Genomic DNA, 57671 nt, shown 5'->3' with positions numbered 1-57671 from the left:
GTAAGTGGTGTAAACCAAATTATAACAGTGTTGTGGCGACATTCTGCAACAATATAGCAAGTGGTTTGCCTATTGTAATAAATAATGCAGAAACTGAACTACAGCTAGTTTATATAGATGATGTTGTTAAAGAATTTATAAAAGTATTAAAAAATTGGGGAAATAGCCGTGATGGATATTGTTCTATAGAACCTATTTACAATATAAAGCTGGGAGCATTATCTGAATTGTTATATTCATTTAAGGAAATTCGCAGTAGCAAGTATATCCCAGACATGTCAGATCAATTTGTAAAAAAACTGTATAGCACTTATTTAAGCTACCTTCCTGAAGACAAGTTCAGTTATGCTTTAAAGATGAATGTAGATAATAGAGGATCGTTTACCGAGTTTATAAAAACTCCGGACAGGGGACAAGTTTCTATAAATATTTCAAAGCCTGGGATTACCAAAGGCAACCATTGGCATCATACAAAAAACGAAAAATTTCTAGTTGTTAGTGGAGAGGGCGTTATTAAGTTCAGAAAAATTTATTGCCAAGAAATTATTGAGTATTATGTAAGCGGAAATAAGTTAGAAGTTATAGATATTCCCCCAGGGTATATCCATAAGATTATCAATTTGGGCGAGACAGACATGGTAACAGTTATGTGGGCAAATGAGTATTTTGATCCGGAAAGGCCGGACACATATGTTTCGGAGGTTTAAAGATGCAAAAGCTTAAGGTTGTGACGGTTGTTGGAACAAGGCCTGAAATTATCAGGCTGTCGGCGGTTATAAATAGACTTAATAATTCAGAGTCCATAGAACACATTTTGGTACATACTGGCCAAAATTATGATTACGAGTTAAATGAAGTATTTTTTAAAGATTTTGGCTTGAAAAAGCCAGATTATTTTCTTGATGCAGCAACAGGTACAGCAGTTGAAACTATTGGGAACATCCTTGTAAAAATCGAACCAATACTTGAAAAAGAAAATCCAAATGCATTTTTAGTACTCGGAGATACAAATAGTTGTTTAGCTGCAATAGCTGCAAAAAGAAGGCATATCCCGATTTTCCATATGGAGGCTGGAAATAGATGCTTTGACCAAAGAGTACCTGAAGAAACAAACAGGAAGATTGTAGATCACATATCAGATATTAATTTGACATATAGTGACATTGCAAGAGAATATTTGTTAAGGGAAGGCTTTCCGGCGGATAGAATCGTAAAAACCGGAAGCCCTATGTTTGAAGTCATAAACTCAAACATAGAAGATATAGAAAAGTCAGATGTTTTGAAAAGACTTAGCCTGGAGGAGGGCCAATATTTTGTAGTTTCAGCCCACAGAGAGGAAAATATAAGCTCTGATAAAAATTTTAAAGATTTGGTTGAAAGTATAAATGCGGTAGCAGAAAGATATAATCTTCCAATAATATTTAGCACCCATCCGAGAACAAGAAAAAGGATAGAGCAACAAGGAATCAAATTCAATTCTTTGGTTTCGCTAATGAAGCCTCATGGATTTATTGATTATGTTAAATTACAGATGAAGGCTAAGGCAACATTAAGTGATAGCGGAACTATAAGTGAGGAGTCTTCAATTCTTGGATTTAAAGCACTGAATCTGAGACAAGCGCATGAAAGGCCGGAAGCTATGGAAGAGACGGCTGTAATGATGGTCGGGCTGGATAAGGATAGGATAATGCAGGGATTAGAAATACTGGAATCAGGTGGAGATAAACACTTTAGAAAAGTTGCGGATTACTGTATGCCTAATGTTTCGGAGAAAGTGCTTAGATTACTTATTTCTTATACCGACTATGTAAATAGAGTAGTTTGGGGGAAATATTAATGAAAAAAAACTTTCTGGTTTTTGGCTTTGCTGTTCCAGATAGCGAATTGGAAGATATATTAACAAATGATAGATTTCCGGCCATTCAAACCCACAGGTTTAATTGGAATTTAATTAAAAGCTTGGAGGCTAGGGATATTTTTAATTTTACATATATTTCAGCAAGGCCTGTTTCTGATTATCCCTATTTTTCGAGAAAAAAAGTTAAAGGAAATAGTTGGACGGTTAACATTTGTAATAAAGAAATAAATATATGTGAGATTCCATTTTTGAATTTTGGTCTGCTAAAAATAATCTCAAGGTTTTTATCAGCTTTTTACTATGGGTTAAAAAAGTATAAAGGGATTGATAACAAAGGTGGTGTAATTGTATATTCCGTTCATGTCCCGTTTATGGTAACAGGGTATATCATTTCAAAAATATTCAATATTGACTATATTGGTGTTTGGACTGATATGCCGTCAGTTAGGAACAGCAGAGAAAGCTTTTTGAAATCAAAGCTGAGAACAGCAGAGTTTTTAGTCTCTAAATTTTTTATGAGGCATGCATCTAAGGTTATAGTACTGACTAAGTATTTAGCAGAAGATTTTGCCCCAGACAGACCTTATTTGGTTATCGAAGGAATAATAGATGAAAATGATATTCCCGTTACTAAGCCGGAAAAGGCAGACGGAAAATTTACCAAAGTTCTTTATACCGGAGCTGTTAGTCGACAATATGGAATAAATAATATTGTTGAAGGATTTAACTTAATAAAAGACGAAGATATAGTACTGGAGATATATGGTTGCGGAGACTATGAAGAAGAGCTTAAGCATATTTGTTCTTTAAATAAAAGAATTAGTTTTAATGGCTTTGTTTCAAATGAAAGAGTATTAGAAATTCAAAGAGGTGCTGATTTCCTGATTAATGCTCGTTCAGATGAGGATGAATATGTAAAATACTCATTTCCTTCAAAAACATTAGAATATATGCTTTCTGGTACTCCAATCATTACTACGATGCTGCCAGGGATACCAAAGGAATATGAAAACTATGTCATACTTTTGGAGAATAACAGACCTGAAACAATATATAAAAGGCTAAAACAAATAATGAACATGCCTCAACAAGAGAGAACTGAAATTGGAAGAAAGGCTGAAAAATTCGCAAGAAGTAAGAGATATCAAGATCAAGGAGAAAAAATTAATAATTTTCTAAAAAATAATTTAAAAGAATGATAAGTAAATAGTGTTGTGCATAACAAGAAATTATACTTTATCATATTTCTTAGAATGGATGTAAGGGGAACTTATCATATGAAAATTTTATGGTTGATTAATATACCTTTACCTGAAGCAAGTTTATTAATGAACGAGAAGCCTATTCAGTTAGGTGGATGGCTAATGAGTACCTCTCAACTGTTATCCGGTATTGAGGGAGTGGAATTGTCAATTGCATTTCCTAAAAAAGGGATTAATGGTTATAAAAAATTATTTGGACAAAATATAAAATATTATGTATTTCAAGAGGTAAGAGACAATAATAAAAAAATGCTGTTTTTAAATCCTGTGTTTATGGAAATTATTAATGATTCAGATCCTGATATCGTGCATATACATGGGACTGAAATGGCACAATCGTTATCAATGCTTAATACATGTAACAATAAAAAAGTCAGCACTGTTGTGTCAATTCAGGGGATGGTATCAATTATCGCCAAGCATGTTTTGGCGGATTTGCCTGTAAAAGTCATTTATTCCCGTACTCTTAGAAATATAATATTGAGGGACAGTGTAATTGGGTTAAGGAAAATATTTATAAACAGGGGCAAAAATGAAATTGAGACAATAAAAAAAGCTGGACATATTATTGGACGAACTACATGGGATAAAGCCTGCTGTTCTCAAATTAATCCGGGCGCAAAATATTATTGTTGTAATGAGACATTAAGAAATGAATTTTATAATCATACATGGAGTATTGATTATTGTGAGAAATACTCCATTTTTTTAAGCCAGGGACACTATCCGGTTAAAGGACTGCATTATGTTATTGAAGCATTATCAATTATATTGAAAGAGTTCCCTGATACTAAAATCTATATAGGAGGTAAAAATATACTAAAGGGCTCATCATTAAAAAGTACTTTATCTTTAACGTATTATAATAAATATATTAAAAAATTAATAAAAAAATACAACGTAGAAAGTAATGTTGTATTTACTGGTCATTTAGATGAAAAGCAAATGTGCGAACATTATTTAAAGGCCAATGTATTTGTTTCAGCATCCACAATTGAAAATGAATCAAATTCCCTGAGTGAAGCAAAATTATTAGGGGTTCCTTGTGTGGCTTCATATGTAGGTGGAGTAATAGATAGAATTAATCACGAAGTAGACGGGTACTTATATCAGCATGATGCACCATATATGTTGGCGTATTATGTATGTGAAATTTTCAGAAATCAGGAGATAGCACTTAAATTTTCAGCAAACGCGAGAGAGCATGCATTAAAAGTCAATAACGGGAAGGAAAACCTTGATACACTTTTAAGCATATATAATGAAATATGCTGAGTTTTTAATATTCAGAACTTACTATAGCTTATTATATGGAGGAACTAAATTTGGAAGAGTATAAAGTGATGGTGAGTGTTGCTTTAATTGTATATAATCACGAAAAATACCTACGACAAGCCATTGAAAGTATTCTGATGCAGAAAGTAAACTTTGAATACCAAATAATAGTTGGCGAAGATAAATCAACAGACAGTTCCAGGGAAATTCTGCTTGAGTATAAAGAGAAGTATCCTGATAAATTTATATTGATTTTTAATGAACAAAATATTGGCGGGACTAAGAATAGCTATAATATTTTTCAAAAGGCTGATGGGAAATATATTGCTTGCCTGGAGGGCGATGATTATTGGATTGATGAGTATAAGCTTCAAAAACAGGTTGATTTTCTTGAAAAGAATGGTGAATATTTAGGAGTCAGCCATATTATTGAAGCAAGAGATCTCGAAGGGAGATACTTATCAAGATATCCAAAATCACGAAGAATCGTTGGTAAAGATGTAACGAGTGACTTGTTTCTCAGGGGCCATTACTTTTCGGCAGTAGCCACAGTTTACAGGAATATTTATTTAAATAAATATTTTGATTTTTCAATATTATATAAAGCGCATAAATATATTGGGGATCTAACATTGTGTATGCTGTTACTGGATAACGGCAAAATTAGAATTTTAGATGAAGTGATGTCAGTATATAGGTGCAGAAGCATAGAAGGGGAGAGTAATTATAATTCCTTGAGAAATCCCATACAACAATATAATGACCACATATTGTTGATAAATGCCATAAATGAGCACTTTAAATATAAATATGATTTTACACGAGAATATTTAGAACGCTCTATTTCTGTATTTATCTACGCTATAAGGTATAATGAATTTAGAAACTTTTTATCTTCCCTTAAGTTAATTCCTAATAGGACAATAGTTATGTTTGCTTTATTGCTACCACTGTTATCTGTTAAAAAGGTAATAAAAAAAATATTTTCTTAAAGAAGTGTTAAAGGCTTTGGAGGCGGCATGTATAATAAGAACTTTAAATATTTACATATAATGTGTATGAACTCTAGGTATATTGAGCGTGGAAAAGCGGTTTCAAGCTTTGTTAGATAAAAAAGCATTAGTGATATATGGAAAATGCGTGGAAGAACTGGACAGAATTCTTAAAAATGCTATTTCAGATTAGTTACAAGATGGAAGGTTAATAAGATAATATGAGCAATCAAATAACAAGGGATAAAATAGTAATATCACTTTTATGGAGGATTTTGGAGAGGGGCGGTACTCAGGGGGTGCAATTTCTCGTACAGATAATATTAGCCAGAATTCTGTTGCCTGAAGAATATGGTGTCATTGCCCTGGTCTCCCTTTTTACAATAATTGCCAATGTATTTGTACAAAGTGGCTTAAATACTGCTCTTATACAGAAGAAAGATGCAGATGATACTGATTTTTCTTCTGTATTTTATTTAAGTGTTGTAATGGCAGGGGTTGTATATACAGTTCTTTTTTTTATCTCTCCTGTAATAGCTTCTTTTTATAATGAACCAGAACTTATTCCTGTGTTAAGAATATTATCAACAGCTTTATTTTTAGGGGCATTCAACTCCATTCAAAATGCCATAATTGCTAGAAATATGCAATTTAAAATGCTATTTTATAGTAGTTTAATATCAACCATGGTTTCCGGGGCAATTGGCATAGCTATGGCATATATGAACTTCGGTGTATGGGCTTTGGTAGCCCAGCAAATCATAAATCAATTTACTGTTGCAGTCGTTCTTTGGTTTACTGTTAAGTGGAGGCCAAAGTTAATATTTTCCATAGATAGAGTCAGAGGTCTTTACTCATTTGGCTGGAAACTATTAGCAGCGTCTTTGCTGGATAATTTTTACACAAATGTTCGAAGTCTGATTATTGGAAAAATGTACAATGCAGAGATGCTGGCTTATTATAATAGAGGAGAACAATTTCCATCACTAATTATATCTAATATTGATACATCAATACAGTCAGTAATGTTTCCGACACTGGCCCAACAGCAGGATAATAAACAAAGAGTAAAAGATATGATGAGGCGTTCCATAATAACCAGTACCTTTTTAATATTCCCATTAATGGTCGGTTTAGCTGTCATTGCTAAACCGCTAATAATTGTTTTGCTGACGGATAAATGGGTACCAAGTGTTTCATTTCTCCAGATATCTTGTGCCGTGTATGCTTTATATCCGGTGCATCAAGCTAACTTACAGGCAATTAATGCATTAGGGAGAAGTGATATTGTTTTAAAACTGGAAATAATAAAAAAAATAATAGGAGTAATAATTCTCGTTATCACAGTTTTTTATGGGGTATATGCAATAGCACTCGGTATGTTGCTTGTCGGTATAATATGTACTTTTTTAAATGCTTATCCAAACTTAAAATTATTAAACTATAGCTACAAAGAGCAGTTGAAGGATATTATGCCTGCGTTGGGATTATCTTTGATTATGGGAATCGCAGCTTATTGTGTAAACTTTCTGAATCTATTTATGGTATTAACCTTGGTACTTCAAGTTATAATTGGAGTTGTAGTTTATTTTTTCATGGCGTATATATTGAGGCTGGAATGTTTTACATATCTTCTTTCAGCTATAAGAGACATCTATAAAAAAGGGATGTCCTAAGGCTACATTGAAAAATGTACTTTAAATATTCTGACATAACCAACTCTTACATGGGATAAGAGCTATTTAATTAATTGGTCATGTGATTGGATAAAAGTGAATAATATAAAATTCAATCAGTGTTTGGGCTGACTCAGAACTTGTAAAAGAGATGATTAAGAACTCATGCTGTTTATACAAATAGTTCGGTGAAAATAACAGAAAACTCAGAAAAAGTGAGGTCTTCAGTGGAAAAACCAATGAAAAAACCAATACAGGTAACCAAATCTTCAATGCCGGAATTTGAAGAATATATTCACGAAATAAAAGATATATGGGATAGCCGTTGGCTGACGAATATGGGTGTAAAACATAGAAAACTTCAAGAAAAGTTAGCCAAATACTTGAATGTCGAAAATGTCATTCTTTTTTCTAATGGGCATTTGGCATTGGAAAGTGCAATAGCGGCTTTGGAACTTAAAGGAGAAGTTATAACAACACCATTTACTTTTGTCTCTACGACACATGCTATAGTCAGAAATGGTTTAAGGCCGGTATTTTGTGATATTAGTCAAGCTGACTATACGATTGATACTGATAAGCTGGAAAGCCTGATTACAGAAAACACCTGTGCAATAGTACCTGTGCATGTATATGGCAATATATGCAACATAAAAGATATTGACAGGATTGCAAAAAAGTATAATTTAAAGGTTATTTATGATGCGGCACATGCTTTTGGAGTTACTGTTGAAGGACAAGGAGTTGCAAGTTTTGGTGATATTTCAATGTTCAGCTTTCATGCAACAAAGGTTTTTCATACTATAGAGGGGGGAGCCGTTACATTTAAGGATAAAACATTAAATGAGAAAATAAATGCCTTAAAGAACTTTGGTATTACTGGGGCGGAGTCAGTTGAATATATTGCAGGTAATGCTAAAATGAATGAATTTCAAGCTGCCATGGGTATCTGTAATTTACGTAATTTAGATAATGAAATTAATAAAAGACGGTTAATTGTTGAGCGATATCGGGAAAGGCTCCATGGTATTGACGGAATAAAGCTAGTTCAACCACAGGCTGGGGTTAATAGCAATTATGCATATTTCCCCATAGTATTTTCTGGTCGGGCATTAATACGGGATGATATATTTGATAGATTAAAGGCTCAGGGGATATTCGCCAGAAAGTATTTCTATCCGCTTACCAATACGTTTGAGTGTTACAGGTATCAATATGATGCTGAAAGTACACCAATTGCAAGATATATATCAGAACGGGTACTTACTTTACCGCTTTATGCGGATTTAGAGTTTGATGATGTAGATAGAATATGCAATATAATTATTAATAGAGTATGAAATACCAATAATGGGGGTGGCAGTATGAAAGGTATTATCCTGGCAGGCGGAAAAGGGACACGCCTATATCCGATAACACAAGTGGTATCTAAGCAATTGTTACCGATTTATGATAAACCATTAATTTATTATCCACTGTCAGTATTATTACTTGCTGGAATCAAGGAAATTTTGGTCATATCAACGCCAGAAGATATACACTTGTATCAAAGGCTACTGGGTGATGGTTCGAAACTTGGTGTTATTTTTTGTTATAAAGTTCAGGAAACTCCAAGGGGTCTTGCAGATGCGTTCATAATCGGGGAAGATTTTATTGGAGAGGATAATGTTTGTCTTATATTAGGGGATAATGTGTTTTATGGGCAGGACTTAACGAGGGTGCTTAATCAAGCCAAGTCGGTAAAAACCGGTGCCACAGTATTTGGATACCCAGTAAAGGATGCGCGTTCTTTTGGTGTTGTGGAGTTTAGCAAAGATAATAAAGTAATCTCTATTGAAGAAAAGCCTCAAAATCCAAAATCAAATTATGCAGTTCCCGGTTTATATTTTTATGATAATAGGGTTGTTGAAATCGCTAAAAACGTCAAACCCTCTGACCGAGGTGAAATAGAAATAACATCCGTTAATAACGTATATTTAAAAAATGGTGAGCTGAATGTAATGCTACTTGGCCGGGGCATGGCATGGCTGGATACCGGAACACCTGAAGGTATTCTTAAAGCTGCGGAGTACGTTGAGGCGGTTCAATCAAGGCAGGGATTTTATATTGCCTGTTTAGAGGAAATTGCATGGCGCCGGGGATTCATTAGCCGGGAGCAACTAATGGCTGTAGGGGAGAGCTTTAGTATGACAGACTACGGGCAATATATTTTATCGTTAGTTAATAACATTTAGAGGAGAAGGGTAATATGAAAAACTTATTAGTTACAGGCGGTGCTGGTTTCATAGGTAGCAATTTTGTTAAAATGATGTTAAAAAAACATCCTGATTATAAAATCATAAATGTCGATGTGTTAACCTATGCCGGTAATATATGTAACTTAAGAGAAGTAGAGGGGGCGCACAATTACAAATTTATAAAGGCTGATATAAGAGACAGGGAAGCAATTGACAAAGTATTTAAGGGAAATGATATCACAGATGTTGTCAACTTTGCGGCTGAAAGTCATGTTGACAGAAGTATAGTTGAACCGGAAATATTTTTAACAACAAATATAATGGGTACTCAAGTGTTACTTGAAGCCGCTAAAAATTACTGGAAGATTAATCCCGGAGATAAATACTGCAAAAAGTACAAATCTGGAGTCAAATTTTTGCAGGTATCTACAGATGAGGTCTATGGGGCACTAGGAAGGAGTGGAAAGTTCGTCGAGACTATGCCTTTACAGCCAAATAGTCCGTATTCTGCTTCTAAGGCCAGTGCGGATCTGATGGTTAGGGCATATCATGAGACGTTTGCCTTGCCGATAAATATTACCCGCTGTAGTAATAATTATGGGCCCAACCAGTTTCCTGAGAAGTTGATTCCACTAATGATAAACAATTGTATAAATGATAAGGAGCTGCCGGTTTATGGAGACGGAATGCAAATCAGAGACTGGCTGCATGTATTTGACCATTGTTCAGCAATTGATACAGTGGTGCACAAGGGAATAAACGGTGAGATTTATAATATTGGGGGGAATAATGAGAGGCCCAATATAGAAATTGTAAAACTTATCTTAAAATCATTGAATAAGCCGGAAAAGCTTATAAAGTATGTACAGGATAGGCCTGGACATGACAGGAGATATGCCATAGATAATTCAAAAATTACAACTCAACTGGGATGGTGCCCGGAATATTCTTTTGAGGTTGGAATCATTGATACTATACAGTGGTATTTAAAAAACCATGATTGGGTAAAAAATATACTAAATGGAGAATATTTAAATTATTATAGCCAGATGTATACAAATATACTTAAATGATTAGAACTGATTAGCAACATGGTCGTTTATATCAGATATTATGTAGTGAAGTGCTTTAAAATTATGTCACAGGAGGTCTTAACAGTATAGTTTTCCAGCAGGTAATTTCTTGCATTGATGCCTAGTAATTTAAGCGCGTCCTTATCAGAAACTATAGAGTTAATTATACTATTAAAAGAATCTAAATCTTCACTTTCACACCAGTATCCAAAATTGCCATCTTGAATTATTCTGCCTATATCTGTATTTTTATCGGTAGCTGCTATAACAGGCAACGAATACTGCATATATGATAAGAGTCTGGAAGGGAAATTAGGTATGGTAAACCTCCTGTCTAAAAAGATTAATCCGGCATCACAGGCTTGCACAAGAGCATCATACTCTTTCTTTGGCAAATGTTCGAGTAGTAGAGTGTTATTAATATCATACTGTTTTATATTTTGTCTTATACTACCATATTCAGTACCTGAACCAACAATAATAAAGAAAACTTTCCTATTGTCTTTTTGAGATTTTATTATATCAAACAAAAAATGTATTCCTTGTGGTTTTCCCAAGTTACCGCCATATAAAAATATGGTTGCCTCTGATGAAATGTTATATTTTTTTCTTAACAATTGTTTGTCTTTATCATTAATTGGATTATTATCTGGATAAATGCTATTAGGGCATACTTCCACGATTTTATTTTTCAAAAATGGATTATTCTGCAGGAGGTATTTCACATTATTGGGTGACATACAGCCTATAAAATCTGATTGACAGTATAAACTGATTTCCTTATTTCTGAATAACCTGTATAATAAGGAGTTCTTCTTGAGCAATCCTAAATCAACAGCATTTTGAGGGAAAATATCCTTTAGAAGTAAATATGTTTTGACGGAGCTACTTTTTTTAAAAAACTTAATGAGGCTATTAAAAGTTACAGGCGGAGTAGAGTATATTAACAAATCAAAGTTTATATTCTCATAATACTTATTTATGGCACTTTTAAACTGCCTTTCCAAAAGAATCGAAGAAATACCTTTTTCAAAAAAATTAGTTTTTGTAAGGTTACCGGTCTTAACTCTTAAGACACTAATACCATTTTTATAGCCTAGAGTTGTTTTCTTTCTATGTCTCCTTTCGCAGGAAGTAACTACATATACTTTGTTTTCCCTTTCAGATAATTCCTGCATCAGGTCAGTATATAAATTTGTATCCTCAGCGCTCTCAGGATAGGCAATTGTTAAAAATAATATATTCAATGAAACCTTTCCTTCCCTATAATAATCAATAGTTTATTTAACTTTGAAGGCCGATCTGACTAAATCAATAACATAATCCTGCTCTTGAGCGGTCATATCGGTGCCTGACGGCAGGCACACACCAGTATCAAAGAGAGTAGCCGAAATATCGGTATCATCCTTATAACTGAAATATGAAGTACTCTCGAATACCGGCTGAAGATGCATCGGTTTCCATAAAGGACGAGATTCTACATTGCCGCCGGAAAGCTTGCTGATGATTTCAATTGGCAGTACTTTTGAGGCTTTATCCAAAGTAAAAACTGAAAGCCAATAATTAGGCTCTCCTTTCTTAAAAATAGGCATCATTTTTATCTCTTCAATATCAGCAAATGCTTCTTGATATTTGCGGTAAATTTCCTTCTTCCTGGAAAATTTCTTATCTAAAAATGTCATCTGTCCCAAGCCAATACCTGCACAAATATTTGACATTCTATAATTATAGCCTACTTCCTTGTGTTCATAATAAAGTTCAGGTTCTCTTGATTGAGTGGCCCAGAACTTCATTTTATTGATGGCATCAACGTCATCAGAGACAGCCATTCCACCACCCGAAGTTGTAATAATCTTATTTCCATTAAAAGAAAAAACTCCAATGTGGCCAAATGAACCACATTTCCCTTTATTAACTGTTTTGCAGTCAGTATTACTGCCACTATTACCATATGAAGCACCAAGTGCTTCAGCAGAGTCTTCAATAACCGGAACCTTGTAATAATCACATATTGAAAGAAGATTATCATAGTCGGCTGTTTGACCATACAAATCGACTATTATTACGGCCTTTGGAAGTTTCCCACAAGTTTTGGACCAGTGAAAGGCCTTTTCAAGAGCTTGGGAGGACATATTCCAACTATCAGGCTCACTGTCAATAAATACGGGCGTGGCTTTTTCATATGCTATGGGATTACAACTTCCTGAAAAGGTAAGGCTTGAACAGAAAACAAGGTCTCCCTGCTGAATACCAAAATATTTAAGTGCAAGATGTATCGCTGCTGTTCCTGATGATAAAGCTAGTCCATATTTTACACCAACGTATGAGCTGATTTCTTTTTCCAAAGCATCCACATTAGGTCCTAAAGGGGCAATCCAGTTTGAATCGAAGGCCTTCTGAATGTATTTCAACTCATTTCCACTCATATGTGGAGGAGAAAGATAAATGCGGTTGTCCATTTTTTGCCTCACCTCTTCTATTTTGTACTTTAACATTATAGCACTAAATATTTGATAAATTCTATAACAATTGCATTATGTACATATAAAATAAATTGAATTTTTTGATATAATAATATTTGTTCCATAAACCCGCCTTAAGAAGAACAAGTAAGCTTAAATTGTAGACGCTTTGGCTATTGTTTGATACCAGAAGCTTTATTTTTCTGAATAAAGGCTATATAATGAGATGAAAGATATTTATATATGAGGTACAAAGATGAAGGATATAGTAATATACGGTGCTGGCGGACTAGGGCGTGAAGTACTATGGATGATTAAAAATATAAACAAACAGAAAAATACATGGAATGTGTTAGGCTTTATTGTTGATTACAAAGAATCTTGGGGAGAAGAGGTAGCGGGTTTTAAAGTTCTTGGGGGGAGTCAATGGATTGAAGACTACAATAAAGAACTGTTTGTTACTTGCGCAATTGGTAAGAGCAGTGTAAGAAAGTTGATATACGAAAAAGTATCCCAAATAGAACATGTACACCTTGCGACACTGATAGATCCGACGGTAAGGGTTGATGAATCAGTTCAGGTTGGTGAGGGAAGCATTATTTGTTATAATAGCATTATTACAGTTGATATAAATATCGGTAAGGGAGTTTTGCTCAATACAGGCGCTTCAGTAGGTCATGATGCGAGTATCGGGGATTATTGTACAATGTTTACAAACTCCATGGCGGCTGGTAATACCTTATTAGAAGAAGGCTGCGAAATAGGCTCTGGAGCTTTTATTTTACAGGGCATAAAAGTATGTTCCGGTACTGTCGTAGCTCCTGTTTCATCTGTGCTCAATAACATTACCGAAACTGGTACCTATGTTGGAAATCCTGCCCGGAGAATGAGATAAAAGAATAAATTATCGAAAGGATAAAAAATGATATGAATAGCATTGAAAAGTATAACGAAGCATTTAAGCAAGTACTTGGAGTAAAGGAAGAGCAATTAGATAATTTGGAATATCAAAGTATTAAAGAGTGGGATTCTGTTGGCCACATGGCGCTCATGGCATCCCTTGAAGAGACCTATGACATAATGATGGACACGGATGATATAATTGATTTTAACTCTTATACAAAAGGTAAGGAGATTTTAAAGAAGTATGACATTGAGTTCTAAGCTACTTGACAAAAAAACCGCAGTTATAACCGGCTGCTTGAAGGGAATTGGCAAATCGACAATGGAACTGTTTGCCGAAAATGGTGCAGATATTTTTGCATGTTTTCAATATGAATCAGAGGGTATTTCTGAGCATATAAGACAACTACAGGATTATTATGCCATTAATATAACTCCTCTGTATTTTGATATGTGTAATACGGATGAAATCAAGGCAGCAGTGAGGCAAATTCAAGCATCCAAGAAAAGGATAGATGTTCTGGTTAATATTGCCGGTATGACTCAGGATGCACTTTTCCATATGATAACAATGGATAGTATGAAAAAGATCTTTGAGGTAAACTTTTTTTCACAGATGTATTTAACCCAGTATATTACTAAACTTATGCTGAAAAATAAATCGGGATCTGTTATAAACATATCGAGTATATCTGCACTTGATGGAAATCCTGGACAACTTTCATATTCTGCATCGAAAGCGGCGATGGTTGCTGCTACGAAAACTTTGTCCTCTGAGCTGGCTCCGTCTGGAGTCCGGGTTAATGCTGTCGCTCCTGGTGTTATAAAAACAGAAATGACAGAGAAATTGCCAGAAGAAGCTATAAAGAGATTGATGAGTAAAAGCAGCGTAAAACACTTTGGACTTCCTGAAGATGTTGCAGGGTTAATCTTGTTTCTTGCGTCCGATATGTCCTCTTATATTACTGGTCAGGTTATCAGGGTTGACGGCGGAATAGGCTAATAGTAATAAATAACAAGGAGAATAAAAGATGCTTTTAAGTGGTAAAAATGTAATAATTACAGGTTGCAATCGTGGAATAGGGTATGCTATGTTAAAGTGCTTTGCTTCGAATGGTGCAAATATTTACGCTTGTGCTCGAAAAAGTTCAATTGAATTTGAAGCTACAGTTGCGGAAATAGCAAATGAAAACGGAGTTGAAATCTGGCCTGTTTATTTTGATTTATCAGATGAGAACCAGATAAAAGCCGCGGTTAAAAAAATTCAAATGGATAGAAGGCCCATACATGCTCTGGTTAATAACGCTGGTATCACTTATAACGCACTTTTCCAAATGTCTTCTGTTGAAAAGCTAAAGGAAACATTTAATATAAATTTCTTCTCAATGTTTTTATTTACCCAGTATATATCAAAGTTGATGGTTAGGCAAAAGCATGGAAGTATTGTCAACATTGCTTCGACAGCAGGAATTGATGGGAATGCAGGTAAATCGGTTTATGGTGCATCAAAAGCGGCGGTTATCTGTATGACAAAATCTATTGCCGAGGAACTTGGTGAACATGGAGTGCGTGCCAATTCTATAGCCCCCGGAATTACTCAGACAGATATGCTCTCCAGCATGCCAGAGGATGTTATTAATGAGAGTATTATTGGAAGTGATTTGAAGAGAGCTGGAAATCCGGTAGAAATTGCAAACGTAGCAGTATATCTTTCATCTGATTTATCATCATATGTTACCGGACAAGTGATTCGTGTTGATGGAGGTCTTAAATGACAAGGGTAGAGGCTTTGGAACATTGCAGGAAGATGGCTATGCATATGAGAAAAAATGCACTGAAGATGGCATTAGCTGCAGGGAATAATGGTTCCCATCTGGGTGGGGGACTATCCATAATAGAAATTATGGCAACCCTTTACGGACATGTTATGAATTATAATAAGAATAATTATAAAAGCAGGAAAAGAGATAGATTTATACTAAGTAAAGGACATAGTACGTTAGGGTATTATACGGCGCTTGAAGCAGCAGGTATAATATCTGAGGAACAATTATTCACATTTGAACAAAATGGGGGCTATTTACCTGGACAGCCCTCCATGAATTATGACATGGGAATTGAATATTCCAGTGGCAGCCTTGGACTGGGACTGTCTTATGGTATAGGACTTGCTATTGCCTCACGTATGAGTGACTGTCCCTATAATGTTTATGTACTGCTGGGAGATGGTGAATGTAATGAGGGTTCAGTATGGGAAGCGGCTATGTTTGCGGCACATAATAAGGTATCAAATCTTACTGCCATTATAGATGCTAATTCTTTGCAGTCAGATGGACCGACATCAGATGTACTAGGAATAGATCTTGAACAAGTATGGAGAGGTTTTGGCTGGGATGTAAGGATGGTTGAAGACGGACATAACATTAAGGAATTAATCGAAACCTTTGAGGCGCCCGGCATTAAAAATAAGCCTAGAGTAATTATAGCACGTACTGTAAAGGGAAAAGGAGTTTCCTTTATGGAGAACAATAACGAATGGCATCACAACAGATTGACTCAGTTACAATATGATGAAGCCTTAAGTGAGATTTCAATTAAGGAGGTTCACCTAAGTGATAATTAATTCTATAAATTCGAGGATGCTGTCAAAGCTGGGTTCCCGAGGTGCATTTGGTGTCGCACTGCATGAGATTGCAAACGATAATAATAATATTATTGCTTTATCGGCCGATTTGTGCAATACGTCAGGGTTGGATAGGTTTAGAGAAGCATTTGCCGACCGTTTTATAAATGTAGGTATAGCTGAACAAAATATGGTTGGTATTGCAGCGGGGCTGGCAAATGAAGGGAAGGTACCTTTTGTCACGACATTTTCAAATTTTTTATCCATGAGGGCTTGTGAACAGATAAGGCACTTTCTGGGGTATATGAAATCAAATGTGAAAGTTGTAGGCTTAGGATCAGGCTTTGCAATGGGGATGTTTGGCAATACCCATTATGGCGTCGAGGATTTGGCCATAATAAGAGCTATCCCCAATGTTACAGTGATTTCTCCGGCTGATTCTTCTGAGACTTTTAAAACTGTACAAGCAGCGGCTCTTTATGATGGACCGGTTTACATAAGGCTTACAGGAACTATGAATAATCCTATAGTCTATAAGGATGAATATGATTTTAAGATTGGAAAAGCTGTTAAGCTAAAAAATGGCTCGGATATCAATATTTTTGCTGCTGGGACTATGGTATACAATTCAGTTAAAGCTGCGGAGTTGCTCGAAAACAGAGGACTATCGGTGGGTGTGACTAATATGCACACAATTAAGCCTATAGACGCTGATGTGTTGGATGAAATTTCTTCATATTCAAAACTTATTGTCTCAGTAGAGGAACATAGTGTAGTTGGCGGCCTCGGAGGAGCTATTGCGGAATATAACAGTAATAAAAAAAATGTACCTCCCCACTTGATAATCGGAACCGAAGACAAATTTAAGTACGCCGGTGAATATAAATATATGCTTGAGATAAATGGTCTTTTACCAGAACAAATAGCAGATAAAATATTATCAAGGTATAATTCTATATAGCATTCAAATAAAGAGGCAATTATGAGCTTTTATAAAAATCTAAATAAATATAAAAATAACATCGCAGCAATTTCAGAAACTGGCGAAGAGATCACATACGGTGAAGCTGATTGTATTTCAGATGAATTGTACTCTGAAATAGGGCATAGAACCCTGGTATTTTGCCTGTGTGAAAATACCCTAGGTACGCTTTTAGGGTATATTTCATTTTTAAAAAATAATATTGTTACGTTTATGGTTGATAAGGATATAAACGAGCAAATGCTTTCAGAGCTTGTATTGACATATCGGCCCGAGTATTTATGGATGTCTGAGTCAAAGAGCAGTTGTATTTTGACACAATTTTTACAGTTGGAATTATCGGAAGTATATACAGGGTATGGCTATGTTTTATATAAAACAGGTATTCAAGAAACATTTGAGCTTAATCCCCAACTTGCCCTGCTGCTTACAACTTCTGGAAGCACAGGGAGCCCTAAGCTTGTACGCCAAAGTTATAAAAACATTGATTCAAATGCAGCGGCCATTGTTCAATATCTCAAGATAGATGAAAGTGAACGGCCCATTACTACCTTGCCTATGAATTACACTTACGGTTTGTCTATAATAAATAGTCATCTTTTGGCGGGAGCGACAATACTATTAACAACCAAAACGCTATTGCAAAAAGAATTCTGGCAGTTTTTCAGGGATAGGGAGGCTACATCTTTTGGAGGTGTACCTTATACCTATGAAATGTTAAAGAAACTTAGGTTTTTTAATATGAACTTGCCTTCATTAAAAACCTTAACGCAGGCGGGGGGGAGGCTTTCTACTGAGTTGGCAATGGAATTTGCGGTATACAGTAGAAATACCGGTAAAAGGTTTTTTGTCATGTATGGGCAGACTGAAGCAACAGCTAGAATGTCATATTTGCCTCATGAATATTCAATTGAAAAGTGCGGGAGTATGGGAATTGCTATACCAGGAGGCAAGTTTAGAATTGTTGGTGAAGCAGGAGAGACTATTTCTGATGCAAATATCTCTGGAGAACTTGTATATGAAGGCCCAAATGTAACACTTGGTTATGCTGAGGCAGGTGAGGATCTTAAAAAAGGTGATGAATTTGGCGGCATCCTGTATACCGGAGATGTGGTCATGAGGGATGATGAAGGATTTTACTATATTACCGGACGAAAGAAAAGATTTATAAAATTGTTTGGAAATAGAATAAATCTTGATGAAACAGAAAGATTATTGAAAGATATTGTAGCAGATTGTGCCTGCGCTGGACAAGATGACAAAATGAAGATATATATAACAGCTCCAGGAAAAGAAGAAGAAGTCCGAAACTATATTGCCGGAATAACAGGAATTAATCCTCTGGGATTTGAGGTAATACTCATAGACAAAATTCCTAAAAATGAAGCTGGAAAGACTATTTATTCTAATCTGTAAAGGAGACAGTTATGTTTGATTTAGCAGACTATATTAATATCCCTCCGTACTCACTTAACAGAGAAAAAAAGAAAAATTTTCTCAATGGAGCTCTGTGTGATTTGACTGTAAAGCATTATAATAAATGTGCTGATTATAAAAAGATGCTGGACTCAAGGCAAGTTGATATAACTAATATACACGATTACATTGATATACCTTTTTTACCTGTTCGGCTTTTTAAGGAAATGGAACTTTTAAGTATAAACAGGGCCGAGGTAGTAAAGACAATGACGTCCTCTGGTACCACCGGTCAAAGGGTTTCAAAAATATTTCTGGACAAGGAAACTTCTGCAAACCAACAAAAGGTTCTAGTAAAAATTGTATCGTCATTAATAGGAACAAAAAGGCTTCCTATGCTTATTCTCGATTCTTCTGCAGTTATAAAGAATCGAAACATGTTTTCCGCAAGAGGAGCAGGTATACTTGGCTTTTCAATGTTTGGCAGTGATAAGTTATATGCGCTTGATGATGATATGCAACTTCAGGTTGACCAAATAAGAGACTTCCTTGAGAAACATGAAAATGAAAATATACTTCTTTTTGGCTTTACATTTATGATATGGCAGCACTTCTATAAGGAACTTATGAGGACAGGCTTCAGGCCTGATTTGTCAAAAGGTATTTTGCTGCATGGCGGAGGTTGGAAAAAGTTGCTTTCTGAAGCTGTATCTCCTGAACAATTTAAAACAAGCCTCAATGAGGTTTGCTGTATTGAACGTGTACACGATTATTATGGAATGGTTGAGCAAACTGGTTCAATATATATTGAGTGCGAAGAAGGACATTTACATACATCTGTTTTTTCCGATGTCATAACCCGCAGGCATATTGATTTTTCACCATGTGAGAACGGGGAAAAGGGGATTTTGGAAGTGGTATCTGTGCTTCCCGGCAGCTATCCAGGACATGTTTTATTGACAGAGGATGAGGGTGTAATTCTTGGAGAGGATGATTGTCCCTGCGGAAGATTGGGAAAGTATTTCAGGATAATCGGTAGGTTAAAAAATGCTGAAATCAGGGGGTGTAGTGATACCTATGAGACTAAATACAGATAGAAGCCGGATAGTATATGACAAATTAAACTTTATATTTCCGCTAAACGCTGACTTGGACAAATTGGGGTTGATACCTTCTGTTAAGCCATTTGACGATGGCATATGTAGGTTACTGTCCATATTATCCAAAGCGCTTTTAAATAATCCGGAATCAAAAAAATATTCGGATATTGCAGCATTCGCTTTCTGGTGCCGAAAAGGCAATATTGAGTTAATGAAGAAAGAAAGGGTTTTGGATTTGAGATTGGGCAGAGGAGTTGTACTTCATATAGCCCCATCAAATGTACCGGTGAATTTTGCATATTCAATGGTTGCAGGTCTTTTAGCCGGAAACATAAATATAATAAGGTTGCCAACAAAGAGTTTTGAACAGGTTAACATAATTTGCGATACTCTTATATCTGTACTTGAGATGGAAGAGTTTGAGAAGTACAGGGATTTTGTAACCCTTGTAAAATATGACAAAGATGATGAAATTAATCAGTACCTGTCTTCAATATGTGATGTCAGAATAATATGGGGAGGGGACAATACTATTTGGGAACTCAGAAAAGTGCCATTGAAACCCAGAGCTTTTGATATAACTTTTGCAGATAGGTATTCTATAAGCGTTATTGACTCGGAGAAATATCGTATGGAGGAAAATCCAAAGAAGGTAGCTCAGGATTTTTATAATGATACCTATCTTTTTGATCAAAATGCATGTACATCTCCACACTTCATAGTTTGGGTAGGCCAGGAGCGTACTATTGGGGATGCAAAGGAAATGTTTTGGAGCGAGTTATATAAAATTGTTAAGTCGCAATATAAATTGCAGCCGGTGCAGGCGGTAGACAAGCTTGCAACATTCTATACTGCGGCTGCTAACATGGATATAATCGAAGCCGAAATGCCAGATAACTTAATTATAAGAGCCAAGTTAAATAAATTATCCGAAGGGATAGAGGAATATCGCTGTCAGGGAGGATACTTTTATGAATACTCGGCAGAATCCTTGGAGGAGATAATACCTATAATAAATCAAAAATATCAAACTCTGTCATATTACGGATTTGATAAACAAGTCTTTAAAAGCTTTATTGGCAGTGGATTGAAAGGTTTTGACAGAATTGTGCCAATTGGTAAGACATTAGATTTTTCTCTCTATTGGGATGGATATGACCTTATATCGACTCTGTCAAGAATTATAGATATACTCTGATACATGAATTTTAGGTACAGAATTTAATTGAGATAAATTAAAGCTGTACCTTTTGATTTAAATTACCAGTAAACGCCGGCATTGTATCTCCTGATGAATTATTTATATCTTTTTTGGCAACTATGTTTTTTATTGTTTTTAATACAATTTTTATATCCAGTAAAATGCTTATATTATTAACATACCACACATCAAGTGTGAATTTATCTTCCCATGAAATGGCGTTTCTACCGTTTACCTGAGCCCAACCGGTTATTCCCGGCAGGACATCATGTCTTTTCATCTGTTCCGGTGTATAGTGCTCCAAATATTGAACAAGCAATGGCCTGGGACCAATAAAACTCATCTCCCCTTTAATAATGTTCAATAACTGAGGGAGTTCATCAATGCTCAGTTTCCTGAATATATTACCAACTTTTGTTATTCGCTGCATATCAGGGAGGAGCCTTCCGCTGGAGTCTGTCTCAAGGGTCATTGTGCGTAACTTGTATATTTTAAAAATTCTCCCGTATTTACCCGGTCTCTGTTGCACAAAAAAGGAAGAACCCTTTGAACTTAATCTGGTTAATACCGCGGCTATAAATAGTACGGGTAATGCAGGCACTGACAAAGTTAATGCAAATATCAAATCCAATAATCTTTTTATGAAGTTTCTGTACATATTATCCTCCATCTACTTAAAATTTGTCCATCAGCCTGACCTTGATAACTACATATATAATACACCCAAACCCTACATAAAACAAGGACAGGCCATATTAACCGCGGTATTACCGGGATTTGCAAATCATTAACTAAACAATATCAATACATTCCAGTTAAACTAGGTTATTCTTCTTCACGTACCAACAGATTACTGCTATAATTAAACCTATAGTAAAAAATATAATAAGTGGGGATGCGCTTAACATATGAAATATAAAATGAGAGTGTTGTTTTTAACAGTGCTGGATATTGCCCTTATAAATATATCACTTTTAATGGCATACCTTTTACGTTTTGACGGTAGTTTTGCCAATATTACGCCAAATTTTTCGATGGAAATTCCAGAGTTGATATTAATAGCTACGGCTATAAAAGTAGTTTCTTTTTACTTTTTCAAGTTGTACAGCAGTCTTTGGAAATATGCGGGAATATACGAATTGTCAAACGTAGTCCTGGCGGCATTGGCCAGCAATACCTTTATGCTGGGCTATGTATTCTTAACCCGAACGCCCGTACCCCGAAGTATTTTCATAATAACCTTTTTCATTGATTGTTTTGTGGTGGGAGGTATCAGATTCGGCTACCGCATATTCAGACGTATGGTACGAGGAGACATCCTCCTGATTAAGAGCACCCGTAAAATCATGCTCATAGGCGCAGGAGATGCCGGTGCTTCACTCATCAATGAATACCGCCTTCACCCTGAGCTGAAATGTACACCTGTAGTATTAATAGACGACAGTGTGGGGAAGCAGGGTAAAAAACTGAACGGAGTTCCCGTCGCCGGTACCAGGAACGATATAGTAAGAATAGCCGGGGAAAAGGAAATTGACGAGATAGTCATAGCCATTCCGTCGGCCCCTGCAAAGACTATAAATGAGCTTTTTACAATATGTTCAAATACAAAATGCAAAGTGAAAATACTGCCCTCACTCTCGCAATTGATTGATGAAACGATTTCGGTTCAGAAAATACGTGATGTAAACATAGAGGATTTGTTGGGAAGAGATCCCGTAAAGCTTGATAATAATGAAATAGGTGGCTTTATAAGCGACCGTGTGGTACTTGTAACAGGAGGAGGAGGCTCCATAGGTTCCGAGCTGTGCAGGCAGATAGCGGGCTTCTCTCCAAAGCAGTTGATAATACTGGACAACTATGAGAATAATGCCTATGACGTACAGAATGAGCTTTTGACAAATTTTCCAGACTTGAAGCTTGTTACCGTCATAGCAAATATAAGAGAAAAGGCCAGGCTGGAAAACATATTCAGAAATCACCGCCCCCAGATAGTTTTCCACGCGGCAGCCCACAAGCATGTGCCGCTTATGGAGGCCAATCCTACCGAGGCCATAAAGAACAATATATTCGGAACTCTGAATGTGGCGGAATGTGCCGACAAATTCGGTGCAAAGCGTTTTGTGATGATATCCACCGACAAGGCGGTGAATCCCACAAATATAATGGGGGCAACAAAAAGGGTGGCCGAGATGATAATACAGGCCTTTTCAAAACAGAGCAAGACGGAGTTTGTGGCTGTGAGATTCGGCAATGTGTTGGGAAGCAACGGCAGTGTAATCCCGCTATTCAAAAGGCAGATAGAGCAGGGAGGACCTGTTACGGTTACCGATCCTGAAATAATAAGGTATTTTATGACCATACCTGAGGCTGTTCAGCTTGTATTACAGGCAGGGGCCATGGCCGAAGGGGGAGAAATTTTCGTGCTTGATATGGGCGAGCCTGTAAAGATATATGATCTTGCAAGAAATCTTATCAAGCTCTCGGGTTTTGAACCTGATGAGGATATAAAAATAGAGTTTACAGGGTTGCGGCCAGGAGAAAAGCTGTTTGAAGAGCTTTTGCTTGCAGAAGAGGGTATCCAGGCAACCAAAAACGATAAAATATTTGTGGCGCAACCCCTGCACACCGACCTGGCCATACTCCGGCGTGAGATAGAATGCCTTAAAGATATAATTATCAATAATGCCGAGGAGGCCAGGGAGTATATGAAGGTAATCGTTCCTAATTATACGACCTCCGGAAGCAGCGCGGGGAATAAATAGACAGTAACAGGCGTAATCAGGAGTATATGGAATAAATTACAATAAAGAAACTGCAACAATTTTCAAGCATATTACGTCTAAATTACAGTATTGCCAAAATATTAATTTTCCATTACAAGATTTTAATGATATAATTCAAATTGTAGAATTCGGATTAGCGGGCAATAAAAAATATTGTTAGGGGTGTATTTTTTGAGCAAAAAAATATTAATTGTGGACGATGAAAAGAACATTGTTGATATTTTAAGATTTAATCTTAAAAAGGAAGGCTATGATACTCTTGAGGCTTATGACGGTGAAGAGGCGGTTGAGCTGGCACTGTCCAACAATCCTGACCTGATACTGCTGGATATTATGCTTCCCAAAATGGACGGGTTCACAGTTTGCAGAAAGCTCAGGCAGTCAATATCAACGCCTATCCTCATGCTTACAGCTAAAGAGGAAGAGGTTGACAAGGTATTAGGCCTTGAACTTGGTGCCGATGATTACATTACCAAGCCCTTCAGTCCCAGAGAACTGATGGCTCGTGTAAAGGCCAATCTGAGAAGGCTTGTACCGGCTGAACAGGTTAACACGGAAAAGCCGCATATAAATAAATACGGTGATCTGACCATAGATGCCGACCGCTACGAGGTAAGAAGAGGAGACGAGGTTATTGAGCTCACTCTTCGTGAATTTGAACTTGTTAAATTCCTGGCGGCACAGCAAGGGACTATTTTCTCAAGGGAATCCCTGCTTGAGAAAGTCTGGGGTTATGAATATTACGGTGATGTGAGAACAGTGGATGTCACTGTCAGAAGAGTACGGGAAAAGCTGGAGCTTGACCCTGCAAATCCACAGTACATTGTTACCAAGCGCGGAGTGGGATACTATTTCAATAAATTTTAATTATAATTAGATGTACTGGTTACAGCATTTGAATTTTAAGCGTTAAATTTTGACTTGAGGCCGTTTGTAGAGGTCTCAAGTCAAAATAATTAAAAGGAGTTAGCATGAAGTTCTGGAAAGGTTTTTTAAAACTGCTGAGAAGCTTGCAGTGGAAGCTTGTTTATATTTTCATATCCATGTGCATCATACTGGTCTGCGTAGTATATATAGTAATAAACTACGGATTGCAATCCATTTATTTTGACAACTTCAAGCAGGACATGGATAATGGCTTTAAAACCTGGAGGGAAATGAGGGGAATACCCGAGTCAAATGAAGACATCTATAATTATTTGGAGACAAAACGGGATATTATCAATTTCAGAACAAATTCAAATATAAATCTTACGATTATAGACCTCAGTATTACAAACAAATTTACAGATCCCAACAAGGGAATTATCTACTCCTCTGACGAGCAGTCCAAAAAAGAGGGTTTTGCAGACGAGATTTTGAACAATTCCACCGAAAACCTGCTGCCTTTAAGGGCTGGTAAAATAGAGACCCCTGTTGATAACAGGAACCTTATAAAAACATATTCAGGCAAACAATATTTTGAATATCTGATCCAGCCCGAGGAGAGGAAAGAGCTGATATTCTATTTCACATACAATAAAGAGGCCTGGGGCCCCTTGCTTCAGAATTTCAACAATCTGATAATTTACAGTGCCCTTTTAGCTGTGGTATTGTCGCTGATACTGGGATATTTGCTGTCAAAGACCATAACCTCCCCTATTATAAGTGTAATGCACAAGGCGGAAAGAATTGCAGAGGGTGAATTTGACCAGCAATTAGCCGTAAAATCCGAGGATGAAATAGGTAATCTTACGAGAACCTTTAACTATATGGCCATGGAGCTTAAGAACACCCTTTCGGAGATTTCAAGCGAAAAGAACAAGGTCGTGACCATTTTGAACTATATGGCTGACGGCGTAATGGCTTATGACCTGAAGGGAACTGCCATACATGTGAATCCTGCTGCCAAGAAGCTTCTCGGTGATGACATTGAGACCAGGCCCTTTCAGGAATTTGCCAAGGACGTGGGGCTGGAGGTAAAACTGGAAAACATAGTATATCTCGAGGAACTGCCTGTCAGGGAATTTGATACGGTTATAAACGACATGTATGTGAAAATATATTTTGCGGTTTTCACAGATACAAATAAAAAACCCGAGGGAATAATTGTAGTAATGCATGATGTAACAGAGGAACAGAAGCTGGACAGTATGCGCAGGGAATTTGTGGCCAACGTGTCCCATGAGCTCCGTACGCCCATAACCTCTATTAAGAGCTATACCGAAACCTTGCTGGACGGCGCCGCAGAGGACAGGGAAACTACCGAACGTTTCTTAAATGTCATTAATACAGAAGCCGACAGAATGACAAGGCTTGTAAAGGATCTGCTGCAGTTGTCCAGGATTGATAACGAGCAGATGAGCTGGAATATAAACGAGGTCTCATTAAAAGCAATAGTAAAGGATATTGTGGAAAGGATGCAGCTTGAAGCCAGCCACAAGAGTCAGAAGCTGGAGAGCTTTGTAATTGGAGAGATACCCACAATCAAAGGCGATAAGGATCGCCTTGAACAGGTAGTAATAAACCTTATAAGCAATGCACTTAAATATACTCCGGAACATGGAGAAATTACAGTTTATGTTGGAAGGCTGTATAACGACATATATGTAAAAGTTACGGATTCGGGGATCGGCATACCTGCCGAGGATCTTCCAAGAGTTTTCGAGCGGTTTTACAGGGTTGACAAGGCCAGATCGAGGGATATGGGAGGAACAGGGCTTGGACTGGCTATTGCCAAGGAAATTATTCAGGCCCATGGAGGAACCATAACCATAGCAAGTGAAGAGAAAAAAGGGACTGAGGTTACAGTAAGACTACCGGTGTAAACTTTATTTAAATACCATGTAATGGATTTGTAACAGAAAATGTATTATACTTATAATAGAGTACTAATAAATGGTGCCATATTATTTTCTTCGGGGTGAGTTTTATGAGGTCCAGACTTCTATTATTTATTATAATTATTACGGCGATTATGTCATTGGTGGTTTCACCCGTAGGTGCTGCCCCCGGTAAGTTTGTAGAGATCTCAAGACCTGAAGGCAATGCCGAGGTTGTTACTAAAGACGTATTCTCTATTTTTGGAACTTGTGTCTATGACGAAACTATTATCACATTTGAGTACAAGGACAGAAGCACCGAAGAATTTAAACCGCTGGAGACTACAGAAGGTTATTCAACTTTTAAAGTCGGAAGCGGAAAGATGTTTGGAAAAGATATAAAGCTCAAGTATAGGGGCGAAAATATAATAAAGATTATAGCATATACAAAAGATGTTAAGGATGATAAGGATAAGCAGGTTCAGACATATACAATTACCCAGGGGGAAGAGAAGAAAAAGAGCAATTGGTTTGAAAAGGCCATAGAGTGGATAACTAACCCCGGTAAAGACAGTGACAAAGATAAGAAAGATTAACCTATGAGTAAAAAATCAAAAGCACTGGAATATTATTATGAAAAATTTAAAGCGGCATTATTGGTTTTCTTGATAGTTCTTTGTATCGTACAGATAGGAATTCTGTGGAGTAGTCAATCCGGCAGTTTTCCTTTTTTATCTTCCTTTTTTCCCGACTCAAAAGCAACTTCCCAGGTATCTCTTGAAGAAGTGAAAGAGAATTATATGCTTCCATATAAAATAGTTCTTTCAAAAGGATATGATGAAGAGCATTATATTGTACCCAACGGTTCCAGAGAATACAAGTCATTATGGGATAATGCCGGGGAATATATTACAAAGGCTCTTGAAACGAAACCCACTCAGACGCAGCTCATCGACGAAGAAAAGTGGGGTGTTATTCTTGCAAATAAATCCTATTACTTTGAATTTAAAACTCAAATCAGCATTGACATTGTAAAATGGGTATTGAACATCAAGAAGCCTGTTGATACACTGCCAGGCCTGAGTAAAATCGTAATATGTCCCGATGATCCGAATAACAGCTATTATGATGTAATTTATATAAGAGATGCGGTAAACATATATACATATATACTGACTGACCATGGACAGAACTCCTTGGATCAGGAAGTGTTCGACTCTGTTTATAACAGTCTGCATGGCAAGCCTAATTTTTCAAATTACAAAATTGCAATAGAAACCGGGATTAACTCAGCCCTTCCCAAGGACATGATAGCCCCGTTTACGTCAAACAGTACGGAGGCATATGCAACAGTGGACTACACCCCGCTGGGAAGCCAGGATGGGCATACATCAAGCCTTGCTGAGTATAATGCAGTTCAGATGGAACTTTTCGGAGAGGTGAGAAGCGACTATATGCCTGATGAAGATGTGTACGGCTCAATTGTCTTCAAGAACTCCGACAGCGTATACAGGCTTTACAATAATTCAGTAGCCGAATATAAGTTTATAGGAACCCAGATTTCAACCGAAAAGCCGAAGGTGCTTGAGGCATATCAACGGGCGGTTAGTTTTATAATGGACATCAAGGATAGAAGCAAATATATGGGAGCTATCAATTTGTATCTTTCATCTATCAGCGAGAGCAGTAACTCATATACTTTCAAATTTGATTATAGCATTGCCCAGGGGGGAGAATATGGTGAACTGCCGGTGTTGTTGAAGGATTTCACACTTCCGGGCAGTGACCAGCCTTTTGACAGCTCCATAACAATCGAGACTACCTCAAAAAGAGTTATACAGTGCAGATGGCTTGCCTTAAAACTTCAGGCTGAAAAAAGCCTTATTGAGTATAAATGGAATTTTCCGGAGTTTGTTGATAAGGCTTACAACTCCATTGACAGTCTGAAGAACTCAAATCTGCCCATACAGAACTATGGAATATATTATGTTTTAGTACAGGGGTCGAAAGATTACTCGATAAATCCAAGCTTTGTACTTTTTAATAGTGAAGGAAACTATTCCATACCTCTTAACGGGCAATAAAAAGGGAAATAATCTTACAATCCTATGTGGATACAGGTGGATATTATGGACTGGAAAAGAGCAAAATTGATTTTAATATTTGTGTTTATAGCCCTGAATATTGTTCTAGGGGTAGTTTTGTACCGTAATATCAAGGGCGGGGAAGTCTCTCAGGAGACAATCAAAAATACTCGCAGCATACTGGAACAAAATGACATAATTGTTGAATGCCTTATACCCACGTATACAGGCAAGGATTACATATTGCAATACCAGGAAACCGTTCTTGACAAAAGCAAAATAGTGGGCGGACTCCTGGGAAAGGATTACACAAAAATAAATGACAATACCTATGAGAAAGACACTCAGCGGCTTGTATTTCCCAGTAATTGCAGTTTCGAATACAGCGATAGCGGAAAGAACAATAAAGTTTTTACCGAGAGCAAAAATGAAGTAGGTGCAAAGTTAAAGGAACTGGCCAAAAAGCTGGATATCCCCATTGGCGAGTTTCAACTGGACAGTTTTAATACCCTGGTTTCCGGAGAAGGTTCAAGGGCGGTTTATAAAGGTGTTTACGACGGATATTCGGTATTTGACAACTACATAGAGGTTGATATTGAGAAATCCCGCCTGAAGGGTATAAAGTACGCATACAAGAAGCCTGTAAACATTACCAGCAGGGATATAAACGTAATTCCGGTGTACCAGATACTCATATCAAAGATAAGTAATTATCCCGGGATTAAAATCAGCGACATAGATATGGGGTTTAAAGGCTTTAATGTGGACAAGGATACAAAAACCTTATACGAAGGACTATCCTGGAGAATAAAGACCTTCAGCGGCACCGAATACTTTTTCAATGCTACCAATGGAGAGAGTATGGAATAGAAAGCAGCCCGTTTGCACAGACATGAGAAATCTGGAAATTGGTAAATTTTTTTTTGCGATATTTCTAGTGGAATAATTATATACTAAATGGTATAATGTTCTCGTGTGTGTAATGTTTAGCAAAAACATTTACAGTTTATACAAAAGGTTGGTGTAAAAGGGTTTGGATAAGTTCTTAATTAACGGGCCATGTCCCCTGAACGGAGAAGTTACCATTAGCGGAGCTAAGAATGCTGCAGTTGCTGTTTTGCCTTCAGCGTTAATAATAAATGGTATCAGCAGAATAGAAAATGTTCCTGATATTAAAGATGTAAAGGTTTTATTGGATATTCTCACAAAATTAGGCGCCAAGATAAAAAAGGAAGACGACAATACCGTAGTTTGTGACACCCGGGAGGTAAACTGCTGGCAGGCACCCTACGAGCTTGTAAAAAGTATGAGAGCGTCATATTATTTATTGGGAGCCTTGATAGCCAGATTTGGAAAGGCTGAAGTTTCACTTCCCGGAGGCTGTGACTTCGGATTCAGACCTATAGATCAGCACATAAAAGGGTTTGAGGCTATGGGTGCCCGTGTTGAAATCGAACATGGGATAGTTAAGATTGATGCATCCGGGCTAAGAGGTGCGCAGATTTATTTAGATGTCGTCAGTGTTGGTGCGACTATAAATCTTATGCTGGCGGCTGTTAAGGCTGACGGGCAGACAGTTATAGAAAATGCCGCAAAAGAACCTCATGTTGTTGATGTTGCCAACTTTTTAAACGCCATGGGGGCAAATATAAGAGGTGCAGGAACCGATGTCATTAAAATCAGGGGCGTTGGCCACTTGCTGGGCGGAGGAACCCATACCATTATTCCGGACATGATTGAAGCTGGAACCTTTATGATAGCGGCGGCTGCCTCCAAGGGGGATGTGACTGTAAAGAATATAATTCCGAAGCATATGGAATCTTTGACGGCCAAGCTCATTGAAATGGGTGTTACGGTTAAGGAAGACGAAGATTTTATAAGGGTTATCGGAGGAAATAAAGTAAAGAATGTAAATATCATGACGCTGCCTTATCCTGGATTTCCCACCGATTTGCAGCCTCAGATAACCGTCCTGCTGAATATGGCGGAGGGTGTGAGCACCATAACCGAAGGTGTCTGGGATTCAAGATTTCAATATGTGGATGAATTTAAAAGAATGGGTGCCAGGATAAAGGTTGAGGGCAGAATTGCGGTGGTAGACGGAGGGGCACACCTGTCGGGAGCACCTGTGAAGGCCACCGATTTGAGAGCAGGCGCAGCCATGGTTTTGGCGGGCTTGGTTGCCAAGGGAACTACAGAAATCACAAATATAAAATATATAGACAGAGGCTATGAGGATTTTGTTCATAAGCTGAATTTGCTTGGAGCAGACATAACAAGGATAACAACAGAGGATTAAATGTACTTAAGCAATTACACTCTACGTGTGTCCAATAGCATAATTTTTATGGTTTGTTGGGTATATGGAGGCTGAGATTAATGATTAAATTTTGCAGTTTGTTCAGTGGAAGTAGTGGAAATGCCTTATTTATAGGTACAGAGAGAACAAAGATTCTTATAGATGCAGGTTTAAGCGGAAAGAGGATATTGGAAGCGCTTTGCTCTATTGGAGAAAATCCGGCGGAGTTAAGCGCTATATTAATTTCCCATGAGCATGTGGACCACGTCAGAGGCGCAGGAATAATTTCCAGAAAACAGGATATTCCCATATATGCAAATGAGCGCACCTGGAATGCCATGGAATATGGGCTTGGCCCGGTAAAGCTGGAAAACAGGGTTTGCTTTTCTACAGGAGAGTCCTTTGAAATCGGAGATATTTGTGTGCGTCCTTTTTCAATTCCACATGATGCCGCTGAGCCGGTAGGCTATAATTTTTTTGCAGGGGGCAGGCGTATCACAACGGCCACAGACATTGGCCACATGAACAAGGAGCTGCTGTCCTATATAGAGGGTAATGATTTATTGCTGCTGGAGTCAAATCATGATGTAGAAATGCTGAAGGTTGGACCTTATCCCTGGTCATTAAAGAAAAGAATCATGGGAGATCACGGCCACTTATCCAATGAGATGGCGGCAAAGTGTATTGCATATCTGGCCGAGAGGGGCTGCAGAAATTTTATACTAGGTCATTTAAGCCATGAAAATAATTTCCCCGAGCTTGCATACCAGACTACCCTTAATGCCCTTACAGAAAAGCAGATTGTGGTGGGAGGAGACGTATCACTGGAGGTTGCAGGCAGGGACAGGACAGGAAGAGTTAACATTTTATGAGATAAATAATTGTCAGTATCCAATGGGGCCGGTTCTTAAGGTTCCTTTTTTATAGGAAAAAAGAAGCAGGATTTAAGACCTGGGCTGAAGCAAAATGAACCATGAAATGATAAAATCGGAGAGTAAATATGAAAATAACAATTGCTGCGGTTGGAAAGCTTAAGGAAAAGTATCTGAAGGAGGGTATCGCCGAGTATGTGAAAAGGCTGTCCAGATTTGCAGATATAGAGCTTGTGGAAGTGGAGGACGAGCATGCCCCGGATTCCCTAAGTCCGGCACAGGAGTCACAGGTAAAGCATCGGGAGGGGGAGAGGGTACTCAGAAAGATTAAGGAGGGCAGCTATATAATACTGCTTGACCTGGCCGGACAACACACAACGTCTGAGGGCTTTGCCGCAAAACTTGAGAGTATAATGCTATCGGGGAATTCTCATATAACTTTTATTATAGGAGGGTCTTTAGGCTTGGACCAAAGCCTGATTAGTGTTGCCAACCACAGGATATGCCTGTCAAAAATGACCTTTCCCCACCAGTTGGCAAGGCTTATTCTTCTGGAGCAGACATACAGGGCGTTTAAGATAATGAAGAATGAGACTTATCACAAATGAGGTTCACATGTGAACCTTATAGGTAGTAGCTTTAAGCAGGAATTATATTATAATTCCTGTAAAGGACTACATATATGTTTGAAACTATGAACTACAGATTATTTATATTAGGAGTCATAAAAAGGAGATATTATGTATGGAAAAAATTCTTCATTCAATACTTGCGGTGTTTCCTACACCGAATATCGAAGAAACCGCTAAGTATTATAACGAGATTATGGGATTTAGAATTGTTAAATATTTAGATGTAAAAGAACCCCACATATGCCTTTACCGTGATAATGTGGAAATAGTATTGACTACAGCAAACAGCGAAAAAGTCCACACGAATAGGGAACTCTATGGTTATGGGGAAGATGCTTATTTTATTACGGACGATCAAGAAGCATTGCAAAATGAATTTATAAGTAAAGGAGCTAAAATTGTTCGTCCGCTCCATATGACAGATTATAATAATATGGAATTTGTGTTAGAAGATATAGATGGACGGTGGATTGCTTTTGGAATGAAACAAAAATAACACTTTCGCAAATAAGGATAATGTGTAGCTGAGTTAATGCATATCTTTTAAATTTTGCACTGTCAGGAGAAATGATTACTATGTCAAAGACAGCTATAGGTAGTAGCTCTATGCAGGTATTCAAATTATAATCTCTATAAAGAGCTAGGTGTATGTTGAAAATTATGAATTTAATATTGTTTATATACTCTTAATAAAGACACGTAAGGGGAGAGATAATTTTGGCTAATCCTGAAATAGTTAAGTATTTTGATATCCTTTATCCGAATGGTATACCAGCATTTATTCAAGAATATTTAAACGTACCTGAAATGCTACGTTTAAAGGGAGTTGGACTTTTTTGTGGTACTGATTATAATAAAATTTATAATCACCGATATTTTTATTCGCGTTTTGAACACAGTATAGCAGTCGCTTTGTTAATATGGCGATTTACAGGAGATGAAAAGCAAGCTCTTGCTGGTCTTTTTCACGATATAGCAACACCGATTTTCAGTCATAGTGTAGATTTTATGAATGGAGATTCTTTAACGCAAACAAGCACAGAGGAGCGAACACATGCCACTATTAAAAGTTCGGGTGCCATAACTGAACTTCTTGCACGTGATTGCACCGACCTTTGCATGGTAGATGACTATCATCTGTATCCAATAGCTGACAATGACAGCCCAAGACTTTCGGCTGACAGACTCGAATATACATTATCTACTATGCTGGTATGGCAAGGAAAGTGGAAGCTATCAGATATAAAAAGTATCCTTGACTATATAGCTATATTTGAAAATGAAGATGGTCAAGACGAACTGGGATTTTGTAATCTTGAATCTGCAGAAAAATTTGTTACAGGGTCGTGTATAATAGGAGAATCTTTTCAGCGAAACGAAAACAAACTTTGTCTTAATTTTTTAGGGGATATGCTTAAGGAATGTATAAAAATTGGTATATTAACAATAGATGATTTATATACGTTTACTGAAAGTGAAGTAATTTCATTATTAAGTAATGCCCCGGATAAACATATTCAGATGGCCTGGAAAGCCTATTCTCAACTTGAATCAGTGTATAGTTCCGAAGACAAGCCGGTTGGATACTATTTTGTAAATATAGATGCAAAGAAACGTTATATCAATCCGTTAGTTAAGCTGAATGGAGAAATAAAGAGAGCTACCTTATTTTCAGAAAAGGCCAAAAAGACAATAGACAGCTTTCTCTTATATAGCGACAAGCCATATGGATATATAAATCTGAAATATTAATCCGAATATAGACTAATACGAAATTAAGCTGTTTCACATATGTTAAAAATACGCAATAAATACCAATAAATGGTGTCGTTTAGTCTAGCAAACTATACGGATTTCAAACACTCTTTGGTTTAGCTGTTGAGTGATACGAAAAAGGCTTATCACAAATGGCAGTAAGAGCGGGAAAAAATATTTATTTGTACACTTATGGAGGGTGCTGGTTTTGATTGAAACAGAAAGGTTATTGATAAGAAAATTTGAACCCGGCGATTGGAAGGATTTATATGAATATCTCTCAGATGAACGAGTTGTAAAATACGAACCCTATGATATTTTACAGAAGAGGGTTGTAAAAATGAAGCCATAAATCGTTCAAACAATTGTGATTTCTGGGCTGTGTGCCTTAATGATACAAAAAAGCTAATAGGAAATATCTATCTGTCTGAACAGAATTTTGACACATGGGAATTAGGCTATGTTTTTAACTTTGACTATCATGGGAAAGGCTATGCCATAGAAGCGGCAAAAGCTATGGTAGAGCATGCTTTTAAAAATTACCATGCACGCCGAATCGTTGCAATGTGCAATCCTCTTAATACATCGTCATGGAAATTGCTTGAAAAATTAGGTATGCGGCGTGAGGGGCACTTAATACAAAATATTTACTTTAAAGTAAATGAGGTGGGTCAACCAACTTGGGCGGATACATATGAATATGGGATGTTGATTTCCGAATGGCTTTAATTCATAATAGCAGCTAAAAGCTTTATCCGCAGATAATAGCCGTATACAAGCATTTATGTTGCAATTTGTATAATATAATACAAATTTGTTGTAAAATGTATAGTGTAGATAAGTTTATAGTTATGGCCAGCGGAGGATTGAATGTTAAAGGGGAATAAGGCTAAAAAAATAGTAATTGTCATATTGTGTACTATATTATTTTTAATTTTGATGGTTTCTATTTTATTTTTAAATGAGATAAGAAGTCTGGCTTCATTAAAAGTTGTTGATGCTTATCCAATGTATCAAATGACTTACTATGGGGATTATGGCTTTGATGAATTTCTGAAGACAGGTGCGAAAAGTGACCGTGATATAGAAGCGTTCGTCACAAAAAGACTGCTTAAAGGACTGCCCATAGACATAAATGTGACCGGAGCGGGCTGTACGGCATTTGTTGCAGGAAATGACAAGGGAGATACCATTTTTGCCAGGAATTTTGATTTTGCATATACACCGTCATTGCGGCTATGGACGCAGCCAAAAAACGGGTATGCTTCAGTATCCACTGTAAATTTATCTTTTGCAGGGTATTCGGAAACTGACTTGCCAACTCCAATCGGGTTGAACAGTTTTTTAACTTTGGCTGCTCCATACCTGCCCTTTGACGGCATGAATGAAAAAGGTGTTGCCATGGCACTTCTGGCAGTTCCTGAAGCACATATAAGCACAGATGAAAATAAAGTTACATTAAATACCACAACGGCAATCAGACTTGTATTGGATAAGGCGGCAACTGTTGACGAGGCGGTTGATATGCTGAGAAAATACAATATCTATTTTTCCGGAGATATAAAGTGCCATTATCTGATTGCAGATACCAGTGGAAAATCGGTTATTGTTGAGTACTGGAATGGAGAAGTACAGGCCGTTGAATCAGATAAGGCCTATCAGATCGCCTCTAATTTTATAGCATATAACGGATTGAATATTGGGGAAGGATATACTGAATTTGAGAGGTATGCCGCTGTCCAAAAAGTAATTGAAGAAAATAATGGAAAGCTTACAAGGGAACAAACTGCAGATTTACTTGCACAGGTTGGCGTATATGACCCTGCAGGCAAAGATAAGTTACAATGGTCGGTTGTTTACAATCTCACTGATTTGCAGGGTTTTGGCTTTGTACATAGAGACCGTGAGAACATAAATGAATTCTCACTGAAAAAGTAAGTAGGGCTATATATTATATTTATATTCAAAATTTATATTCAAATATCATTTGTGTCATTTGGTATAGCTGAAGACATATCATAAATAACAATAGCAAGGGGTTTAAAGTGAAAGTGAGCAAAGAACGATTATATTATGTTGATTGGTTAAGGATATTGGTTATCCTGTCCCTGATTCTTTTTCCTGCCTGCATATGTGTCGCTGCCTTTCATGAAATATTTGTAAGGGTGAAAATCCGTTTAGCTGGCTGACTTTTTATTTGTTTTAATATCAGGAGAGCCTCTCCAGGGTAAATGGGGATAGAGCTTGTACCTGTATTGCAATTTTGACATAGTACAACAGATATGGTATCCTGTTACATATGGTGCTTTGCCTTTTGGCAGAGTGCCATATGTTTTTTATTGGAATAAAATACCATTTAATTACTGTGAAAAGGAGGAATCATTTTGACAAAAAGGCTTGTTATGGCAGTGCCGGTTTATGAAAATTTGCTTGCCCATCTAGTGGACTTTGAAGAAAGGAGGTCACATATTATAGACCTGTACTATCCGGAATTAGGCAAGCAAAGGGAAGAGTTTGAACAGCTCATGGACAGTTATATAAGTGAGGTAGATATTGCTGTTAAAAATGTATTATTTTCTGATGAAGCAAACAATTACTTTCCTTTCGTATGCTTGAACAGTGAAGTGGAAATTGAGGACATTGAAGAACTTGAAACATATAGCTATAAGCTGATTATACCTGAAAACAGCCGGAGTGAGAGCAATTGCATAACCATACTGTCACCTATGGGAAAGGCTTTGCTATGCAAAAAAGAAGGGGACATTGTTTCTGTAAATACACCTTCCGGTGTATACCGCTACAGAATTAAATCAATAAAACTGAAATAACACAGTATAAGAAAACAGGAACATATGCTACATAAAACCCATTAACAAATTTTACTCTTGTTAATGGGTTTTCTAATTATATCCTTATGAGAATGTGATATAGAAAATATTTAAATACGCTGATATAATATAGGAATATGACATTGACGAATTATCAAGAAATATGTCATAAAAAGCTATAAAGGTTATGATGTTACTAAGTGAGGAGTAAACTATGTCAATCAATTATGTACAAGATATGACGGAGGGCAATGAAGTCAGGCATCTGATACAATTTTCCCTTCCCATGCTTATTGGAAATGTATTTCAGCAATTTTATAATATTATAAATTCCATTGTTGTTGGGAGATACATTGATGCAAATGCACTGGCTGCAGTGGGTGCTACCGGTTCCCTGAACTTTCTGGCTTTTTCTATCTGCCTGGGTTTGTCCATAGGAATAAGCATAATTATTTCACAGTATTTTGGTGCGAAAAGGGAGGAAGATGTAAAGAAGGCCATAGCCAATGCAGTGTACGTTATAGCGGTGTCCGGGATAATCATGAGTGTGCTGACCTCCACCTTTGCCCGGCCCATTTTGCAGGCAATGAACACGCCGCCTGAAATACTGGATGAATCCGCCCGGTTCCTCAGGATATCGGCGGGGGGCATGACGGCGGTGGCCGCCTATAATGCAATAGCGGCCATACTCAGAGCTCTGGGAGATTCCAAAACACCTTTATTTTTTCTGGTGGTTTCCTGTGGAATAAATGTTGGATTGGATTTGCTATTTGTACTTAAGCTGGGATTCGGTGTGGAAGGGACTGCCGCCGCCACTGTAATATCCCAGGGACTTGCCGCATTGGGCTGCATTATTTTCGCCCTCAGGAACAATCCGTACTTCAAGTTAAAAAAGGAACACATGAAAGTAAGCTGGCCCATTATTGTGAAATGCATTAAGATCGGTGTTCCTGTGGCGCTGCAAAACTCTATGATTGCAGTTTCACTGGTTGCGCTTCAGAGAGTTGTTAATGGTTTTGGAGAAGTGGCTGTTGCCGCATATACTGCCACCAGCAGAATAGAGCAGTTGATACAGCAGCCCTTTAATTCCCTGGGGGCTGCCATGGCTACATTTGCAGGACAGAACATGGGTGCCGGCAAACTGGACAGGGTAAAAAAAGGATATTACAAGAGTATATTAATAGTTGTGGCATTTAGTGTTGTTGCGCTGCTGGCAGCTCAACTGGGCGGTCATTCCATTATGGAACTGTTTGTGAAGGAGGACGCTGTTATTGACATCGGAGCAAAGGCAATCAAGATTACCAGTTGGATGTACTTTGCCCTTGGAATGATTTATATCACAAGGGGTCTGTTAAATGGAACGGGTGATGCATTCTATTCCATGATTAACGGTATAGTGGAGGTAATAGGAAGAGTGGGCTTTTCAACGGGATTGGCTATGATTCCCGCAATAGGTGTTTGGAGCGTATGGACCACCACGGGCCTCACCTGGGTAATAACGGCAGCGGCAAGCATTATACGGTATAAGCAGGGGAAATGGGAAAACAAGTCACTGGTTGCGGCTGAGAAAACTTCGCAGTGATTCGTACTAAGATGAATGATTTTGAAGAAAGCCTGTGGATGCCCACAGGCTTTCTTATTTCTCTTGAAAGGTTATATGATTTGCAATAAAGAGGCTTTTTACAATAGTTTTAATTTCAAAATAAATGCAATTGGTTGAATAATGACAAGCCAGGCGGGAAGGCTATGATACATATTCAAAGAATGCTGAAGCAACAATCCGGAGGAATTTCATGTTGATGAGTTCTGGTATTCATGTATATAGTGAAATTGGCAGGCTAAAGACAGTACTTCTTCACAGACCAGGCAGGGAAGTGGAAAATATAGTTCCAGACTACTTGAGGAGACTGCTTTTTGACGAGATAGTCTATCTGGAGCAGGCTGACAGGGAGCATGACCAGTTTGCCCGGATACTTAGGGGAGAGGGAGTTGAAGTTGTATATCTGGTAGATTTAATGGCTGAGGTTCTGTCTGATACCAGAGTAAGAGACGAATTCCTGATGGAATTTATGACAGAGGGGAAGTTGGCAACAGAAGGCTTAAGGGAAGCTATGAGGGAATATTTCAGCGCGTTGGGGCCGCGAGATCTCATCAGCAAATGTATAGCAGGGGTCAGAAGTGATGAGTTAAAGAATGTCAGGCAAAAAAGCCTTGGAGATATGATTAAAAACCCATATCCCTTTTATTTGGACCCAATCCCAAACCTGTATTTTCAAAGAGACCCCTTTGCAAGCATAGGAAGGGGAATTTCACTGAATGTAATGGCAAATGAAACAAGGAACAGGGAAACCATTTTTGCAAAATACATTTTTAATTATCACCCAAGATTTAAGGATTCGGCCAGGTGGTACAACAGGGACAAAACACATCCCATTGAGGGAGGGGACATTCTGGTGCTTTCAAGCAAGGTTGTTGCTGTAGGCATCAGTGACAGGACAAGTCCCATAGCTGTGGAAAGAGTGGCGCAAAAGCTGCTGGAGTCAGAGGAGCCCTTTGAAACGGTGCTTGCTTTTGATATTCCGAAGAGAAGGGCATATATGCACCTGGATACAGTATTTACCATGGTGGACCACGATCAGTTTACAATCTATCCCGGTATTGAAGAGCCTCTGGATGTATACAGCATAAACAGGGGGGCTGGGAGGCAGCTCTCAATAAAGTATGAACACAGGGATTTGTCCGAAATATTAAAGGTGCACCTGAAGCTGCCTGCAGTCAACCTCATAAGGTGCGGCGACGGAGACCGTATTGCGGCGAGCAGGGAACAGTGGACGGACGGAAGCAATACCCTTGCCGTATCTCCAGGAAAGGTAGTTTGTTACAACAGAAACTGTATAACCAATGAAGCTTTGCGCAGAAATAAAATCTCAGTGTTGGAATTTGATTCTTATGAGCTATCCAGGGGCCGGGGAGGTCCAAGATGCATGAGTATGCCTCTAATAAGAGAAAACCCATAACCTGCAAAAATGTCCATGCTTATAAAAAACTGAGAGGATAAATAAAGCAGCTTACGGATTTGTAACTCGGTACAAAACGGCAAGCTGCTTGAAACTCAAGACTATATAATATATTATTTTTTATTTTCAGTTCTGGTTTACAGTATCTTTGAGATACTTGTTTCCAAAGAGCAAATCATATTGTATCAGCCGGTAATCCTTTACCAATTCATCTTCTTCATCCACAAGCCCCATGTTTTTAAGATGCATAATAGGATACTTATCCTCCAGCTTTGGCATTATATTAAAATAGTTGGGATATGATACACCCGCATCCTTCAGCATTTCATAGGATAAATGGGAAGGTGAAATGATTTTTGGAAAAGTCCTCATTTCACGGTAGTTTGACCAGGTAACAAGTGGAGTAGTATAATATTTTAATTCTCCTATACCCTGCTTGAGCTCAGAGTCCTCTTTCGCGCCAAGCTTGTCGTAAACCTTGAAGAAATCATCCAGTGAACCAAGTCTGGGAGCATGATCACCAAAGAAATACAACAGGGTAGGCTTACTGCTCTTTTTTAACTCCTCGATAAGCTTGCCAAGAGACTGGTCAGCGTCGTAAAGTCCCTGTGCATAGCCGGTTACAATGTTTTTCTGAGAAGCATTCAACTGGTCTGATTCTACAGATACATCAAAGCTGCTATATTTATTGTCAAAAGGGTCATGGTTTTCCATTGAAACCGCAAAAATAAATGCGGGCTTTTCGGAGGAGTTCAAGGTGTCCAATATTTTATCCACTAAAGCATAGTCGGAAATATGAGGTCCTTTGGTCTCAGTAATCATGTTAAAGCTCTTCACATCATGAAATTGTTCAAAGCCAAAATAGTTATAAACCTTGTCCCTGTTATAGAACCAGCCTCCGTTGGGATGAATGGCGGTGGTGCTATAGCCGTTATCTTTGAAAACTGATGCTATACTTGGCGTCTCAGTCCTTAAATAAGCATTGTATGCAATGATACCTGGGCTCATAAAATACAAGGACATGCCCGTCAAAGCTTCAAATTCCGTGTTGGCAGTTCCTCCGCCGATTGCGGGAGGGGCCAGCATTCCCTTTTGGTATTTGTGGACATTTTCTGCAACATCCTTGCTGAATTCTATTCCGTTTAATCTTGTCAAATCCCAGTAGCTCTCACTCATAATAGCTATAACATTTGGCTTTTCCACAGAACCGGAATTGGTATTGACTGAGGATACGGGAACGGAGTCACTTCCTGAAACGGGATATTTCTCGGAAATGGCCTGCATGGTATCTTCGCTGTAGCCCTCCGGCTTAGGATTCAGATACTTTTCCAAATCCGTAAGATAATAATAATTTTGGGCGAACATACCATTTGCCGTGATTTCAGCTTTTCCTATATACCAGGACCTCTGGACTCCAACCTGGATAGACAGCTTGTAGTCGGTCAATATGTTGGCATTGATCAGAAACAGTATTATGGCAAACGGCAGCACAACAAAATTGATTCTGGGCCTCAGATAACGGAAAACTTTTTTTCTGAACCGGACAAGGAGATATAGCAGACCTGCAATTACCACTGCCGCAGCTATGACTAAAGGCAGGCTCAGATAATCCTTGCATATGCCTATCAGGTTCTTGAACATATACATATCCCACGGATAGAAAGGCTCATCAAAGTAGGTGAACTTTATGAAATTTGCCACAGTCAGAAAAATGGTAACAATGGCTAAAATAACATTTGATATACCCTTTCCCAGTATGGATATAAAAAGTAAATACAAGCCGCATAAAACAAGAAAGTTAAACAATATGTTAGGATGCAGCATATCAATGGCAGTGGCTTTAACCGACTGACGGATGGAAAATTCACATAAAAACGTAGCTATTGCACTTATGGCAGAAAAAGCTATAAAATTTAAAACAGGTTTTATATAGTCTGTCAGATTGAAGGCTGCATTTCCCTTTACAAATTTTGGAACAAGCATTTGAAAAAGTATATTGGCCGACGCAGCAAACCAGGCCAAAAACAAAGCTATAAAAGGGAGATACACTGCTGTGACCGTTCCCAGTTTTACGGTATTTGTAAATAGAATGCTTTCAAGGATTTTTTGCCCAAGGGACTTGTACATGAACAGGGACAGCAGCGAACCCGACATCACCAGGTTAAGGAATCCAAACAACCATATTTTTTTTGTCTTTATTATGTTCTTCTGGCAGGTTATTGCTCCTAAAGCATAAACCGGATAAAAGGCAAGCAAAAAGAGCGGAACGCTGAAATACAAAAAAGGTGCTGCATATACTGCCACAAAGCTCAACAGGAAGGTTGCGGGTATAAATGCTTTGAGCCTGATAAAAAATGGTGTTAAAAAGCCCCACACCAAATAAGACAGCAGAAGCATATTTACCAACAGGACCTTGTGGTTGAAGGTAACAGCCAGCAATATAATATTTGCAGCAAATAAAACAAGTTTTGAATAGGGTATGGACTTAAGCTTATCGGGTATGCGGGGCATATTAAAAACAACATATGCGGCGGCTAAGGCCAGTATAAACTGAGTATATCCATTACCCTTAAGGAAAATGTCAAGGGCACTGATTATTACGGCGACAAATAAGGATAAAATTCCGTTGTTTATTTTTTTCATTTTTCTTCCCAGCTTCCATTGATTTTATTGACCAATAGATTATATCAAAGTAATATTTATTGTTAAAGTATTGTTAATTATAAATTAATAATTGTAACAGAAAAGTAAACATTATGGGCTGGTATGAGTAAAAAGACGATGAGGCGGAATTTTCCATGCCGGGCCTTAAGATACCTAAAACCCTCGGACGGAAAATTTCGCCTCATTATTTGTCAGGCAAGCTCCAACGCTATCTCCATCATGTTTGTAAAGGAGGTTTGACGTTCTTCGGAGGTGGTAACCTCGTGTGAAACCAAAGAATCCGAAACAGTCAGTATACACAGGGCATTTGCTCCGGCGCGTGCGGCGTTCATATACAGTGCGGCAGCCTCCATCTCAATGGCCAGGACACCCATCCTCGCCCATTTCCTCCAGGTGTCCGGATCATCATCGTAAAAGATGTCGGAAGAGAGGATATTGCCAACCCTTGTGGGTATGCCTTTGCTCTCTGCCATGTCAATGGCTTTTTTGGCCAGAGTCCAGGAGGCGGTGGGTGCAAATGTCCCGGGCAATTCGTATTGTGATGCATAGTTTGAATTTGTCGAAGCAGAAATTCCTATAACGATATCCCGTATTTTTATGTCTTCCTGAATGGCACCGCAGGAGCCTATTCTGATTATGTTTTTTACTCCGTAGAAATGTATTAATTCATAGGAATATATTCCTATAGACGGCATACCCATGCCGGAGCCCATAATTGATATTTTTTTCCCTTTATAGCTTCCGGTATATCCAAACATATTTCGGACATTGTTGAACTCCACGGGATTATCAAGATAGGTTTCTGCTATAAATTTAGCACGAAGAGGGTCTCCGGGCATTAATACGGTTTCGGCTATAATACCCTTCTCACTTACATTAATATGAGGTGTTGGAATAGTCATACATTTTTCCTCCAATAGAAATAGTAAATTGTCAAGCCTGCAGCAAGTAACCTTATTTTAACCAAATCGCAAATATTATATATGCTGCGGCTTATTTTAAATTATACAATTTTTCCAGCAAAAATACATAAAAATCTTTAGCCATATGGGATAATTTGTATTTTAGGTGGGAGCTATTATCGGACTATTATCCAATTCATGCCAAACAAAAAGTGTTGACTTATTAAAATCACTTATGCTATAATAACTCCTGCGAGAAAGATACATGCCTTAATTTCAGCATACAGGCATGTGGCTGGTTTTCCACAATGGGAGCTTAGCTCAGCTGGGAGAGCATCTGCCTTACAAGCAGAGGGTCATAGGTTCGAGCCCTATAGTTCCCACCATTGTGCTGGTGTAGCTCAGCAGGTAGAGCAGCTGACTTGTAATCACTCAAGTGATTATGGACAGCCAATAAACCTGATAAATCCAGCAATAGAGCATAATATAGACCTTTCAGTAAACCAACTGATTTTTATGTAAAAACATTCAAATCAAATGGGGAACTGGGAGGTTATTTATTTTATGGGAAATGCTAAAATATCCATGCTGCAATACAATGTAATAACAACAGACAAAGCCTTTGAGGAATTTGTTGCCATCTGCAAGGGAAAGAACTTGTCTCCTGCTACAATAAGGAATTACAATTTCCAATGGACACAGTTTATCAGGTGGTTTACTGGTGATACAGTGCAGGAAATCACTCAGGACACTCTCACAGCCTATATAAGGCATTTGCAAGCCTGTATCAAGCCTGAGAGTATCAACACAGCTTTAAGGCATTTAAGAGCCATATTCAACTATTTTGTTGGGGAAGGATATATGCAGCCTGTCAAGGTGGGCTTATTAAAGGTTGAGACTGAGCTAAAGGACACCTACACAGACACAGAATTATCAATATTGTTGAGAAAGCCAGACATGAAAAAGGTATCATTCCCTATGTTCAGGACATGGGCTGCAATTAATTTTCTGGTAGGTGTTGGATGCAGGGCAAGAAGTCTGGTAAATGTCAAGATACAGGACATTGACTTTGAGAACAGGCTTATCACTCTTACTACTACCAAGAACAGAAAAGCTCAGGTATTGCCTATGGGGGATAGTCTATCACAGGTAATAAAGGCTTATTTGAAGGTAAGGCAAGGTACACCACAGGATTATTTATTCCCAAGTGAAACTAACTCCAGATTGCTGGAAACCAGCCTCTACCACAACATTGAAGAATATAACCTCTCCAGAGGGATTAATAAAAAGGGTGTTCACTTATTCAGATTTACCTTTGCCAAACATTTCATAATGCAGGGTGGAGATATACTGAGGCTTCAAAGGATTTTGGGACATCAGAGCATAGCAATGAGCCAGCATTATGCCCAAGTGTTTGGGGCTGACCTCAAAGGCACAGAACAATTTAACCTGCTGGAAAATATAACAACAAAGCAGGAAAGAATAACTATGGCAGCAAAGAGGTAAATATATTGGGTAAAATCCAACTGACTATTAATCAGTTGCTATTTAAGAAGCAGTAATACCAAGGCTTACAGAGTAATTGGCTTCAGAAATACAAGATTAGAACAACTGATTTATTGATTTTACTGTTCAAGATAGAAGGTTGGGCTGAGAGTGTAACAAACCACTTCCAGCTTTTTTCTATGCCATTTAGCAACCAACAATAGGGTACACTCCATATCCCCCATTTCAAGATTAATATGCCAGAAGAGGTTTGATGTATAGGGAGAAGTGTGCTGGAATTGTTGGCATTACTAATCCCTTCCTATCTTGCTGCACAATGACAGCAGAGAGCCATATTACCAATATGGGGTAGCCTTCCACAAGAACCAGTGATTGGGATGAGAGACTCAATCCAGATTTTTTTGATATTTTTGAACTTTTCATGGGTGCAGTAGGAAGCTTACTTTTTAATCTTTTTAGAATTTGCATATGAACTATCTTTCTTCATTGACATAAACACAAAGTAATCATCAATTTCCCAAACTCTCACACCACCAAAAATAGCTGTAAGTTTGTTTTTATACCAGTCCTTCCTTTTTGTAACCATATACATTTTTCCACCAATACAAAGTCTATTAAAGCCTTTTTCAATAAACTCTTTTGCAACTGAAAAATCAGTATGATATGGTGGATTGGAAAGTATCAAGGTAAAATCTTTATCATCCAAATTCTTGAAGCCATCACTTTTAATAATTTTGATATTTTCAACATTGTTTAATGCAGCATTCATCTGTGAGAAATCAACAGCAATACTGTCTTTATCAGTCATAACAACATTATCTGTCCCTATAATTTTTGCTGCTAATATCCCTACAACTCCATATCCACAGCCTAAATCCAAAACTTTATCTGTCTCCTTAAAATCAACAACTGATAACATTGCAAAAGTACCTTTATCTATACTTTTAGGGGAAAAAACATCATTTGAAGTTTTGAACTTCAAAGTAATATCTTTTATTGTTGCTTCAAACAAATAATTTTCTGTCATAATAGAAATCCTCCATTTCAGTAAAATCATAACATCTAATTGGGGGTTGTACAAGGTAAAATCTCCATTCTACTTATGGATGTAGGCTTCCAGAAAGTAGCCCATACAAATAACTAATACTTTTTATAGCATAATAAAAGTATTCAGGACTGTTATCTATGCACTGTACCAGTGACATGTATAGCATATGTAGTATATTTCACCCAATGGGTGTACATCTATATATAAGACAAAAAAAATAAAATTGCACACTTATTGACAAATATTTAATACATTTAGGAAGGTGAAATTTCACAGTGCCAAGACTTAGAGGTAATGCAATCCAATTCAATGAAAGTACATGCAAGCTGACCCCTGAACAGATAGCCTTTAGGGAACAAATTGATAATCTGTATTATGATGGATATTATGAAAAATTATATAAAGTTCTCAAAAGTGTCACTGGGGTTATGGCTGGAAAGTTTATAAGCAAATGGGGCTACACCTATAAATTAGAATTGGATGATGTGATTGCTGAATGTAATCTCAGGTTATGCCAGTTAATTGATGGAGGGCTGGCAATCAGTGATAATCACTCATTTTATGACAGTTGATGTCAACCATATAAAAGGTGTATTGAAGGATATTCTTAAAAAGTGTAAATCCAGCAAGCATGTATTAACATATGCAAATTATACCAATGTTGGCACAGAGGAAAGCCCTGAGTATGTTGCAGTTAAATCATATGATGAATTGGAACAGGAGAGAGATGAGACAGAGGACACCAGAGCAATATCTGAGATGGAAAGAGTATTACACAAAATGCACTTACATGCCATATACAGCAAGTTAGGCACTGGGTTATTTACAGAAAGTGAGGAAGCCATATTATTTTATATGAATGAAAATCCTGATATAACAGTTAATGCATTGGCAAAGGCTTTGAAAATTCACCATGAAATAATGAAAAGGATGCTAAAAAGGTTCAGGACTAAGCTCAAAAGTTTGGGTTTAGATTGGGATGACACCATATTCTAATCATTGGTATATAAAGGGAATAACCCCTCTTCCCTTACAGCTTTTTAAGATTGTTTCCTGATAATGACTGTCTTGCAGGGCTTATTATTTATCTGGAAAATGATGTATATAATATAATGTGCAAAAAAATTTGTAAAATCCAAAAAATTCCCTTGCAAGGAAGCCAAGGTCATGTTATAATTTTTCAAGTCAACAGCAAATCAGTTGTTGAACTGATAGGTAAAATCAGTTGTGCATATTATATATATGCTGGTGTAGCTCAGCAGGTAGAGCAGCTGACTTGTAATCAGCAGGTCGGGGGTTCAATTCCGTCCGCCAGCTCCACGGCGCTTGCATTTTCTGCGGAAAATGCAGGCGTTTTTTATGCAAAAAACGCGAAGCGCCGTACGGGAGAGACCAGTCTCCCCGTAGGCCCCACTGGCCTCCCGGCGGGGATAAAAGCAAGAAGGAATTGAACCCGAAAGGGCACGAGCCCGGCACCTGAGAGCAGCGAAGGCAGGCGACGTCATAAGCGCGGCGAAGCCGAGCGGTTCCGTCCGCCAGCTCCACGGCGCTTGCATTTTCTGCGGAAAATGCAGGCGTTTTTTATGCAAAAAACGCGAAGCGCCGTACGGGAGAGACCAGTCTCCCCGTAGGCCCCACTGGCCTCCCGGCGGGGATAAAAGCAAGAAGGAATTGAACCCGAAAGGGCACGAGCCCGGCACCTGAGAGCAGCGAAGGCGGGCGACGTCATAAGCGCAGCGAAGCCGAGCGGTTCCGTCCTGCTAAAGCAAGACCGGCAAGTTACCATTGGTGGCAATAATACCCGCAGCCCTGTGGTCGTATTTACCTAAATCGTAATTCAGAAGCTTTCCCCCGGCGTTTTGTAGTATTAATGCTCCAGCAGCCTGCCCTTCCATGCTGCAGCGGGAATCCAAATAAGCATCAATTCTTCCCCGTGCGATGTTGCAGAGAGTCAATGCAGGTGAAATGAGAGGCATTCCTTTTTTGCAGTTATCAAATAAATGCCTCCACCTTTTGTAATAGTCGCTTATGTAAGGATAATTCGCACTAAAGCCAAAGGCAATCAAGCTTTCTTCAACGGCACAGGTGCCCGATACCTTGATTACTTCCCCGTTTAGAAAGGCTTTTCCGGTTTCTGCCGATGAGAAATAGTACTCATTGGATATGGGGTTATAAACGTGGCCCTCTGTGATTTCACCGTTGATTTCAAGTGACAGTGATATGGAAAAGTACGGAACGCCGAACACGAAATCTGCTGTTCCATCAATGGGGTCTATTATCCACTTTTTTTCACTTTTATTGTCTATTTCACCCCTCTCCTCGGAAAAGATGGAGTAATCCGGATATTGGGCTTTCAATCCCCTTATGAGAACTTCTTCAATATTTATATCACTTGCCGTTACCAGGTCGAACCTTTCCTTTGAGGTACTGCTGCCGGACTCATAAAAATCTTTCTTCAATATTTCTCCTGCCTGATATAACAGAGCACTGATCATATTCCGCTCCCTTCTTAAATATTTTAAATAGTTGTAAAGCCATATACAGAGCTTAATTATCAATTAAAATATTATAGCATTTTATGGAAAATATAGTAAAGTATATAAAAATATAGTAAAATAAAGAGAAATCAAGAAATATTTTGCCTTTGCCAGGTTCAATTACGGTTTAAAGCTTTCGCCTTCCGGGTGAGTCATGCTTTCAAGGCTATTGCAGCCTTGCAGTCTGGTTTGAATTGACCTTTAATAAGCTGGGATATATGGCAATTGTTTAAAATGTGCTGAATGTATACCAGGCATTTACAAGAATCGGCAAACCTGGAAATAAAATTTAGCATATGCACAAATTTTTGTACAAAATCACTATTTCAAAACTTATGTCAATTAATATATAATTAATTTCGTTTGGTTGTTGAGTAAGGGCAAATACTAACCGTTATTTTATAGTTGAAAGTAATATAACGATGTTGAGATTATCAAAATTAGGGGGACATCAGTGAGGTATTTGGCGATCAATCTCGTACAGGAGGGTATGAAGGTAGGTAAAACTATCTTTAACGAACAAGGTGTTGTTTTAATCAGTGCGAATTCGGTATTGACTTCACCCGCTATAAATAAGCTTGAACAATTGGGCTATAAGGGATTATTGATAGATGACGAATTTTCCCAGGGGGTGGAATACCATGAGAATTTTGTCTCAAATGAAGTAAGGGTATCTTTGGCCAAAAAGCTTAATAGCGCACTTAATTTGAGCAGTTGCGGTAAAATTCCACATAGCGAAATTGACGGCCTGCAATCAATGCTTTCTGATATTGTAGATGAAATGCTGTCCAGGAGAGAGATAAATCTCAATTTGCTGGAACTTAAGATGTTTGACAATTATACATACTTCCATTCGGTCAATGTGGCGGTTATAGCATTGGCAATAGCCTTTAACATGAAATTAAAAAGGTCGGATATGCTTATAGTGGGTACTGCCGCACTTTTGCATGACATCGGGAAGCTGTTCATCGGAACTGAAATAGTGAATAAGCCCGGAAGCCTCACCGATGAAGAATATGAGATAATGAAAACCCACAGTGAGAAAGGCTATAAGGTATTGTCCAGCGGAAATGGTTTATCGCTTAAGACCACCATTTCAGTTTTATCACACCATGAGCATTATGACGGTTCCGGGTATCCCAACGGACTTGCAGGCGAAGACATAATTCTTTTCGGAAGAATAATCTGTATAGCGGATGTGTATGACGCATTAACCTCTGACAGGCCATACCGCAAGGGCTGTTCGGTAATAGAAGCCATAGAATATGTGATGGCAAACAGCGGAACCTTGTTTGACCCGAAACTGGTAAAAATATTCTCTTCAAAGATTTATCCTTTTCCGGAGGGGGCAACCGTGCTGCTCAGCAATGGTGAAACAGGGCTGGTGCTCAGCAACAACCATGAATTCTGCCTGAGACCGAAGCTGAAAATAACATCCGGCTCGGACCATAGAATAGTAGATTTGATATATGATACAGAATATAGGTCAGTAGTTATTACCGGTCTGGAGCAATAGCCCATTAAGGATAAGGTTTACATAATATTATAGAACGGGAATTTTACTTATATGCGGTATTGTCTGCCGGTATAAAGCAATGATTTATTGGCAAAGATGATTTTGTGATAATTGTGGTTTATATTTTAAAGTGTATCAGAGAAGGGAAGCTTTCAGACAAGAACATATTTGTGCTGCTTGTAACTGGGAAATCATAACATTAATGTGAAAAAATAACACTAAGATTGACATGTATTTACACATTTGATATAATGCTTTTTGTGGAATATTCAAAAATTCTCCTCTAGAAAAAGGAATTAAATAACGGTTTTTCTAAAGATTTTTTCGAATCAAATTTCCTATTATATAATGTTCAATAATAAGAATGATTTTATAAGGTGGTGAACTATGGATCAGATCGATTTACAGTCAAAAACACTAGAAGATTTGCGTTATATTGCAAAAATGATGGGTGTAAAAAACATATCCAAGTTAAAAAAGAATGAATTATTGGATATACTTAAAAATTCTGAAGAAGCAAATATGAAAAATGATCCTCAAATAGCTCAAATGGATGATTCCAGCCAGATAAAAAAGGATGATGGAAATAAGGCTGAGAGTACATCAGGTACTGAAGTTGAGACCATATCAAATAATTTAACAGAGGCTGAGGCTGCTGCGAGACCCAAAGCAAATAAGGGTAAAGCCGCCAAAATCAGTACAGATATCACAAGCACCGAAAACATAGGCAATTCAGAAATCATATCGGAAAATTTATCAGCCCAGGCCGCTAAAACTAAAAAAATCAAGTCACATAAGGATAATGAACCAGATAAGCCGGGTGAGATTACAGCAGTTACCGCTGAGAAACCAAATGAGGCTGAAATATCTGTACTTAGGAAATCCAAGAGAGGCAGGCCAAGTAAAACCCTTAAGGATGCGTTGCCGGAGACTGATGCGGAAGAGGCTGTGCCAGCCGGTTCGGAAGCAGCAGAAAATAAAAATCAAGCAGCAGCAGAACCAAGACCGGGTAGATTGTCGGAAAAGTTGATTCGCACTGATAAAACAGAAGATAACAGCAAAAGACTAATTTCTCAAAAAGATTCAACAGCCAAAACTGAACAAAGGACAGAAGCCGGAGAAGCTGAAAGAAGACCGCAGCACGCGGCAAGACAACCTCACAAAATTGCCAGGCCGCAAGCAGTCTCTGCAAATGGCGAGAAGGCTTTACCACAACCTCAGACACAACAGGCTTCCAACCAGTTGCCTCCAAGGCTCAAGCCGCAGTCTGCCAATGTACAGCAGCAGGTTCCGGGACAGCAAAACGGACAGCCCTTGCAGCAGGTTCAGGTACAGCAGCAAACCCAGACCCAGTTTTCTGCTCAGCAGGTACAAACACCTGTCATAAATGGCCAGGCCGTGCAGCAGACAACTTTGCAGCCTGCCCAGCAGGTACAGCCGGCACCACAGTCCATGCCTTCCCAGGCCCAGACAACTCAGGTGCAGACTTCTCAGCAGGCGGCGCAGGCACAGGGGCAGCAGTCCACAGAGAAAATTGAGAGCGATGACCCAGTTGAAGGTGTACTTGAAGTATTGCCTGACGGTTATGGCTTTCTGAGAAGTGAAAATTATTTGTCCGGTCCCAAGGATATATATGTATCGCCCTCACAGATAAGGAGATTTGGCCTTAAAACGGGAGACAAGCTCAGAGGTAAGGGCAGGATACCAAAGGAAGGCGAAAAGTTCCAGGCGCTTCTTTATGTTCAATCCATAAATGGAGATACCCCGGACGTAGCTTCAAAGAGAGTTTCTTTTGAATACCTGACACCTATCTATCCGGATCAAAGAATTACGCTTGAAACAGCTCCGAGAGAGTTTTCCACCAGATTGATAGATTTAATTGCTCCTATCGGAAAAGGTCAGAGAGGAATGATAGTTTCACCTCCCAAAGCCGGTAAGACCATTTTACTTAAAAAGATAGCCAATGCAATTACTGTAAATTACCCTGAGGTGGAGCTCATTGTCCTTTTGATAGATGAGCGTCCTGAGGAAGTTACAGATATGCAGCGTTCCATAAAAGGAGAGGTAATTTACTCAACCTTTGACGAAGTGCCGGAACACCATATAAAAGTTGCCGAGATGGTACTGGAGAGAGCCCAGAGGCTTGTTGAGCAGAAGAAGGATGTTGTAATACTGCTTGACAGCATTACAAGGCTTGCCAGGGCGTATAACCTTACCATACCTCCTACGGGAAGAACCTTATCAGGAGGTTTGGACCCGGGAGCTTTGCATAAGCCAAAGAGATTCTTCGGAGCTGCCAGAAATATTGAAAATGGCGGAAGCTTGACTATAATGGCTACAGCCCTCATTGAAACAGGAAGCAGAATGGATGATGTAATATTTGAAGAATTCAAGGGAACAGGTAACATGGAGCTTCATCTTGACAGAAAGCTTTCAGAAAAGAGAATCTTCCCTGCCATTGATATCAACAAGTCGGGTACACGCCGTGAAGAGCTGCTCCTGAGCCAGAAGGAACTGGAAAGTGTGTATGCGGTAAGAAAGGCAATGAGCAACATGGGCACTGCCGAGGTTACCGAAATATTGATAAACAGGCTGCTGCAAACAAAGACTAATGATGACTTTGTAAAGAGTATCAATATTTCTTTCCTTGATAAAAATTCATAAAATTGGCAGAGGTCCTGCGGGGACAATAATCAAAAAGGGTATTGCGGTAAGTATATTTTTGTGTTAAAATATCACTTGCCTCTTTAATAAGCAACTTAGTACATTTTGTACGTTGAATATATAAAGATTGAGGACTTTTCAATTTTGTTTGAAAGAAGGTGAAAAATAATGAAAGAAGGAATACATCCGGATTACGCGGAAGCAGTTGTTAAGTGTGCCTGCGGCGAGTCTTTTACTACTGGTTCTACGAAAAAAGCCCTTCACGTTGAAATTTGTTCAAAGTGTCATCCTTTCTTTACTGGAAGACAGAAACTTATTGATACCGGTGGACGTGTTGACAAGTTCAAAAAGAAATATGGTATCGTTGATAACGCTTAATAAGAAAACATTAAAAGGCTGGGATGTAATTCCTGGTCTTTTGTTTTACTCATTTGGAGCAATCCGAAGTAATATTCAGGAATTCAATAATTCACACTTGCTTAAAATATATCTGAAATATGTTGTACATTGTCCGTTTAAGATGTAGAATATTCCAAGTAAAGAGTAATGTGTAAAATTCTGAAATTACTTGACGTCCTATGGAATATTTTATGAAAATAACGGAGGAAATATAAATGCAGGGTATAAAATTAAGAGCTGATTCCAATATTGATCTGCTTAAAAATAATCCTTATCCGGGCAGGGGAATAATTCTCGGAATGAGTCCGGATGCCAAAAGCCTGGTGCAGGTATATTGGATAATGGGCAGAAGTGAAAACAGCAGAAACAGGATATTTGTTGAAGAAAATGGTTTTATAAAAACAGAGGCATGGGATGCTTCCAAGGTTAAAGATCCTTCCCTGATAATATATTTTGCAGCAAGGCATCATGACTCCAGGCATATCATATCAAATGGAGATCAGACAGATACGGTGTATGAAGCTGTAAAACGCTCCGGAACTTTTGAAGAGGCTTTAAACACAAGGACCTTTGAGCCGGATGGACCCAATTATACGCCAAGAATCTCAGGCCTGATGGATCTGGAAGATAAAAAATGCACCTACAAACTGTCAATATTGAAATCCATGCACAATAATCCTGACTTTTGCGTGAGACAGTTCTATTGCTATGAAAAAGGGGTGCCCGGATACGGACACTGCATTCACACCTATGCGGGAGATGGAGAGCCGCTGCCGTCCTTTGACAGGGAACCTTATTTGGTGCCTGTATTTGACGATATAAATGAAACTGCAGATTTTTACTGGAAGACACTAAACTTTGAAAATAAGATATCCATTCTTGCCAAATATATAGATATAGAGACGAACCAATTTAAATCCATCATTATAAATAAAAACCTGTAAGCAGCAAAATTCAACACATATCTTTATATTATCTCAAAAGTCAATTACTATAGGCTGAAAGCCGGTTGTAATTGACTTTGGTAATTGACTTGAACTGATAATTGCTTTAATATGAGCCATATAGGGTAAATATGGAATATATGAAATCTTAATATACAGGGTGATTATATTAAATTACAAGGGAGGTTAATATGAAAAAGACAACTATTGGCGGACAGGCTTTGCTGGAAGGCCTACTGATGATTGGACCCGAGTTCAGGGCCACGGCCATAAGAAAACCTGACGGTGAGATAATTATTGATAAGAAGCCTCAGAAACCCAAGGGAAAGCTCTCAAAGATACCAATTGTAAGGGGGGCTGTAAGCCTGTTCTCTCAGATGGTCATCGGAGTAAAGGCCCTTATGTATTCGGCAGAATTCGTTGACCTTGGAGAGGGAGATAAGTATGAACCCTCAAAATTTGAAAAATGGCTGGATGACAAGCTAGGTGACAAGATAGCAGATATTACCATATATTTTTCAGTTATACTGTCCATATTTTTCAGTGTCGGTCTTTTCATATTGCTTCCAAACTTTATAGCAAATTTCATTCCTATTAACAGAGAGTCATCCTCCGGGGTTGTTGTGCTTAACCTTATAGAAGGGGCAATAAGAGTGGCCTTGTTCATTGGCTATCTGGCACTGGTTTCCCTGCTGAAGGAAATGAGAAGAGTGTGGGAATATCACGGGGCTGAGCATAAAACCATTCATTGCTATGAAAACAATGATGAGCTTACGGTGGAGAATGTAAGGAAATACACCACAAAGCATCCCAGATGCGGTACTTCTTTGTTCTTTACCATCATGATAATCAGTATTTTGATATTCTCCTTTACCGGCTGGCATAATGTGTTTCTTAACGCACTTATCAGGATTGTACTTGTTCCCGTGGTAGCCGGAGTAGCACTGGAGGCCATTAAGTTTGCCGTGAAGCATAACAACTGGCTCTTTAGGATTTTCAGCGCTCCTGGACTGATGTTCCAGGCATTTACCACAAGAGAGCCTGACGACAGTCAGATAGAGGTGGCAATTGCAGCCTTCAAGGAAGTAATTCCTGCCGAGGCTGGGAGTGACGAGTGGGGAAAGTCATAAACTTTAACGACAAAGAGTAAAGATCGGATTATGAAGACTATAAAACAGTTCTGGCTATATGCCTCAGAAAGTTTAAAAAATGCAGGAAATGAGACCCCGGTTTTAGAAGCCGGGGTCATGCTTTGCCATGTTTTGAAATGTGACAGGGCATATCTCTATTCCCATGACGACAGAGTGCTTCAGGAGGCTGAATGTGAGGGATTGGAGCTTATCCTCCAAAAGAGACTGCAAAATGTCCCTCTGCAGTATTTGCTGGGTGAGACTGAATTCATGTCCCTGACCTTTAAGGTAAGCCCTGCGGTTCTTATTCCAAGGCAGGATACCGAGCTTCTGGCGGAGAAATGTATCGAGCTTGCTGCCAGCCTTGACAGTCACAGTGGCGAAGCTCTGAGGATTTTGGACATGTGCACGGGCTCGGGGTGTATTGCGGTGAGTATAGCATATTACTGCCCCGCAGCCAGAGTGGTTGCCAGCGATATGTCGCAGGCTGCCCTGGAGGTGGCAGAAATGAATTCCGAGGCTGCGGGAGTCAAAGACCGTCTGGAATTCCGCTGGGGAGACCTGTTTGAGGCCATAGGGCAGGAGGAAAGGTTTGACATCATAGCCAGCAATCCTCCGTACATTGAGACAGCCACAGTGCAGGGGCTGCAGGCCCAGGTAAGAGACCATGAACCTTTTATGGCCCTGGACGGGGGTGCGGATGGTCTGTGTTTTTACAGGAGAATAGTTGCAGCAGCACCCGGTTTTTTAAAAGAGAACGGGTATCTTGTGCTGGAAATAGGCTATAACCAGGGTGAAAGCGTAAGCAAACTGATGGAGGAAAGCTTTGATGGCGTGACGGTGATAAAGGACTTGGGCAGCAACGACAGGGTTGTGCTTGGCAGGCTTAAAACAGGCCCCGGGGACGCTTAGTCGTTCCAGAGCCGTAGAGCTCCCGCATCCTGAAGGTTCTTCACTATAATCATACTTATGGGCCCTATAAACATGCCCAGTATGCTGAAAAACTGCAGTCCTATGTACATGGCGAACAAGGTTACCAGGGGATGCAGACCTATCTGGCTGCCAATGATTTTAGGCTCCATTATCTGCCTTATAAGTATTCCCAGTATGTATATAATTGCAAGACCAAAGGCAAGAGGCATGTTGCCGGTAAATACATTCCACAGAATCCAGGGAAGCATTACAACACCTGTTCCCACTATGGGGATTGCATCGGACAGGGCCACCAGCAAGGCCAATAAAAAGGCATACTTTACATCCAGAATAAACAGTCCGATACTTACTTCAATGAAGGTAAAGCCCATAAGTATCAAGATGGCTCTGAAATAGCCTATAAGGGCCTTTATTGTATCCTTTTTCATTCCGGTCATCCTCTTCCGCCAGGAAAAGGGCAATTGTCTGTAAAAGAAAGAGGAAATGGATTTGCGGTCACTGCTTATAAAATATGTCGCCAGTATGGTAACGATGGCAAACACAGTTACACGGGGTATGGACGATACTGTCCCTATTGCATACTGGATGATTGCTGTAATGAGTGAAGTAAGTTTTGACGAGATAGTGGACAGGTTTGTTGTTACGGTACCTGTAACTTCCACCGGCAAGGCATTGTAGAAAGTGGTGAACTTCAGCAGAAGCCTGTTCAACTGAGCTGATATGTCATTTGAATAGGTATTGATATTGTCCTGAAGAGCAGTAAGTTCATCATATATTTTTATTATTCCGAGAGTTATCACAAATACAAGCACCGACATGGTAAACAGGAGAGAGATGCAGGCAGCCACCTTCCTGGGTATCTTTATCTTTTCCAGAAGCCTTATGACAGGTTCGTTAATATAGGAAACAAACAAGGCGATTACAAACGGAGCAAAAAAGGGCAGCAGATATTTAATTGATACATATATGACTGTAAAAATTATTATTATCAATAAAACCTTTTTTATGGAACTTTGATATTTATCCCAAAAACTCATAGACCCTCCAAAAGCTTCAAATTTTCAAATGGAAGTTTGTTGATATCATTATATTATAAATTTATGCATTTGAGTGTCAACTAAAATAACAAAATTTACATCTGTTTATATCACATATTAGCCAAATGGAAGGATTGTGTAAAGATAGAATGATTACTTTTCTGCCAGTATTACACAATATGTCTGGATTAAATTTACATTCATACTAAATATAGTGTAATCATTTTTCCAATTGGAAGCATATAGTAATAATTGTATAC

At 38.3% G+C, this 57671-nt stretch carries 52 protein-coding genes and 2 tRNA genes (1 of these 54 running past the window's edge); 46 read left to right on the top strand and 8 right to left on the bottom strand.

What is annotated here, in order from left to right; translation table 11 throughout:
* The 9 genes from CLHUN_RS12555 to rfbB all read left to right on the top strand — a co-directional run.
* Nucleotides 1-707, top strand: partial view of a polysaccharide biosynthesis C-terminal domain-containing protein gene (locus CLHUN_RS12555; protein WP_340148336.1) — the 3' portion only. The gene continues 418 nt to the left of window position 1, outside the view; 707 of the gene's 1125 nt are visible here — the last part of the coding sequence; its start codon lies beyond the left edge, outside the window; its stop codon occupies nt 705-707.
* A 2-nt stretch (nt 708-709) separates the two neighbouring features.
* Complete coding sequence (gene wecB / locus CLHUN_RS12550; protein WP_080064940.1) at nt 710-1837, top strand: non-hydrolyzing UDP-N-acetylglucosamine 2-epimerase; 1128 nt, start codon at nt 710-712, stop codon at nt 1835-1837.
* Nucleotides 1837-3057, top strand: coding sequence for a glycosyltransferase (locus tag CLHUN_RS12545; RefSeq protein ID WP_080064939.1), 1221 nt, complete (start codon nt 1837-1839; stop codon nt 3055-3057). Before wecB ends, CLHUN_RS12545 begins: the two co-directional genes overlap by 1 nt.
* A gap of 78 nt (nt 3058-3135) precedes the next feature.
* The gene (locus tag CLHUN_RS12540) at nt 3136-4395 is read left to right on the top strand and encodes a glycosyltransferase family 4 protein (protein WP_080064938.1); all 1260 of its coding nucleotides are present in this window, start codon (nt 3136-3138) and stop codon (nt 4393-4395) included.
* A gap of 50 nt (nt 4396-4445) precedes the next feature.
* The gene (locus CLHUN_RS12535; protein ID WP_165755742.1) at nt 4446-5387 is read left to right on the top strand and encodes a glycosyltransferase family 2 protein; all 942 of its coding nucleotides are present in this window, start codon (nt 4446-4448) and stop codon (nt 5385-5387) included.
* Nucleotides 5388-5608: 221 nt separating this feature from the next.
* The gene (locus CLHUN_RS12530; RefSeq protein ID WP_080064936.1) at nt 5609-7063 is read left to right on the top strand and encodes a lipopolysaccharide biosynthesis protein; all 1455 of its coding nucleotides are present in this window, start codon (nt 5609-5611) and stop codon (nt 7061-7063) included.
* A gap of 239 nt (nt 7064-7302) precedes the next feature.
* Entirely contained in the window at nt 7303-8403 is a 1101-nt protein-coding gene (locus CLHUN_RS12525) for a DegT/DnrJ/EryC1/StrS family aminotransferase (protein ID WP_080065023.1), read from the top strand.
* Nucleotides 8404-8427: 24 nt separating this feature from the next.
* Entirely contained in the window at nt 8428-9297 is an 870-nt protein-coding gene (gene rfbA, locus CLHUN_RS12520; protein WP_080064935.1) for a glucose-1-phosphate thymidylyltransferase RfbA, read from the top strand.
* A gap of 14 nt (nt 9298-9311) precedes the next feature.
* Complete coding sequence (rfbB, locus tag CLHUN_RS12515; protein ID WP_080064934.1) at nt 9312-10373, top strand: dTDP-glucose 4,6-dehydratase; 1062 nt, start codon at nt 9312-9314, stop codon at nt 10371-10373.
* Nucleotides 10374-10411: 38 nt separating this feature from the next.
* On the opposite strand, the gene CLHUN_RS12510 is transcribed toward rfbB, so the two are convergent.
* Complete coding sequence (locus tag CLHUN_RS12510; RefSeq protein WP_080064933.1) at nt 10412-11620, bottom strand: glycosyltransferase family 4 protein; 1209 nt, start codon at nt 11618-11620, stop codon at nt 10412-10414.
* Nucleotides 11621-11653: 33 nt separating this feature from the next.
* Nucleotides 11654-12832, bottom strand: a complete 1179-nt coding sequence (locus tag CLHUN_RS12505; protein WP_080064932.1) for a DegT/DnrJ/EryC1/StrS family aminotransferase — start codon at nt 12830-12832, stop codon at nt 11654-11656.
* Between the two features lie 259 nt (nt 12833-13091).
* Between CLHUN_RS12505 and CLHUN_RS12500 the strand changes: the two genes are divergently transcribed.
* Genes CLHUN_RS12500 through CLHUN_RS12460 form a run of 9 tightly spaced genes read left to right on the top strand, consistent with a single transcriptional unit; the run spans nt 13092 to nt 21057 of the window.
* Nucleotides 13092-13730: an acetyltransferase gene (locus CLHUN_RS12500; protein WP_080064931.1), complete on the top strand. Its 639-nt coding sequence runs from the start codon at nt 13092-13094 to the stop codon at nt 13728-13730.
* A 32-nt stretch (nt 13731-13762) separates the two neighbouring features.
* Nucleotides 13763-13999 (top strand): acyl carrier protein, encoded by a 237-nt coding sequence (locus CLHUN_RS12495; RefSeq protein WP_080064930.1) that lies wholly within the window; start codon nt 13763-13765, stop codon nt 13997-13999.
* Nucleotides 13983-14741, top strand: a complete 759-nt coding sequence (locus CLHUN_RS12490) for an SDR family NAD(P)-dependent oxidoreductase (protein ID WP_080064929.1) — start codon at nt 13983-13985, stop codon at nt 14739-14741. The genes CLHUN_RS12495 and CLHUN_RS12490 overlap by 17 nt, the downstream gene beginning before the upstream one ends.
* A gap of 28 nt (nt 14742-14769) precedes the next feature.
* The gene (locus CLHUN_RS12485; protein WP_080064928.1) at nt 14770-15513 is read left to right on the top strand and encodes an SDR family NAD(P)-dependent oxidoreductase; all 744 of its coding nucleotides are present in this window, start codon (nt 14770-14772) and stop codon (nt 15511-15513) included.
* On the top strand, nt 15510-16361 hold the full coding sequence (locus CLHUN_RS12480; RefSeq protein ID WP_080064927.1) for a transketolase: 852 nt from the start codon (nt 15510-15512) through the stop codon (nt 16359-16361). Before CLHUN_RS12485 ends, CLHUN_RS12480 begins: the two co-directional genes overlap by 4 nt.
* Before the next feature lie 16 nt (nt 16362-16377).
* Nucleotides 16378-17322 (top strand): transketolase family protein, encoded by a 945-nt coding sequence (locus CLHUN_RS12475; protein ID WP_080065021.1) that lies wholly within the window; start codon nt 16378-16380, stop codon nt 17320-17322.
* Between the two features lie 21 nt (nt 17323-17343).
* The gene (locus tag CLHUN_RS12470; protein ID WP_080064926.1) at nt 17344-18759 is read left to right on the top strand and encodes an AMP-binding protein; all 1416 of its coding nucleotides are present in this window, start codon (nt 17344-17346) and stop codon (nt 18757-18759) included.
* An 11-nt stretch (nt 18760-18770) separates the two neighbouring features.
* A complete protein-coding gene (locus CLHUN_RS12465; RefSeq protein ID WP_080064925.1) occupies nt 18771-19856 on the top strand; it encodes a LuxE/PaaK family acyltransferase in 1086 nt (361 codons plus the stop codon).
* The gene (locus tag CLHUN_RS12460; protein WP_165755741.1) at nt 19837-21057 is read left to right on the top strand and encodes an acyl-CoA reductase; all 1221 of its coding nucleotides are present in this window, start codon (nt 19837-19839) and stop codon (nt 21055-21057) included. The genes CLHUN_RS12465 and CLHUN_RS12460 overlap by 20 nt, the downstream gene beginning before the upstream one ends.
* 37 nt (nt 21058-21094) lie before the next feature.
* On the opposite strand, the gene CLHUN_RS12455 is transcribed toward CLHUN_RS12460, so the two are convergent.
* On the bottom strand, nt 21095-21718 hold the full coding sequence (locus CLHUN_RS12455; RefSeq protein ID WP_080064923.1) for a sugar transferase: 624 nt from the start codon (nt 21716-21718) through the stop codon (nt 21095-21097).
* 250 nt (nt 21719-21968) lie between these two features.
* On the opposite strand from CLHUN_RS12455, the gene CLHUN_RS12450 reads away from it, so the two are divergent.
* The 17 genes from CLHUN_RS12450 (at nt 21969) to arcA (ending at nt 40131) form a co-directional block, all read left to right on the top strand.
* A complete protein-coding gene (locus CLHUN_RS12450; RefSeq protein ID WP_080064922.1) occupies nt 21969-23822 on the top strand; it encodes a polysaccharide biosynthesis protein in 1854 nt (617 codons plus the stop codon).
* Nucleotides 23823-24014: 192 nt separating this feature from the next.
* On the top strand, nt 24015-24710 hold the full coding sequence (locus CLHUN_RS12445) for a response regulator (protein ID WP_080064921.1): 696 nt from the start codon (nt 24015-24017) through the stop codon (nt 24708-24710).
* 104 nt (nt 24711-24814) lie between these two features.
* Nucleotides 24815-26650: a two-component system histidine kinase PnpS gene (gene pnpS, locus CLHUN_RS12440; RefSeq protein WP_080064920.1), complete on the top strand. Its 1836-nt coding sequence runs from the start codon at nt 24815-24817 to the stop codon at nt 26648-26650.
* A 104-nt stretch (nt 26651-26754) separates the two neighbouring features.
* Nucleotides 26755-27240 carry a hypothetical protein gene (locus CLHUN_RS12435; protein WP_080064919.1) on the top strand — a complete coding sequence of 162 codons (486 nt, stop codon included), beginning with the start codon at nt 26755-26757 and terminating at the stop codon, nt 27238-27240.
* A 3-nt stretch (nt 27241-27243) separates the two neighbouring features.
* A complete protein-coding gene (locus tag CLHUN_RS12430) occupies nt 27244-28728 on the top strand; it encodes a hypothetical protein (RefSeq protein ID WP_080064918.1) in 1485 nt (494 codons plus the stop codon).
* Between the two features lie 45 nt (nt 28729-28773).
* Nucleotides 28774-29598, top strand: coding sequence for a two-component system regulatory protein YycI (gene yycI, locus CLHUN_RS12425; protein WP_080064917.1), 825 nt, complete (start codon nt 28774-28776; stop codon nt 29596-29598).
* 163 nt (nt 29599-29761) lie between these two features.
* Complete coding sequence (locus tag CLHUN_RS12420; protein WP_080064916.1) at nt 29762-31027, top strand: UDP-N-acetylglucosamine 1-carboxyvinyltransferase; 1266 nt, start codon at nt 29762-29764, stop codon at nt 31025-31027.
* A gap of 80 nt (nt 31028-31107) precedes the next feature.
* Entirely contained in the window at nt 31108-31899 is a 792-nt protein-coding gene (locus tag CLHUN_RS12415) for an MBL fold metallo-hydrolase (protein ID WP_080064915.1), read from the top strand.
* Between the two features lie 128 nt (nt 31900-32027).
* A complete protein-coding gene (gene rlmH, locus CLHUN_RS12410; protein ID WP_080064914.1) occupies nt 32028-32507 on the top strand; it encodes a 23S rRNA (pseudouridine(1915)-N(3))-methyltransferase RlmH in 480 nt (159 codons plus the stop codon).
* Nucleotides 32508-32643: 136 nt separating this feature from the next.
* Nucleotides 32644-33027, top strand: a complete 384-nt coding sequence (locus CLHUN_RS12405; protein ID WP_080064913.1) for a VOC family protein — start codon at nt 32644-32646, stop codon at nt 33025-33027.
* A gap of 221 nt (nt 33028-33248) precedes the next feature.
* Complete coding sequence (locus tag CLHUN_RS12400; protein WP_080064912.1) at nt 33249-34283, top strand: HD domain-containing protein; 1035 nt, start codon at nt 33249-33251, stop codon at nt 34281-34283.
* Nucleotides 34284-34494: 211 nt separating this feature from the next.
* Complete coding sequence (locus CLHUN_RS22795) at nt 34495-34638, top strand: GNAT family N-acetyltransferase (RefSeq protein WP_165755740.1); 144 nt, start codon at nt 34495-34497, stop codon at nt 34636-34638.
* A gap of 29 nt (nt 34639-34667) precedes the next feature.
* Nucleotides 34668-35015 (top strand): GNAT family N-acetyltransferase, encoded by a 348-nt coding sequence (locus CLHUN_RS12395; RefSeq protein ID WP_340148335.1) that lies wholly within the window; start codon nt 34668-34670, stop codon nt 35013-35015.
* A gap of 141 nt (nt 35016-35156) precedes the next feature.
* A complete protein-coding gene (locus CLHUN_RS12390; protein WP_080064911.1) occupies nt 35157-36224 on the top strand; it encodes a linear amide C-N hydrolase in 1068 nt (355 codons plus the stop codon).
* Nucleotides 36225-36670: 446 nt separating this feature from the next.
* Nucleotides 36671-37114: a GreA/GreB family elongation factor gene (locus CLHUN_RS12385; protein ID WP_080064910.1), complete on the top strand. Its 444-nt coding sequence runs from the start codon at nt 36671-36673 to the stop codon at nt 37112-37114.
* 214 nt (nt 37115-37328) lie between these two features.
* Complete coding sequence (locus CLHUN_RS12380; RefSeq protein ID WP_080064909.1) at nt 37329-38696, top strand: MATE family efflux transporter; 1368 nt, start codon at nt 37329-37331, stop codon at nt 38694-38696.
* Nucleotides 38697-38913: 217 nt separating this feature from the next.
* Nucleotides 38914-40131, top strand: a complete 1218-nt coding sequence (arcA, locus tag CLHUN_RS12375) for an arginine deiminase (RefSeq protein WP_080065019.1) — start codon at nt 38914-38916, stop codon at nt 40129-40131.
* A 126-nt stretch (nt 40132-40257) separates the two neighbouring features.
* On the opposite strand, the gene CLHUN_RS12370 is transcribed toward arcA, so the two are convergent.
* Both CLHUN_RS12370 and deoD read right to left on the bottom strand, forming a co-directional pair.
* The gene (locus tag CLHUN_RS12370; protein ID WP_080064908.1) at nt 40258-42774 is read right to left on the bottom strand and encodes an LTA synthase family protein; all 2517 of its coding nucleotides are present in this window, start codon (nt 42772-42774) and stop codon (nt 40258-40260) included.
* Between the two features lie 212 nt (nt 42775-42986).
* Nucleotides 42987-43697, bottom strand: a complete 711-nt coding sequence (deoD, locus tag CLHUN_RS12365) for a purine-nucleoside phosphorylase (protein WP_080064907.1) — start codon at nt 43695-43697, stop codon at nt 42987-42989.
* Between the two features lie 310 nt (nt 43698-44007).
* Between deoD and CLHUN_RS12360 the strand changes: the two genes are divergently transcribed.
* Nucleotides 44008-44083, top strand: a tRNA-Val gene (locus CLHUN_RS12360).
* Nucleotides 44084-44261: 178 nt separating this feature from the next.
* On the top strand, nt 44262-45203 hold the full coding sequence (locus tag CLHUN_RS12355; RefSeq protein WP_165755739.1) for a tyrosine-type recombinase/integrase: 942 nt from the start codon (nt 44262-44264) through the stop codon (nt 45201-45203).
* 439 nt (nt 45204-45642) lie between these two features.
* Here CLHUN_RS12355 and CLHUN_RS12350 read toward each other — a convergent pair whose 3' ends face one another.
* Entirely contained in the window at nt 45643-46260 is a 618-nt protein-coding gene (locus CLHUN_RS12350; RefSeq protein WP_278247543.1) for a class I SAM-dependent methyltransferase, read from the bottom strand.
* A 266-nt stretch (nt 46261-46526) separates the two neighbouring features.
* Here CLHUN_RS12350 and CLHUN_RS12345 point away from each other — a divergent pair, with 266 nt between their 5' ends.
* From CLHUN_RS12345 to CLHUN_RS12335, 3 genes are all read left to right on the top strand, one after another.
* A complete protein-coding gene (locus CLHUN_RS12345; RefSeq protein ID WP_080064904.1) occupies nt 46527-46823 on the top strand; it encodes a hypothetical protein in 297 nt (98 codons plus the stop codon).
* A 22-nt stretch (nt 46824-46845) separates the two neighbouring features.
* Nucleotides 46846-47247, top strand: a complete 402-nt coding sequence (locus CLHUN_RS12340) for an acetate and sugar kinases/Hsc70/actin family protein (protein ID WP_133051112.1) — start codon at nt 46846-46848, stop codon at nt 47245-47247.
* A 248-nt stretch (nt 47248-47495) separates the two neighbouring features.
* Nucleotides 47496-47571 (top strand) — tRNA-Thr (locus CLHUN_RS12335).
* Nucleotides 47572-48011: 440 nt separating this feature from the next.
* On the opposite strand, the gene CLHUN_RS12330 is transcribed toward CLHUN_RS12335, so the two are convergent.
* Nucleotides 48012-48746 (bottom strand): inositol monophosphatase family protein, encoded by a 735-nt coding sequence (locus tag CLHUN_RS12330; protein WP_080064902.1) that lies wholly within the window; start codon nt 48744-48746, stop codon nt 48012-48014.
* A gap of 496 nt (nt 48747-49242) precedes the next feature.
* Between CLHUN_RS12330 and CLHUN_RS12325 the strand changes: the two genes are divergently transcribed.
* From CLHUN_RS12325 to prmC, 6 genes are all read left to right on the top strand, one after another.
* Nucleotides 49243-50304 (top strand): HD-GYP domain-containing protein, encoded by a 1062-nt coding sequence (locus CLHUN_RS12325; RefSeq protein ID WP_133051111.1) that lies wholly within the window; start codon nt 49243-49245, stop codon nt 50302-50304.
* A 387-nt stretch (nt 50305-50691) separates the two neighbouring features.
* Nucleotides 50692-52968 carry a transcription termination factor Rho gene (gene rho / locus CLHUN_RS12320; RefSeq protein WP_080064900.1) on the top strand — a complete coding sequence of 759 codons (2277 nt, stop codon included), beginning with the start codon at nt 50692-50694 and terminating at the stop codon, nt 52966-52968.
* A gap of 168 nt (nt 52969-53136) precedes the next feature.
* Entirely contained in the window at nt 53137-53346 is a 210-nt protein-coding gene (rpmE, locus tag CLHUN_RS12315) for a 50S ribosomal protein L31 (RefSeq protein ID WP_080064899.1), read from the top strand.
* Nucleotides 53347-53582: 236 nt separating this feature from the next.
* Nucleotides 53583-54311, top strand: a complete 729-nt coding sequence (locus tag CLHUN_RS12310; protein ID WP_080064898.1) for an IMP cyclohydrolase — start codon at nt 53583-53585, stop codon at nt 54309-54311.
* A gap of 191 nt (nt 54312-54502) precedes the next feature.
* Nucleotides 54503-55441 carry a DUF1385 domain-containing protein gene (locus CLHUN_RS12305; RefSeq protein WP_080064897.1) on the top strand — a complete coding sequence of 313 codons (939 nt, stop codon included), beginning with the start codon at nt 54503-54505 and terminating at the stop codon, nt 55439-55441.
* Nucleotides 55442-55471: 30 nt separating this feature from the next.
* Complete coding sequence (prmC, locus tag CLHUN_RS12300; protein WP_080064896.1) at nt 55472-56353, top strand: peptide chain release factor N(5)-glutamine methyltransferase; 882 nt, start codon at nt 55472-55474, stop codon at nt 56351-56353.
* On the opposite strand, the gene ytvI is transcribed toward prmC, so the two are convergent.
* Nucleotides 56350-57411: a sporulation integral membrane protein YtvI gene (gene ytvI / locus CLHUN_RS12295; protein WP_080064895.1), complete on the bottom strand. Its 1062-nt coding sequence runs from the start codon at nt 57409-57411 to the stop codon at nt 56350-56352. The genes prmC and ytvI overlap by 4 nt on opposite strands.
* Between the last annotated feature and the right edge of the window lie 260 nt (nt 57412-57671).

The organism is Ruminiclostridium hungatei, assembly GCF_002051585.1.
Lineage (GTDB): Bacteria > Bacillota > Clostridia > Acetivibrionales > DSM-1351 > Ruminiclostridium > Ruminiclostridium hungatei.
The sequence above is the reverse complement of the archived record's forward strand: the minus strand, read 5'-3'. Positions and strand labels throughout refer to the sequence as shown.

Coding starts and splice junctions, on each gene's coding strand:
- CLHUN_RS12370 (WP_080064908.1), bottom strand. CDS start 42,774: ATGAAAAAAATAAACAACGGAATTTTATCCTTATTTGTCGCCGTAATA.
- CLHUN_RS12455 (WP_080064923.1), bottom strand. CDS start 21,718: ATGTACAGAAACTTCATAAAAAGATTATTGGATTTGATATTTGCATTA.
- pnpS (WP_080064920.1), top strand. CDS start 24,815: ATGAAGTTCTGGAAAGGTTTTTTAAAACTGCTGAGAAGCTTGCAGTGG.
- CLHUN_RS12475 (WP_080065021.1), top strand. CDS start 16,378: ATGCTGTCAAAGCTGGGTTCCCGAGGTGCATTTGGTGTCGCACTGCAT.
- CLHUN_RS12465 (WP_080064925.1), top strand. CDS start 18,771: ATGTTTGATTTAGCAGACTATATTAATATCCCTCCGTACTCACTTAAC.
- rpmE (WP_080064899.1), top strand. CDS start 53,137: ATGAAAGAAGGAATACATCCGGATTACGCGGAAGCAGTTGTTAAGTGT.
- CLHUN_RS12405 (WP_080064913.1), top strand. CDS start 32,644: ATGGAAAAAATTCTTCATTCAATACTTGCGGTGTTTCCTACACCGAAT.
- CLHUN_RS12350 (WP_278247543.1), bottom strand. CDS start 46,260: ATGATTTTACTGAAATGGAGGATTTCTATTATGACAGAAAATTATTTG.
- CLHUN_RS12460 (WP_165755741.1), top strand. CDS start 19,837: ATGAGACTAAATACAGATAGAAGCCGGATAGTATATGACAAATTAAAC.
- yycI (WP_080064917.1), top strand. CDS start 28,774: ATGGACTGGAAAAGAGCAAAATTGATTTTAATATTTGTGTTTATAGCC.
- CLHUN_RS12485 (WP_080064928.1), top strand. CDS start 14,770: ATGCTTTTAAGTGGTAAAAATGTAATAATTACAGGTTGCAATCGTGGA.
- CLHUN_RS12430 (WP_080064918.1), top strand. CDS start 27,244: ATGAGTAAAAAATCAAAAGCACTGGAATATTATTATGAAAAATTTAAA.
- CLHUN_RS12355 (WP_165755739.1), top strand. CDS start 44,262: ATGGGAAATGCTAAAATATCCATGCTGCAATACAATGTAATAACAACA.
- CLHUN_RS12415 (WP_080064915.1), top strand. CDS start 31,108: ATGATTAAATTTTGCAGTTTGTTCAGTGGAAGTAGTGGAAATGCCTTA.
- rlmH (WP_080064914.1), top strand. CDS start 32,028: ATGAAAATAACAATTGCTGCGGTTGGAAAGCTTAAGGAAAAGTATCTG.
- CLHUN_RS12545 (WP_080064939.1), top strand. CDS start 1,837: ATGAAAAAAAACTTTCTGGTTTTTGGCTTTGCTGTTCCAGATAGCGAA.
- deoD (WP_080064907.1), bottom strand. CDS start 43,697: ATGACTATTCCAACACCTCATATTAATGTAAGTGAGAAGGGTATTATA.
- CLHUN_RS12530 (WP_080064936.1), top strand. CDS start 5,609: ATGAGCAATCAAATAACAAGGGATAAAATAGTAATATCACTTTTATGG.
- CLHUN_RS12380 (WP_080064909.1), top strand. CDS start 37,329: ATGTCAATCAATTATGTACAAGATATGACGGAGGGCAATGAAGTCAGG.
- CLHUN_RS12390 (WP_080064911.1), top strand. CDS start 35,157: ATGTTAAAGGGGAATAAGGCTAAAAAAATAGTAATTGTCATATTGTGT.
- CLHUN_RS12435 (WP_080064919.1), top strand. CDS start 26,755: ATGAGGTCCAGACTTCTATTATTTATTATAATTATTACGGCGATTATG.
- CLHUN_RS12470 (WP_080064926.1), top strand. CDS start 17,344: ATGAGCTTTTATAAAAATCTAAATAAATATAAAAATAACATCGCAGCA.
- wecB (WP_080064940.1), top strand. CDS start 710: ATGCAAAAGCTTAAGGTTGTGACGGTTGTTGGAACAAGGCCTGAAATT.
- rho (WP_080064900.1), top strand. CDS start 50,692: ATGGATCAGATCGATTTACAGTCAAAAACACTAGAAGATTTGCGTTAT.
- CLHUN_RS12310 (WP_080064898.1), top strand. CDS start 53,583: ATGCAGGGTATAAAATTAAGAGCTGATTCCAATATTGATCTGCTTAAA.
- CLHUN_RS12505 (WP_080064932.1), bottom strand. CDS start 12,832: ATGGACAACCGCATTTATCTTTCTCCTCCACATATGAGTGGAAATGAG.
- arcA (WP_080065019.1), top strand. CDS start 38,914: ATGAGTTCTGGTATTCATGTATATAGTGAAATTGGCAGGCTAAAGACA.
- rfbA (WP_080064935.1), top strand. CDS start 8,428: ATGAAAGGTATTATCCTGGCAGGCGGAAAAGGGACACGCCTATATCCG.
- CLHUN_RS12500 (WP_080064931.1), top strand. CDS start 13,092: ATGAAGGATATAGTAATATACGGTGCTGGCGGACTAGGGCGTGAAGTA.
- CLHUN_RS12540 (WP_080064938.1), top strand. CDS start 3,136: ATGAAAATTTTATGGTTGATTAATATACCTTTACCTGAAGCAAGTTTA.
- rfbB (WP_080064934.1), top strand. CDS start 9,312: ATGAAAAACTTATTAGTTACAGGCGGTGCTGGTTTCATAGGTAGCAAT.
- ytvI (WP_080064895.1), bottom strand. CDS start 57,411: ATGAGTTTTTGGGATAAATATCAAAGTTCCATAAAAAAGGTTTTATTG.
- CLHUN_RS12480 (WP_080064927.1), top strand. CDS start 15,510: ATGACAAGGGTAGAGGCTTTGGAACATTGCAGGAAGATGGCTATGCAT.
- CLHUN_RS12495 (WP_080064930.1), top strand. CDS start 13,763: ATGAATAGCATTGAAAAGTATAACGAAGCATTTAAGCAAGTACTTGGA.
- prmC (WP_080064896.1), top strand. CDS start 55,472: ATGAAGACTATAAAACAGTTCTGGCTATATGCCTCAGAAAGTTTAAAA.
- CLHUN_RS12450 (WP_080064922.1), top strand. CDS start 21,969: ATGAAATATAAAATGAGAGTGTTGTTTTTAACAGTGCTGGATATTGCC.
- CLHUN_RS12305 (WP_080064897.1), top strand. CDS start 54,503: ATGAAAAAGACAACTATTGGCGGACAGGCTTTGCTGGAAGGCCTACTG.
- CLHUN_RS12525 (WP_080065023.1), top strand. CDS start 7,303: ATGAAAAAACCAATACAGGTAACCAAATCTTCAATGCCGGAATTTGAA.
- CLHUN_RS12490 (WP_080064929.1), top strand. CDS start 13,983: ATGACATTGAGTTCTAAGCTACTTGACAAAAAAACCGCAGTTATAACC.
- CLHUN_RS12330 (WP_080064902.1), bottom strand. CDS start 48,746: ATGATCAGTGCTCTGTTATATCAGGCAGGAGAAATATTGAAGAAAGAT.